This window comes from Nostoc sp. 'Peltigera membranacea cyanobiont' 213 (assembly GCF_002245975.1).
Classification (GTDB): Bacteria; Cyanobacteriota; Cyanobacteriia; order Cyanobacteriales; family Nostocaceae; genus Nostoc.
Genome location: NZ_NOLI01000004.1, coordinates 1 through 57,671, shown reverse-complemented (window position 1 = coordinate 57,671; position 57,671 = coordinate 1). Strand labels below are relative to the sequence as shown.

Genomic DNA, 57,671 nt, shown 5'->3' with positions numbered 1-57,671 from the left:
CGTGAAATTTCGCGTCTCTACTTTTTTAAGGATGTCAAGCTATCCCACTTTTCCACTGTTGGCTTATACAACCAATAATCCAGCTTGACATCATCAACAAGCCCTCTAAGTTCAGGATCAGGCCAAATATGAAGTCGATCCTCGCATCCAACCTCTCTTGCGGCTGTTTCAATGTAATTCCATTGCCTTTTAAAGCATTCTGCCCATGACTTTTTATGCCTTATGGAATCCGTAAAATCCAAGCCTGCCGCTATCATACGTTTTCCATTACTTCCGCGAGCGTTAATAGGCTCCCAAAATATAACCTCTGGATTGATACACATTATTTTTTCCAAATGTCTTTTGAAATCATCTAAAGTCATATTTGGAGGAGTAGGAGCAACTGCAACATACATTCTACACCCAGCTTTATGACCTACCAGCATTGCTTTATAACGTTCGGAGGGAGGAGGAGCTTGAGGTTCAATCTGGCGACTGAGTTCATCATTTAGGTATGGTAAACTCATACCAACGATCACGTTGGTATGATTAAGAATATCAATATCATTTACCCATAACAGACCACGAGTAAGAATTCGGATTTTTTTCTTATATCTCGATAAAGCCTCAACAACACCCCGCGTAACATTTGCAGTCTGTTTAGTTTGATAAGGATCAGTACCAGAACAGACTAATACTACGCCTTTTCCTGCTGGTGTTTCACGCCAAGACCTTTTACGACTAAGGATTTTTTCTAGTTGCTCAGGTATCTCTTCTCGAACAAATAAATACTGTCCCCAATCCATTTGAGGATCGGTTACTCCTTTTGAATGCAATTGTGCTTGCTTTGTCCTAATTGCAGGCGTAGAAGGTACATAACAGAATGTACATCCATGCAAACACCCTGATGCTACATTAACCACATAGTCACATAGCCCTTTTTTGTTAAGAGCGCTCTGTTGCAGAGGATTAACAATTTTTTCAACGCCTTTAACAATAGACATAGCGCACACTTTTATTTATAGAGTTTATTATTAGTATTACAATTATCAAATCCTTATTTTGGTTATTAAGATATAATAAAAAGCATTTTAAAAAATTAAAAGCTGTTTATATTTAGTTAGCTTTATTATATCACTTTTATATAAATCAACTTTACGCCCTTTTACTATTTCCCCATTTCTCCAAATCTCTATTTCTTTTTCATTTCTCAGGAGATTTATATAACTTGTATAATGCTCTTTACTGGCTGGGTTACGTTCCATCGTTTGATGACAAAGCTCATGAAAAATAATTCCGTCTTGATTATTACGTATAATATTGCCCAAATGACTATCTAATTTTTCTAAACAGAAATATTCGCTATTTTTGGTAATATCAAATTTTAATTCCTTTTGGTTTTCTTCATAAAAATCTGCTGTTCTGAACCCATGTCCATACAATTCAAAATAATATTGATAATCTAAGTTATTTTCTTGCCAAAAACTTTCTTTTATTACTTCTAAAGCCGTAAGCTTTTGAGAAAGATGCATTAAATAATATAAAACGCTAACATCACCTCTAGGAATCATTGAAAAAGTAAATACGTATTTAGCTTTACCCTTATCTCTAAATAATCTCATCGATTCATTTCTGAGATAACATTGACCTCCAATTCTATTAAAAGTATTAAAATTATCAAATTGATAGTATTCTTCTGCATCTAGGATTCTGTTAAATGTATCTTTATCTTTACCATCCCTATCACAAACAAATCTTTTAATATAATTAATCATATATGTATAAAGTATTTCAGATCGCTTTAAGTTATTAATTTTTCTAATACTTTGCATAGAAACATCAGTCCATCCAAAGGGATCGAGAAAAAAGAACGAGTGTCCTTTGCGAATATCGATTTTGAATATAACTTCATTTACCAAGTTCTCAAATTCGCCACATATAAATTCACATTCTTCTACTAACTTTCCAACTTCGCCTTTAAATTCATGTGGTTGCCCATTAACTAACTCGCCTAGACCCGCTTTTGGCATGGAATAATTTTTAAGACAAGCTAAATGTTCTCGCTTATTATCTATAAAAATAAATTTAACATTTAAATCATACTGGCGTTTTGATTTTTTATAGCCTGCGCGAATAGCTTCTATAATTCTAAGAGGTGAGCCTTGCCACTCTGTTTTATTATCCTGGTCATAATACATACCACCTCCACAAAATCCATCAACAAAAGTAAACGTTGTTTGTCCATGTCTACCTTTGCCATAAAGTGTGCAAATAAGATTTTCAAGATATGTTTCAAGAATTTGATGCTTGGCTTTGGTATGAGGATTTATATCAGGAATATGGCTTCCGTCAGCACTCCAAGTTGCTTGTGATTTGCTCACGTTGATTGTCTCTACAGTAATATTCAATACTAATCTAAAATAAGTAGATTGAAAAGCGATCGCACGCGCCAAGTTCTCTAAAAAGAGCGATCGCCTGTAAAATTTTCAGCGTGCGATCGCTCTCTTCTTCCTCTGCGTCTCTGTGGTTCGTTGAAAAGAGCGATCGCCTGCAAAATCTCTATTGTGCGATCGCACAATTCTACAAAATAACTAATTTGACTTACTTTGGAAAATAGCGATAAATATCTTTGCGATGTAACACGCGCTGAAATATTAGTGTTTCACCGTCAAATATAATCCCGATCCGATAATCACCTATACGAATCCGATAAATATCATCATATCCTTGAAGCTTTTTGATATTAGTAATTTCTTCAAAGTTAGCTATTAGTGGTATTTCTTCAAAAGCAAGTACTTTAATCGTCTCATAGTAAGGTGTACTTTTGAGTGCTTTTAAATCTTTAATAAAGCTGGATAGATACTGGGTATTCACTCTCTTTCTAATTCGGCTAATGCTTCATTAATATTTAATGGTATTTCTTGTTGTACTTCTTTGATTGCTAATATCAATCCTTCATCTTCAATTACTTCTAATAAACGTAGATAGTCTTGAAAATCGATAATTACTTTACGAATATTACCTTGAGTATCTGTGATTAATTCTTGAGCAAATGGATATTGATTGGTTTTCATTTGGGTATTAGTGTTTGTAATCATAGAGAATTTGATTACCTTTACATAGTACAAGTATAGAAGATTTGGAGTGGCGATCGCTTCGCTGCGACTTTGCGCGAAACAAAAGAGCGATATCTAAAACTCCCAAAGATCGCCTGTTCTCTCCTTCCTCTGTGTTCTCTGTGCCTCTGTGGTTCGTTAAAAAGAGCGATCGCCCTCTTCTTCCTCTGTGGTTTGTTAAAAAGAGCGATCGCCTACAAAATCTTCACCGTGCGATCGCCCATCAAGACATGATATAAATTTGAGATGATAGACCACGATCGCCTATTCAAAGAACTCTTAACAACCTTCTTCTGGGAGTTCATTGAGTTATTCTTTCCAGAAATAACAGCTTATCTGGAACGGGACACCATCTCCTTCATTGACAAAGAAGTATTTACCGATGTGACTGCTGGAGAAAAATATGAAACTGACTTAGTAGTAAAAGCGAGATTTAGAGGCCAAGAATCGTTTTTCCTAATACATCTAGAACATCAAGCTTATTATCAAGAAGCTTTTGATTTGCGGATGTATCGCTACTTCGCTAGATTGTATGAAAAATACGCCTTGCCAGTGTATCCCATCGCCTTGTTTTCTTACGATAGTCCCAAAAAAGCTGAAACAAATTTTCATCAGGTAGCATTTCCCAATAAAGTTGTTTTGCAGTTCAACTATGATGTCATCCAGTTAAATCGTCTGAATTGGCGAGAATATCTGCAACAGCAAAATCCCGTAGCTAGTGCGCTCATGGCTAAAATGAACATAGCGCCAAAAGACCGTCCCAGAGTAAAATCTGAGTGTCTGCGCCTGCTAGCTACCTTACAGCTAGATCCAGCGCGGACACAATTGATTTCTGGGTTTATTGACACCTACCTACGGCTAAATGCTCAAGAAGAAGAAATTTTCCAGACTGAAATTGCTCAATTTGAACCAACTCAACAGGAGGTAGTTATGCAAATCGTCACCAGTTGGATGGAGTCAGGGATACAACAAGGAGAGTTGAAAATAATCCAGCGTCTATTAACAAAGCGAATTGGTGTAATTACTGCTGAATTACAAGAGCGGCTGCGCGGGTTATCGTTAACTCAGTTAGAGGATTTAGCGGAAGCCTTACTAGATTTTTCCACTGAAGCTGATTTAGTGGCTTGGTTGCAACAAATGTAAGTAAATGTGTAATCTGGTGTGTTATCATCGCCGCAACTAAACGTGTGTCATCAAGTATAGAAGATTTGGAGTGGCGATCGCTTCGCTGCGACTTTGCGCGAAACAAAAGAGCGATCGCCTGAAAATATCTACAGTGCGTTCTCTCCTTCCTCTGTGTCCTCTGTGCCTAGAAAAGTTCGTTAAAAAAGGCGATCGCTTGCTTTTTATTGAAACGCGATCGCTCCTCCTAACCTCTGTACATAAGTGCCTGATTTTTTCTTAGCTAACTATCCGTTTCATTGGGATTTCTATCCAGAACTCACAGCCGTTACCAGGTTCAGAAACACACTTGATATTACCACCGTGTTTTTCGACAATAATTTGGTAGCTAATAGATAGACCCAATCCAGTACCTTGTCCGGGTTGTTTGGTGGTAAAGAAAGGTTCAAAAATACGCGATCGCACAATCTCTGGAATCCCACAACCATTGTCAGCAATCCAAATCAATATAGTATTCTCTTCTATGACTTCTGTACGTATCCAAATTTTAGGAGTGTCAATTTTTTTTCCACTAATTGCTGAATTTTCCAGTGCATCAATCGCGTTGTTAATAATATTCATAAACACCTGATTCATCTGGGCTGCATAGCAGACTACTGGAGGCAATTCACCATATTGTTTAACTACCTCAATAGCAAAAGAATTAGTCTGTGATTGCAGTCGATGTTGTAAAATTAGCAACGTACTATTGATGCCTTCATGAAGATCGACTGGTTTTATTCCTGTTTCATCAAGTCGAGAAAAAATTCGTAACGACAAGACTAATTGAGAGATCCTCTCTGCCCCCATCTTCATTGAAGCAAGAATTTTGGGCAAGTCATCATTAATGAAATCTAAATCTAATGCTGCTACTTGCTTTTTAATTTCCTCTGTTGTCTTAGGATACTGTTTCTGATAAAGGCGCAGTAATTTAAATAAATTTTCGGTATGTTCCTTAACATAAGTCATGTTGCCGTAAATAAAACTAATCGGGTTGTTAATTTCATGTGCTATACCAGCAACTAACTGCCCTAAACCTGCCATTTTTTCACTTTGAATCAACTGGCTCTGAGTGTCTTGCAATTCTTTGAGAGTCTGGGTAATTTCTTCTTTTTGAACTTGAGTTTGTTCGAGTAATTCTGCTTGCTGAAGTCCTACCCCTAACTGAGTACCAATCTGCATCAGCAAATCTATCTCATCTTCTTGCCAATCACGGGGTTTGATATTTTGATAAGCTGCTAGTAATCCCCAGAGATTATCACCTTGAAAAATCGGCACGATAATATATGCCCTAGCCTCCATTAGCTCAATTAGGGCAATATAAGGAATAGAATAATCGGTACTGTAAATATCCTTAATAACAAGAGTTTTATTATTAGCAAAATCTCCGTCTTGGGTTTCTTGCAAGTAATTACTTGCGTAAGAATAGCCCGTCGTAGACATCGCAGCTATAATTTCCTTTACCGGTGTCAAACTTTGGGCTAAAGACTCAGCAACAAATTCGCCACTCCAATCAGCGCGGAATCGATAGATTGTCACTCGCTCAACTTCCAATAATCGTCGGACTTCTTCTGTACTGGTAGCAAAGATAGTATCAATATCAAGAGACTGGCGAATTTTCTCCACCGTTGCGGCTAAAGCTTTCTCCCTTTGTGCTGCTTTCCGTTCTCTTTCGGCGGCTTTAGCCAGTTTCTGGGCTTGCACCTGCATCTGTTTTAATGACTCAGCTTGCTGTAATGCTACCCCCAATTGAACACCAACTTGCGCCAATAAGTTGATTTCCTCATCTTGCCAATAGCGGGGCTGGGAGTTTTGATAAGCTACTAACAATCCCCACAGCTTTTCACCCTGAGAAATTGGTACAAAAACTTCATTACGTGCATACTTACCCGCTTGTTTTCCTTGCACAACAACGCGTTCTGTCACTGGTTGCGGCTTAACTATTGGTGTCCAGCCATCAACGATGGAATCAGCCACAAATTCCCCACTCCAATCAGGATAGAAGCGATAAATTGCGACTCGTTCCACTTCTAATAACCGACGAACTTCTTGAGTAGTGGTTTTAAATATGGTTTCAATTTCAAGTGACTGACGAATTTTTTCTACTGTGTGCGCCAACGCCCTTTGCCTTTCAGCAGCTTTGCTGATGTCTGCTGCTTGAATCTGCATTTGTTGGATAAATTCCGCTTGCTGCAAAGCCACACCTAGTTGGGTGCCAACTTGGGTAAGCAAGTAAACCTCATCTTTTTGCCAATCACGGGTTCCAGCATTTTGGTATGCTGCTAGCAAGCCCCAAAGCTTCTGACCGTGGTAAATGGCAACGATCGCATAAGCTCTTGCTTGATATATCTCTAAAACTTTAATGTAGCAGTCACTAAAGCCTGAATTGTAAATATCATTACAAATCCGGTACACTTCACACTGACTGAAGATACCACCTTCTGTATCTTGTAAGTAGGTATCAGCGACTGGGGGGTTAGCTAAATCTTTGGCGCTACATTCGCTGACATTCTCTTTCAATTCCGGTCGTTGCGACTGTCGATCTATGAGGGAAACCCAACCTTCTGCCACTGATTCAAACACGAATTCACCACTCCAATCGGGATTGAAGCGATAAATAGCCACGCGATCGGCATTTAGTAGCTGCCTAAGTTCTCCGGTAGTTGTATGGAAAATGCTTTCCAAATCTAGGAACTGGCGAATTTTCTCAATGGTGATGGCTATGGTTTTCTGCCATTGGGCTGCTTTTTCTCTGGCTTTTGCTTGTGCTAGTTCTGCTGATTGTAGTTTGACTTGCTCCAGGAAATCTGCTTGCTGTAAAGCAACTCCTAGATGTTCGGCAATTAATTGCACAAACTCAATTTCTGATGCTTCCCATTGTCGAGGATTACCACACTGATGAATACACAACAATCCCCATAAATCTTTACCTTTGATCAAGGGGGCAATTATACTGGCACGTACTTGGAATTTTTCCAGAATCTGGATATAGCAATCACTAGCATTAACTTCATAAATATCGGTTATTGCTCTAATTCGACCTTGCTGATAAAGTCCTGCGAACTCCTCACTAAAGCAGTGGTCGCGCAGTTTGGCTGCTAATGCCGAATCCCATTCGGTTGCCACATCTTCATAGATAAATTCCCCTTCCCATGCCAAATCAGGATAGAAACGGAACACGCCAACCCGATCGCTTTTCAGAAGTTGGCGGACTTCAGTGACTGTAATTTTGAAGATCGCGTCTATATCTAGAGACTCGCGAATGCGGGCAATAACTCCAGACAAGGCTTTTTGTTGCTCATTCTGATGCAAAGAGGATGTCACATCTGAATGAGATTCTTGCCGTTCTGAATTTGGTTCTATGGGTTGATTAGTAGAGGAGTTTTCCATTCCCAGTGGGACTTTAAATATTGAAAGTCTTCTATCTCATGATTCCCGTTGCGATCGCAAAGGTAACAGTATTTTCTCGGAATGCCAAAAAAACATTGTAGGGACACGATAGTATCGTGTCCCTACAAAAACATTTTTCAACCGCGAGAAAATTATCGCCGCTTGGGAGTGGCGCTGCGGGTGGTGCGTTTTTCTTCATCTCGGCGACGGCGATCGCGCCAATCTGCCACAGTCAAATAACCAATACCACCAGTGACTACTACGAGCAGCACTATGGCTACTATTGTTAAAATACTCAAAAATGGACTTTCCACAATGCTTCTACAGTCCGTTACGTCCCCAAACTACCATTGCAATTGACCAAGTAAACACAACTAACAGCGATACCCAACCTAGTGTCAAAATCTCCATAGTCCCGCTTTTCAAATAATTACAAAAGGTTTCTAATATTTATCATACAGGGATTGGACAGGCTGAGATTTTTTTTATAAATTACATTGTAACTTTGGCGGGCGATGTCTACAACGGGCTACACCTACACAAAACAGACACCATTTTTTCTTGGTACGCTAGTACTTCATGCATTAATCAAGACTAATGTGAAAAAATAGCGATCGCGCTTTCTTAACTAGATACTTTGGGAATACTAGGGTTACGGGTATATATTCCAAATCCAACAACCCCTAGTATTATGCCGATATTTTTCAGCTATTTTTTCCAATCTAACGGTTTTATTCCCCACGGGCATTGTTATCTCTGGCAAACTGGATTAGTTTGGCTCCACATTATTTCTGATGCCACGATTGCCTTTGCCTATTATTCTATTCCCTTCTTACTAATTTACTTTATTTCCAAGCGCAAAGACGTTCCTTTTAATGGAGTCTTTTTATTATTTGGTGCTTTTATCATTGCCTGCGGTACTGGACACTTGATAGATATTTGGACGCTTTGGCATCCAGACTATTGGGTTGCAGGTGCTTTAAAAGCTCTAACTGCCATTATTTCTATATATACGGCATTTGCGTTATTTTACCTCATGCCTCAAGCTCTGACACTACCTAGCCCAGCCCAGTTAGAAGCTATTAATAAAGTACTTTCAACTGAAATTGTTGAGCGCAAGCGCATCGAGAAGGAACTACGCCTTGCGGAAGAAGTAGCTCAAAACTCCAACCAAGCCAAGAGTGAATTTCTCGCCAATATGAGTCATGAACTACGCACGCCCCTTAACGGCATCCTGGGCTATACACAAATTATCCAACGCACAGAATCTTTGAGTGAAAAAGGACGCAAAGGACTCGGCGTTATTTATCAATGTGGTTCTCATCTTTTAACCTTAATTAATGATGTTTTGGATCTTTCCAAGATAGAAGCCCGGAAGTTGGAATTATATCCTATTGATTTCTACTTCCCTGCCTTTATAGATAGCGTGACTGAAATTTGCCGCATTAGGGCAGAACAAAAAGTCATCGCATTTCACGTCGAACTCGATCCTAATTTACCAACGGGTATTCATGCTGATGAAAAACGCTTGCGGCAAGTACTGATTAACTTGCTTAGTAATGCCATGAAATTTACTCATAAAGGCAGTGTCACCTTCAAGGTTCAGGTAATTAGTCAAGAATCAAATGCCAATGGCAAAATTAACTACAAAATTCGCTTTCAGGTAGTAGATACTGGCACGGGTATAACCCCCGAACAAGCCGAGAAAATCTTTCAGCCCTTTGAGCAAGTGGGAAGTCAGAAACGACAATCTGAAGGTACAGGCTTAGGATTAGCAATCAGCCAAAAAATTGTTTTGTTGATGGGTGGTCAAATTCAGGTGCAAAGTGAATTTGGCAAAGGTAGCACTTTTTGGTTTGAGGCAAAATTATTAGAATCTAAAGATTGGGCAAAGGTTTCTAGAGTAGTTGAGGAAGGAACTATTATTGGTTATCAAGGACAAAGGCGCACTATTTTGATTGCGGATGATAAATGGGAAAACCGCTCGGTAATTGTAAATTTACTAGAACCAGTTGGGTTTACTGTTGTAGAAGCTAGTAATGGTCAGGAAGCATGGGCACAGTCTTTAGCCCACAAACCAGACACGATCGTTACTGATTTAGTGATGCCGATATTAGATGGATTTGAGTTTATAAATCGTTTGCGTCAGTCTGAGCAATTTAAAGAGATTCCTGTTATCGCTTCCTCAGCCAGTGTGTTTGCAGTCGACCAGCACAAAAGTATTGATGTCGGTGCAGATGCCTTTTTACCAAAGCCTGTAGAAGCTGAAACGCTGCTAGAAATGCTACGACAATTTATGCAGCTAGAATGGATTTTTGACGTTAAGTTAGAAGCAATTGCAAAAATCTCTACAGGTGGTTTTGAAGAACAGACTGAAATGATTTATCCTGCCCAAGAGGTTTTACAAGAGTTGCTCGAACTAGCCCAAGATGGTGATATTCAAAATATTTTAGAAATGGTTGAACAACTTTCTGTATCTGATGAGCGGCTAAACACTTTTGTCCAGAAGATAATCCAGCTTGCTAGTAATTTCCAACTCAAGCGGTTGGAAAGTTTTATTGAAGAATATATCAATTAATTTAAATCAAATTGCATTTTTAACCGAACATGAGAAAACCCCAAAATAATGGATTCATTTTGATTGTGGATGATAATCCGACAAATTTATCTGTCCTGTGTGCAGCTCTCAGTAGTGAGGGTTTTCGTTTCCGTGTTGCAGTCGATGGAGAAACTGCGATCGCTCAAGCTGAACGCAATCAACCAGAATTGATTTTGCTGGATGTCCAAATGCCCGGTATTGACGGATTTGAGACTTGTCGTCGCCTCAAAGCCAATCCTCTCACCGAAAACATTCCCATTATTTTCACCACTGCTTTGGCGGATACGGAAAGCAAAACTAAGGGATTTTCCCTCGGTGCAGTAGACTATATCCCTAAACCGTTTGCACAAGAGGAAGTTATTGCTAGGGTGCGCGTGCATTTACAACTCAAACAATTGACTGAATCGTTGGAACAACAAGTTAGCGATCGCACCAAGGCTTTGCAACAAGCTCAAGTCCAACTGGTACAGCAAGAAAAACTATCAACACTCGGAGAGTTAATCGCTGGTATTGGCCATGAAATCAACAACCCCATTAACTTTATTTCTAGCAATATTCCCCCCTTAGAAGAATACATTGCTGGAATCACCAAGTTGCTTTTCCTGTACGAACAAGAGTATCCCAATCCAACAGCCAAAATTACCAATGCTGTTGAGAACTTGGATCTGAATTTTGTTCTCGAAGATATGGGAAAAATTTTGAACTCACTCCAGATAGGAAGCGAACGAATTCGCAACCTTTCTAATTCACTCCGCAGCTTCTGTCGCTCGGATAGTGATACCAAAATCTCTGCTAATTTGCACCAAGGACTTGATAGTACACTAATGATTTTGCAACACCGGATCAAGGCTAATGGCGATCGTCCTGGCATTGAAATTATTAAAAGTTATGGAGTACTACCAGAGGTAAACTGCTATCTAGGTCAGATGAATCAAGTATTTATGAACATTTTAGCAAATGCAATTGATGCTCTTGATGAAGCTATAATTGAAGGCAAAATGAGCAATCTAATTCCTCAAATAAAAATTGCAACAGAAATAGATTATGAGAAATTGGTTGTAATTCGGATTGCTGACAATGGGATTGGTATTCCTGAACGGCTTAAAAAACGCTTGTTTGAGCCGTTGTTTACCACAAAAAGCGTAGGGAAAGGCACTGGACTCGGCTTGTCGATAGCTTATGAAATAGTTGTAGAGAAACACAAAGGTGTATTAGATGTAAATTCTCAACCAGGTATGGGAACTGAGTTTATCATCAAAATTCCCATCTAATAACAGCATTTAATTAATTACAAAGCTGCTGTAGCATTTATCATATTGGATATTGGGGAAGTATTTTCCCAATATCCAATCCCTCATTTCTATATAGAGTGAATTCAACTTTAGATCCTAAATTAATGGTAGAACGCATAGAATCCCTCAAGGCTGGAATAGTTGGAGGTTTATCTATGTGTTTTACTTTTATACTTACCAGTCTCTTGAATACTTTTGGATTAGCAAAGTATTTTGAGATCCTTGCAAGTCTCCAAAGTAATGTTAACTGGCATTGGTTGATCGGTGGTGCAGTTGCAACTTTTACTGGCTTATTATTTGGTGTTACCTATCGTTATATCATCCGCTCAGATAAAAATCCCCAACTCAAAGCTGGTGGTGTTTTAGCCTTTGGCTTGGTGCGGGGATTAACTCAGATAGAGCTTGGGTGGAATTCTAACAGTACAATTTGGCCTTTTTTGGTATTAGCAGCAGAAAGTTTATTGTGGTTTGCGTTTGCTGCGATCGCTCTTGATATCGCTATTAAACTCCATTGGCTTAAACCTTTTTCATCATAACTTTGCTGTCACAGCAAAGTTATGATGAAATTACAACCAGTGTCACTGGAAGCATAACTTTTCCATCAGGAGTGCTGTAACCTCTGTTTAAAAATCACCTCTGAGAGGTGATAACTCAGTGATGTAAAATCCTGAAGATAGGAAAAGGTGATTAACAGAGTCAGAATAGAATGGTACAGGATAGGAAGTCAACGGTTATAATCACAGGTGCCTCTTCAGGTGTCGGTTTGTACGCTGCCAAGGCTCTTGCTGAAAGGGGATGGTATGTAGTGATGGCCTGTAGAGATGTAGCGAAGGCTCAACTTGCAGCCCAATCTGTAGGAATCCCCCACCAGGGCAGCTACACTATCATGCATATCGATCTCGGCTCAATGGATAGCGTTCGACAATTTGTGAAGAACTTCCGAGCAAGCGGAAACTCTTTAGACGCTTTAGTGTGCAATGCTGCAATTTATATGCCTTTGCTAAAGGAGCCACTGCGAAGCCCAGAAGGATTTGAGTTAAGTGTTGCGACAAATCACCTGGGACATTTCCTTTTGTGCAACCTGATGTTAGAGGATCTAAAGAAGTCATCTTCAGATCCAAGGCTTGTAATTTTGGGAACTGTCACCCACAATCCAGACGAACTAGGTGGGAAAATTCCGCCGCGTCCAGACTTGGGCGATTTGCAAGGCTTTGCAGAAGGATTTAAAGAGCCAATCTCAATGATTGATGGCAAGAAATTTGAACCAGTCAAAGCTTACAAAGACAGCAAGGTTTGTAACGTGCTAACCATGCGGGAACTCCATCAGCGCTATCACGAGTCAACAGGTATCGTCTTCAACTCTCTCTATCCGGGATGTGTTGCAGAAACGCCGCTATTTAGAAACCACTATCCCCTGTTTCAGAAAATCTTCCCATTATTCCAGAAGTACATCACTAAGGGATATGTATCTCAGGAGTTGGCAGGAGAACGGGTTGCGGCAGTGGTTGCCGATCCTGAGTATAATCAATCTGGTGTGTATTGGAGTTGGGGAAATCGCCAGAAAGAAGATGGTAAATCCTTTGTTCAAAAGGTTTCTCCTCAAGCCCGCGATGATGATAAAGGCGATCGCATGTGGCAACTAAGCGCCAAGTTGGTTGGAATTGCATAATGGCATAGGATTTGGCTTTATCCTGGAGCATAGTTCATTAATTCATCGATCCACTTTTTTGAATTAATCGGCATTATGTCCTGGTGAAAAATAGTTGAGGTGATTATTAAGTCACCTCTGAATTTATTGATAGCTTTATTGAATTTCAACTTATTTATATAAGCCATAACTCTGAAATAATCTTCAGGAAAAGCAGAGAAGATTAAATATGAATTATGACTATTAGGAATCCGGTTTGATTTATGAAAAGATCCGTAGGGGAGCAAGTCGTGTGGGCGGGTTTCCCAAGGGCACATCTATGCATACCTCCTAAATTGGCTTTATATTTTTATATAAAGAAAATTCCAGGAATAAGTCAGAATCTATTATTGTGAGGATTTAGATCCGCCATTGAAGTCCACTAAATTTAATATTTAATGGAGGATGTTAAACCCTTGATTAATTGCTAATTGCTTAACCTTCTTGTGAATTCTGGCTCCTGACTCCTAAATTCTTTCTTGATAAAATTCAACATCTTTACTGAGGCTGTTGAATTGTAAAAAAGCGAAGCTAGGGCATTCAGCGATCGCATCTCTGCAAGCAAGAAGATTGGAGCATCAACCAACGCCTGATTTCACTTGTGATTCTTATCCAAAGGTTTAAGGAAAAACGATTATGGCAACAGAAGAAGCATCGATTAGCCTGGCAAAAGATATAAATACTGGTGGAGTTTCCTCTAACCCGCAAAATCTAACCAATGTCAACGGCACGCTGTACTTCGTTGCAATCGACAACAGTGAGGGCTATGAACTTTGGAAAAGTGATGGCACAGAGACTGGTACTGTCCTTGTAAAAGATATCTTCTCTGGTACAGGTAGCTCTAATCCGCAAAATCTGACCAATATCAATGGCACACTATACTTTAGAGCGATCGACAGCACTGGAGGCTCTGAACTGTGGAAGAGTGATGGCACCGAGGCTGGTACTGTCCTTGTAAAAGATATCTTCTCAGGCACGGGTAGCTCTAATCCGCAAAATTTGACCAATGTCAACGGCACACTGTACTTCAGTGCCAGCGACAGCACTGGAGGGACTGAACTGTGGAAGAGTGATGGCACCGAGACTGGTACTGTCCGTGTCAAAGACATCTCCTCTGGTACAGGTAGCTCTTACCCGCAAAATTTGACCAATGTCAACGGCACACTGTACTTCAGTGCCAGCGACATCACTGGAGGGACTGAACTGTGGAAGAGTGATGGCACCGAGGCTGGTACTGTCCGCGTCAAGGATATCTTCTCTGGTACAGGTAGCTCTTACCCGCAAAATCTGACCGATGTCAACGGCACACTGTACTTCAGTGCCAGCGACAGCACTGGAGGGACTGAACTGTGGAAGAGTGATGGCACCGAGACTGGTACTGTCCGCGTCAAAGACATCTTCTCTGGTACCGGTAGCTCTAATCCGCAAAATCTGACTAATGTCAACGGCATACTCTACTTCAGAGCTACCGATAGCAGTGGAGGCATTGAACTTTGGAAGAGTGATGGCACTGAGGCTGGCACTGTCAGAGTCAAAGACATCTTCTCTGGTACGGGTAGCTCTTACCCTAACTATCTAACGAATATCAACGGCATACTCTACTTCAGTGCTAGCGATAGCAGTGGTGGCTATGAACTGTGGAAGAGTGATGGCACTGATGCTGGTACTGTCAGAGTCAAAGACATCTTCTCTGGGACAGGTAGCTCTAATCCGCAAAACCTGACCAATGTTAACGGCACGCTGTACTTTGTTGCTTATGACAGCATTGGGGGCAATGAACTGTGGAAGAGTGATGGCACTGATGCTGGTACTGTCCGTGTCAAGGATATCTTCTCTGGTACGGGTAGCTCTAATCCTAACTCTCTTGCCAATATCAACGGCACGTTGTATTTCAGAGCTACTGACAGCAGTAGTGGCTCTGAACTGTGGAAGAGTGATGGCACTGAAACTGGTACCGTCCGCGTCAAGGATATAAATACTGCCACAGTTTCCTCTGAACCGTACTTTCTAACCAATGTCAACGACACGCTGTACTTTAGAGCCACCGACAGCAGTGGGGGCAATGAATTGTGGAAGAGTGACGGTACAGAAGCTGGAACTGTTCGTGTCAAGGATATCTTCTCTGGGACAGGTAACTCTAATCCGCAAAACCTGACCAATGTCAACGGCACACTGTACTTCAGTGCCTATGACAGCACTGGAGGGACTGAACTGTGGAAGAGTGATGGCACTGAAACTGGTACCGTCCGCGTCAAGGATATCTTTTCTGGTACTGGTAATTCTGACCCGAACTTTCTGACCAATGTCAACGGCACAATGTACTTCGTTGCCACCGACAGCAGTGGGGGTCGGGAACTATGGAAGAGTGACGGTACAGAAGCTGGTACTGTTCGCGTTAAGGATATCTTCTCTGGTACAGGTAGCTCTAATCCGCAAAATCTGACCAATATCAACGGCACGCTATATTTCAGTGCTACCGACAGCAGTGGGGGTCGGGAACTGTGGAAGAGTGATGGCACTGATGCTGGTACTGTCCGCGTCAAGGATATCGTCTCTGGTTCGGGTAGCTCTTATCCGCAAAATCTGACAAATGTCAACGGCACACTATATTTCAGTGCCACTGACAGCAGTAGTGGCTCTGAACTGTGGAAGAGTGATGGCACCGAAACTGGTACTGTCCGCGTTAAGGATATCTTCTCTGGTATAGGTAGCTCTAATCCGCAAAATCTGACCAATATCAACGGCACGCTGTACTTTGGTGCCACCGACAGCAGTGGGGGCAATGAATTGTGGAAGAGTGATGGCACAGAAACTGGAATCGTCCGTGTCAAGGATATCTTCTCTGGTATAGGTAGCTCTAATCCGCAAAATCTGACCAATATCAACGGCACGCTGTACTTCAGTGCCACCGACAGTAGTGGGGGCAATGAATTGTGGAAGAGTGATGGCACAGAAACTGGAACCGTCCGCGTCAAGGATATCTTCTCTGGTATAGGTAGCTCTAATCCGCAAAATCTGACCAATATCAACGGCACGCTGTACTTCAGTGCCACCGACAGCAGTGGGGGCAATGAATTGTGGAAGAGTGATGGCACAGAAACTGGAACTATCCGCGTCAAGGATATCTTCTCTGGTACGGCTAGCTCCAACCCTAACAACCTAACTTATGTCAATGGCAAACTCTATTTTTTTGCTGACAACGGAAATACTGGGCAAGAACTTTTTAAGCTTGACCTGAACAATACTCCCACTGACCTGAGCCTGAGTGCTACTAGTATTAACGAGAATGTTCCTGCCGACACAGTAATTGGCAACTTTAGCACCACTGACGCTGATACAGATAACACCCACACCTACACCCTAGTTTCAGGTGCAGACAGCACCGATAACAGCGCCTTCACAATTGTAGGTAACGAGTTACACATCAACGTCTCACCCGACTACGAAACCAAAAATAGCTACAACATCCGTTTACGCACCACAGATCGGGGTGGCTTGTTCTACGAGAAAGCGATCGCGATCGCAGTTAACAATATTAATGATGCCCCAACTGTGGCAAATGCCATTGCTGACCAAACAGCGACAACAGACACCACCTTCAACTTCAACTTACCAGCAAACACCTTTGTAGATGAAGATGCGGCAGATAACCTCACCTACAGCGCCACCCTAGAAAATGGCGAATCAATCCCCAGTTGGTTGACTTGGAACGGTACTACTTTGAGCGGTACTCCCACAAATGACAGCGTTGCTAGCCTCAACATCAAAGTTATCGCTAGTGATGGAACGACAGATGTCAGCGATGTTTTTGCCCTGACAGTGGTTAATAGCAATGATGCTTCCACCACTTTTAACGACAGCATCACTACAAACGAATTAAATGGTGATATAGAAAGTGACAATCTCATTGGTGGTTTGGGCAATGGCACCTTATTTGGTGGCGTAGGTGAGGATGTACTCCTCGGTGAAACTGAGCAACATAGTTTTAAACTGACTAATGCCCACACCAGAGGTCATGATATCATCGCTAATCTTACTATTGGAAATGGTACTATCTTCATTTCCAAGGCAGAATTCGGACTGGGACAATCTCAGGATACGATACTCGATTCGGGTTTGTTCCGACTTGGGACTAGTGCGAGAACAACAGGCGATCGCTTCATCTACGATCGAAGTACGGGAAACCTATTCTTTGATAAAGATGGAGTTGGTGGTACAGCACAAGTTAAGATAGCCCACTTCTCGAATTAGGCAATGCTTGCTAATGCAAACATTACTTTGATTGCCTAACTTTGCTGTGTAACTAGTTTCCTTGACTTGCACCTTTAACAGATGTACAATTAAAATCAAATTGAAGGGGAGTAGCTGCTGGCAAAAAACATAAAAAGCCAGTACATCTGAATCAACATACTGGCGATGAGCCTGGTTCAGATGGCAAGTAAATATTTGAAAGCGAGACCTTCACTAAGTTCACACCGAAAAGTGTAAACTTGGTGAGGTCTTTTGGTTCTCATCAAGCTTCACATCGGTAAACGATTCTTCAGGAGCTTGATAGAGTGTTAACAGCTTTTACCGCAGGTTTATTATTAATTACAATTTCCGAACTAGGCGATAAAACATTTTTTATTGCCGTGATTTTGGCGATGCACCATCCTCGGCGGCTGGTGTTTGTCGGGGTGACAGCTGCTTTAGCTGCGATGACAATCCTTTCGGTGCTATTTGGACAAGCAGTATCTCTGTTGCCAAAAGTTTATATTCATTACGCCGAAATAGCTTTGTTTATTGCCTTTGGTATCAAGCTGTTATATGACGCTAGTAAAATGTCTGCCACTTCCGATCCAGAAGTTGTAGAAGAAGCCGAAGCTGCGGTGAAAAAAGCAGATTTGGAGTTACCAAAACAAAAGACTCCCTTAGCAATTGTCATAGAAGCCTTTATATTGACATTTATGGCAGAGTGGGGCGATCGCACCCAAATTGCCACCATTGCCCTAGCCGCAGGTAATAATCCAATTGGAGTGACAATAGGTGCAATTTTAGGACATGCCATTTGTGCTGCGATCGCAGTTATCGGCGGCAAAATGATTGCCGGACGCATTTCTGAGCGTCAAATCACCTTTGTTGGCGGATGCTTATTTTTAGTCTTTGGTGTCGTTGCTGCCATTGAGGGAGCGTAAGGGGAAGAAGCAAGGGAGCAGAGGGACAAGGGGGACAAGGAGAATAACTATACTCAATTCCCAATTCCCAATTCCCTACTTCGGAGTACTTTTCAATGAAGGTGCGGGAGATGCAGCCCGATTAGGAATGAGGGAAGCAGTTGCTGCCTTTTTAATTTCGTCTTTGTACTGAGCAGGTGCTAAAGCTGCGGCACTATCAAATAAAGGTTTTGCTTCTGCGTTTTTGCCCTGTTGTTTCAGGAGCATCGCTTTTGCCACAACAGGGCGAAAATCTTTAGGATCTTTCTTAATTGCCTGGTCATAAGCAGAGCTAGCTTGAGCATAGCGTTTCTGGGAAGCATGAACAGAACCTAACAGCACTTGCACGGCTACTGTATCTACACTTCCCGGCTGAATTGTATTTGCTTGGGCTGCTTTAGAGAGGCTTTCTTGCAGCAAACCAATAGCTGCTTCCGGGCGTTGTTGACTGATTAACAGAGCCACCATTCCTTGCAAAGCCTTCAAATCGCCCGGTTTTGTAGACAAAATCGTGCGATAAGCTTGAGCGGCTCCTTCGCGATCGCCTATTTGCTGTTTTGCTTGAGCTAGTAGGACTGAATATTCTGACTGTTCGGGATTTAGCTTGGCTAGCTTTTCTAGGGGTTCAATAACAACTTGGATATCAGCTGGTTTAATTTCACTTTTTTCTTTTTGACTCAATAGTTGTAGCCGCGCTTGCAATAAGCCCTTAAGCGCAGTCTGATTTTCCGGTTCCCTTTGCAAAACCAGTTCATAACCCCGTACTTCGTCTTCCAGTTTTGATTTTTGGTCAGAGGAGGGCAAAGTGCCTCTGCTACTAGCGGTATTCTGATTTGAGGGTGGCGTATTATTAAATGCTCCAATTATGGGAATCACTGAAACACCCACAAAAGCAAGAACTGCCAGCGCCAAGACAACTTGAACCATCCAGCGATTGCGTGTTTGAAACACAGTTTTGTCTTTCTCCTGAACTCTAATGACATTATCATTTACACAAATCGTAAAGTTAAAAATTTCCAAAACTTTGCGGAATACCGCCAATTGCCTGTGAATTTTATAACAATTAACTATCTACACTGCTAAAGTAAGTGATGACTTTAGGAGGAGCCGTCAGAATTGTAGCTATGATATGCTTCCCAAACTAGTGTCAGGGCGCTAAATTACACGTTTAATGTACAAACACTAAATTTAGCGCCTTTAGGATTGTATAGAGTATCCTAGTGTGACTTTGTGAAAAGCAAATATACTTTCATCAGTCGCACAAATGCTCTTTTCAGCTACCTTTATAAAATCCCACAATGGGATGTGTCTCCGCCGCAAGGAGTTTTTATGAATTCCGACCTGATGCCGTTGCCTGAATCCTCCAATTCTTCTGCCTCTAACCAGGGCCCAACTAATATAGAGGCAGCCGCTAATGTTCGCATAGCAGCCAAGTCCTCTAAAGAAGTTGAAAATTCGCCTGTTAACCCCAGTGAGACTGACTCAAATGGCAACTTAGCCAATCGACAGCAACCGATTCCGCCTCCCAGCGAACCGATGCAGTATCGAGCGATCGGATTAGTCCGGGGTCGCTATCATGCTAGCAGCGAACAATTTACTCAAGGTACGCTGCTAACCACAGATGGTGTAGAACTCAATGCCGTCCTCCTAGGCCGGATTATGAGCTTAGTCAAGAATCACCTAGATTTAGAAAAAGAACACTTGTGGGTAGTATATCCACGTACCAGACAAGAAAATGACACCTTGCACATCCAAATCGTCGGAGTTTGGGAGCCAGAAAATCTGGCTAAAAACTCAACAGATGAGGACGAGTTAGATTTAGAGTTGCAAGAGTCACAGACACCCGATGATGGCTTATCCGAAAGTTCTGAATTAAGCACAATTCCCGCGATTCCCTCATCAGAAGTAACAGATGGTGGTTTTTCTGTTCGTGGTGAGGTAGTATACCAATCTTTTGACGCTAAGAGCTTAGTAGTCAAAATTAGGCAGGCTGCACGCAAACCAACTGACAAACCCAAGTATTTCAAATTGAAATTGAGGGGTGTCCTGACCACCAAAGCAGTAGGAAAGTTCTGGGACTTTCAAGCCAAGCGAGAAGCTGACGTTTTGATAGTAGAAAAAGCTGAAGCGATCGCTGACTTGCCCAAAAAACGCAAACCACCATTCAGAGGTGGCCCTCGTGCTGGCGGTGGCGGTGGTGCTGGTGCTGGTGGTAGAAAACCATTCCCCCCCAGACGCAGTGGCGAAACCCCGCGTCCTATCAAGAAAACAGGCGCAGGCAGCGACATCTCTGTGGTGTCAAAACCTATACCAAAAACGCCTGCTCCCAAGCCTATTATCAAGCGACCAAAACCGACTCAAGAGTAGGATTAGGGATTGGGGAAGGTGGGGTCCCCTCTGGGGATAAGGGGTAATGGGGACTGGGAATTAGAGATTGGGAATTAGATTAAATATTAGGGTTAAACTAATTTTTTTCAATCCCCAGTCCTCAGTCCCCATTCCCCATTCCCCATTCCCCAGCCTCAAAAATCCGTCCGACGGTCTTGGGGTAGAAAAGATCGCTCCATCGGAATTGGCGAAACTGGTTCTGTAAGGGTAAACGTCCCTGCTTCAATCCACTTTTTCAACTCTAGGGCGACTTGTCTAGAAAAAAACATACTCGCTAAAGGGGCAGAGCGTACTGCTTTGCCTTCAATAGCGATCCTTCCAGATTTGAGTTGGGCGTAACTCACCAAACCAAAGGTGGGACGAACCCGCCGGGGAATAGAAAAATCCACTATTGGGGCTACTAAGTCTTTATCCTGGACGGCACAGTGTTCAACTACTTGTTCATTTAATACAGGGAGTGGGACACCAACGCCTAACATCAATGAAGGGCCATAACTTTTGAAGTAACAACCCCGCACCCAATGAGCATCCATTTGCTTGGCATCACCAATTAAAGCTAAAGTAGCGGAAGGTCCAATTGGTGTACGGTTAGCTAAACGTTTTTGTAAGGGGAAGTGCTGAGTGCCTTCCCAGGCGACATAGCCAATACCGCCGCCTAAAAAAATTCGAGTCCCGATACCAACGAGTTGCAAATCGGGATCGTTGAGTAAGGGGGAAATAGCACCGGGATTAGAATAAACGGCATTTCCCAGACGCGGTTGTAAAGGGCCGAGATAGGTGAAGAGGGGGCGATCGCCACCATTTACACCGACAATAAAATTTTGATAAAGATTGCGCGGATTGAATAAATAAAACTGATTAATCGTTTCACTAGTAACTGTAGTTTCAAAACTTGCTCTGGGGTAACAATCAGTTACTTGTCCTTGCGCTTTTACGTGTATAGCTTTACCAGCGATCAAATCTTCGATTACATGACCTCCCCCACGTTCTCGGACTTCTTCGCCATCTGTTGTCTCTACAGCACAACTCGCACCCAAATATAAATCTACTGCCCCAAAACCAGAGTATGCTGGTACGCCATCTAACCAGCAACGACGAATTTTTATCGGTGGATCGGTGTGTCCGAGATTAATAATTGCACCACTTGATTCCATCGGCTCAAACGTACCAGTGGTAATTACATCAACTTCTTTAGCAGCTTTAGTAACACCTATTTCTACAACTCGTGCTTTTAACTCTTCAGTTGTCAGTACTACCGCACGTTGACGGATAATTTTCTCGTTAATTTCTGCAATTGTTCGCATTTTATCAGTGCTAGTGCTTCCTGCTATCTTCCTCTTTGAAGGATATCTCGATCAATCAGAGACTCTTGCATAATTTCTTCTCGAAATAGTTGTTACCAATCTCTACGCGACAGCTTAACACCCTGGATAGGGTTAAAATTCCCTAAAAAAATTTAAGTATTGCCAAGTCCGAATCATATATTTTTTGAGTCAAGCACGCTAATTAGTCCTCATCTAAGTTGAGAATCGTAGGTTTCGCCCTCACCCTAAATTTGGGAGAAGGGGTTGGAGGATTCGACCCCTGATGAATTGAAGCCCCTGAACTCCTGTCAGAAAGCGGGAAGCTGATATTAAGAAATAGGTAAAAAATATTTTCGCACCTACGTAAAATTACTATTAAAAAACTCTTGCATTATCAATCAAATGTATGTATGGTTAGGATTGATTAGACTTGCTGGATTTAATGATTTCACATCAACAGAAAGAAACATTGCTAGCTGTTGTAAAGCATTATAAGCCAGCTAGTCAATCGCAAAGTGGGATTTAGTAGCAGATACTAGAAAGTTTTGGGAAGGAGAAAATACTTAAGATCATTAATAGGAGGAATGTCTAAGCAAAAGTTATAATTATAGCTATTTCTCAGGCGAACCTGACTTCTAACCCCTGAACACAATTCTACTTGTTGCTATTAATTTGATTCCTACATTTCACCCGATAACGAATTGAGTAAGAGGCAATGACTACTTCTGAATTAACTAATCTCAATCAAAAAAACCAAGGCAAGATTTCTAATAGGATTGAAAACTTATCATCTCCATCAGATGACAAAAAGTTGTTTAAATTGAAGGTTATTGAGTATTTATTACTTGCAGCTTTTGTCTCTTCTGGACTATTTATTATTTTTCTTTCAGAAGATAAAACAGTTGTAATTTCTGGAGCAGTATCTCTAACTTTCTTGTTTTTTTTGTTACTCATTAACAGACAAGTATTCGATAACTATAAAAAGGCAGCTTACCAGTCAGAACTCACCAAAAAAGCTGAACTCTATAGTTATCTGTTGACCAATCCTAATTCTTGGGATAAAGAGACGCTGACTCTAACCAGAGGGAAGGCTTTACAATACAGCCAAGACTTGATTGACGATTATAAAAAAATTAGGGGTCTATCAAGAAACCTTTACTATAGTTTGCAAATTGCGACAGTAATTTTATCAGGAGTCACACCAATTTTAGTTCTAGTAGACAAATTAGAAGCAGGACAAGCTTGGCTCAAGTGGCTCCCTGTACTTTGTCCAGCTATTGCTTCTATCGTTGCTAGTATAGTTACCTCTTTTCCTTTTCAGAAGAATTCCCTTGCTGCTAACACAGCCGTTGAATTGTTAGAAGCTGAACAAGAGAAATTTATACTGGGTGTGACTCCACCTTATCGTTGCTATGATGTGTCTGATGAAACGCAACAGCAGCAAAAGGCAAGTCAAGCATTAGAATACTTTATTGTTCAAGTGAACAACATTCATCTTAACCAATTGCAACAAACTAGTGAGACGCAATCAGAGAAGCCAGAATCGGCTTCATCTAATGAGTCAAATAAAGTAGGAGCAGAGGTAACTAAGTAGAAAGACACCTGATTAGATAATTGCGATCGCTAACCAGTAGAATACCAGTAGAATATTGTTCGTGGTTAACGTTTTAAACAGGATTTCTCTAGATTTCACTCGATCTGCGTGCGATCGCCTTGACTTCGCGTCTCTACAGACCTCAAATTCCCACTAATAATTCTTAACTGAACCTTACGGGTGACAGTTAAAAAATAAATGAGGGTATAGGCAATTTTTGAAGTTGCTTATATCCTCATTTTTATAAACTAAGTTTTTGCAGTCGCGTATAAGTCTAAGTTAACGCTTGAGCAACTACTGCCGAAAGTGAATCCTTTGCTGCTTGCTTCAACAATTCGGCTTTATCGGTCTGTTCCCAAGGCAAGTCTAAATCAGTCCGCCCAAAATGACCGTAAGCCGCGACGTCCTGATAAAAACGTCCGCCTCGTTCACTTGGTAAGTTGCGTAAGTTGAAGGTATGGATAATCCCTGCTGGACGCAGTTCAAAATGTTGGTTGATTAATTCCAATAAGGTTTCTTCATCCACTTTGCCGGTGCCAAAGGTATCCACCAGAATGCTTGTTGGTCGCGCTACACCAATAGCATAGGATAGCTGGATTTCAACTTTTTCTGCCAACCCAGCAGCGACAATATTTTTCGCTACATAGCGAGCCGCATAAGCAGCAGAACGGTCTACCTTTGTGGGGTCTTTACCAGAAAAAGCGCCGCCACCATGTCGTGAATAACCACCGTAGGTGTCAACGATTATTTTCCGTCCTGTTAGACCAGAGTCTCCTTGAGGACCACCAACGACAAATTTGCCAGTGGGGTTGACTAAAAAACGTGTCTGCTCGTTAGGCTTAACGTCAATATCGCCAAAAACAGGTTCGACTACTGCTGCCCAGAGGTCTTGTTTAATCTTGGCTTGTACAGCCGCTTCATCCGTAATTTCCCCAATAGTGGCTGTATGCTGGGTGGAAATTAGAATAGTATCAATACCTACTGGTTGCCCATCTTCGTAGACTACAGTTACTTGAGTTTTACCATCAGGACGCAGGTATGACAATTCACCTGTTTTGCGGACTGCTGCCAATCGGCGAGCAATGCGGTGGGCGAGACTGATGGGTAAGGGCATCAGTTCTGGTGTTTCGTTGCTGGCAAAGCCAAACATTATACCTTGGTCGCCCGCACCAATTTTGTCGAATTGTTCATCACTATCTTGCTCGCGGGTTTCTTGGGCGGTGTTAACGCCTTGAGCAATATCGGGTGATTGTTCGTCTAAAGCCAGCAGAACGCTGGTGCTGTTAGCAGAAAAGCCATTATCAGCATTGGTATAACCAATTTCGGCAATTTTTTTCCGGGCGAGATTGACGAAATTCACATTGGCTTTGGTGGTTATTTCACCAGTGATTAGCACTAAGCCAGTATTAACTACTACTTCAGCAGCGACACGGCTAGTAGGGTCTTGTGTCAGTAAGGCATCCAGAATGGTATCAGAAATCTGATCGCAGATTTTATCTGGATGACCTTCAGTGACTGACTCGGAGGTAAATAAATATCGACGAGACACAGCAAATTCCTCCTGACTTGAGTTTTTTCGCTGACTAAATGTGAGTATTTAGTTCAACTACCTAAATTTAACGTGAGTTCTATGAACCTCTCCCGGACTTGAACTTTAGTTAAAGTCAGTCCCTCTCAGATTCGGAGAGAGACAGTTTTAGGTTCTGAGAGGTTTTTTGATTGAGCTTGTTAGGCGAACACCACATAAGCTGTAGAACTCACGTTAATTTATGAAATCATAACAATATTTATACTTCAGTAGTTAGTATCTTGTTGATATTGATAAAAACCACCAATCATAAGGTAAGTATGTGTAAATAAGATAAATTTATGCTAATTATTTTTTGGGGTGAATGTGTTTAATAACACAAAAAAAAGGGGGACACCCAGAAGCGCCCCCACAAACTTTGACACAAGCACTGCTACTTTTAAACCTGAATCGCTAACTTTGCTTCCGTAGCTGTCAACCGCTCATAAGCAGCACGCATTTTCAAACCTGTCAGTACTTGGAAGAAACCAGTACCGTTATTGGAACCTGGATACTCGCGGTGCTGGAGTAACAAGTGAGTCAATTCACCCTGATATTTGGTGGATGTATTGCTGAGATGGGTTTCGATGTAAATTACTTCTTCCAAGTTATCAAATTGACCATCTACCTCTAGCACTGAGACATAGCGACCGTAATAAACATCCGAACCATAGTATAGTTGCATACCAGGGTAAGAACAGGTCAGCTTACGTCCACAAGGAGTCCAATTAATTGTTGACCCTTCATCAAATAGGTAGGTTGGTTCAAAGCCTTCCTTCCCTTCTCGTTGAAGCATCCGTACCCGTAAGACTCTGCGCTCGGTGTCGTTTTTGATCAAGTTTGTGGGTAATACTTGGAGAACTACATCGGCAAATTCTCTTTGTGGTTCGATAAACTTTTCAAAGTCAGGTTTGCGGGAATTGATTTGCGCTAAGACATCTTCGTAGCGATGACCGCGTTCAGCCATATCTCGCTGGATTTTCCAGGCAATTTTAACTTCATCACTAATGTCAAAATAAACACTGAAGTCAATTAGCGATCGCACCCGCTCATCATATAAAGGATGCAGTCCTTCAACAACTATAATGCGATTCGGCTCGATCCGCTCTGGCGGATCGAGCAAGCCAGTTTCATGGTTGTAAATCGGCTTATCAATCCCTTGACCACTTTTGAGCGCTTTAATTTGCTCATACATCAGGTCAAAATTGTTCGCCCTAGGATCTAATGCAGTTATCCCAGTTTCTTTACGCTGTTTGCGATCTAAGGAGTGATAATCATCCAAGCAGATGACTGTCATTAAGTCTTCACCAAACAAATCTATCAAACGACGCAAAAACGTAGATTTCCCGCACCCAGAGTCTCCGGCTACTCCAATCAGTACCACGCGTTCCGGCTTACTTGTCATAAATCCCCTCTAAAATACTAAAATTGTGTCAATATTTTTTCACACAGCAGATTCCGAAGCCAGGAGTTTACCCCTTTGGTTTATCCTGCGTTCTTGCTACCTAGCACATCTATAAGACACCAAGCGGGTAAACAACAAAGTAATTAAGTTGCTACTCGTCGGACTAGCCTGAATGTTGGTGCCGGTAAGTATTTAATCCTAGTGGTATATTTGATTTTAACAGAAGGAGGTATCCCATACAAGATTGCTGTCAAGAAGAATTAGCGTGGTTCATGAATCATTTTTTGGTGATTTAGTTGTTAATTTAAAAATGGGGATCAACACTGCTCATGAGTATTGCACCTCTGTCATTCTGCTACTTATGACTCTACAAATCTAAGTTTATAAGGTATAATTTAAGATCGCAGCAATTTTATTGATGTTCTTAAATTGTAATTCCAGTTTGACAATGCTTAAGATATTCAAAGCAAAAATCTATCCAACGAATGAGCCAACAACTTGCATTAGTCAAATTATTGGCTGTAAAGTTATGGATAGGCTCAAATAGAAGCGTTGGTTTATAGCAAATTCCTGATATAGAGGTTGACAGATTTTTCTCATCAAGTAAAACTGATTACATCTGCTTAGATCGCGATTATGTTTGTAGCTGAAATTGTCCTACTCATGTAATTATCCATAGACAGACCATAAATATAGCTAACAACATTTCGAGAAAGCAGTAGATTTTGTGAAGTAAAACCAATTTTCAGAAAATCTTCCGAGATTGACATTCTCCGATTTAAGCCCTTGAAGTAGGCAAGCACAACGGCAAATTTTGGCGGTAAACTGAGCGTTAGCTTCCACCAATCAAACTAGTCCTCCTTATGAATATCTGCTATCGTGAGTTAGTTGTTGGGTAGTCAGGTAAAAAACTATCTCGCTGATGCAGATGGTAGTTAACAAAAAAAAGATTAAATTGACTCATTATTAACATTCTCCACAAGACTTATCCTTTACCTTAGAAGGTGAACAGGTGTGTTTTTTGCTATGCCTGCATGTCTTTGGTGAGTGTACTTAGCAAGGCATTAATTTAATGATGCCGTTTTTCCTTCAGAGCCAGTTTTGTGAAACGAAAATCCGGTAAACTAAAGCTGGTAAGGTAGGGGAATTGTTTTTTTTTGAAAAACGGTTAAGTAAATTATCGGAGTGGTAGAACGAATGTACAATCAAGGTGCTGTTGAGGGTGCTGCCAACATAGAATTAGGTAGCCGCGTCTTCGTTTATGAAGTGGTGGGTTTGCGTCAGGGAGAAGAAACCGATCAAACCACCTACCCAATTCGTAAAAGTGGCAGTGTGTTCATCAGAGTGCCTTACAACCGCATGAATCAAGAAATGCGACGTATCACTCGTCTAGGCGGCACAATTGTTAGTATCCAGCCTGTAACTGCTCTACAGCCAGTTAATGCTAAAGCCTCACTTGGGAATGCTACAAGCGAAGTCAGCGAGTTAGTTACATCTGAGAAAACTGCTAACACTGAAGGGAATGGTAAAGCCACACCTGTAAATACTCATAGTGAAACCAAAGGTTTTGCTAAACCACCAGCTGAAGAACAGCTCAAGAACAAGGACAAGAAAGGCAACACCATGACTCAAGCGAAAGCCAAAAAAGACCACGGTGACGTTCCTGTTAACACTTACCGTCCCAATGCTCCGTTTATTGGCAAGGTAGTATCTAATGAACCACTAGTCCAAGAAGGTGGTATTGGTATTGTTCAACACCTGAAATTTGACCTATCTGGTAGTGATTTGAAGTATCTAGAAGGTCAAAGTATTGGGATTATTCCACCAGGAGTAGATAAGAACGGTAAACCGGAAAAACTCAGGCTATATTCTATCGCCTCAACTCGTCATGGCGATGATCTAGATGATAAGACAGTATCACTGTGTGTTCGTCAGTTGGAGTATAAGCACCCAGAAACTAGCGAAACAGTTTACGGTGTTTGCTCTACACACCTGTGTTTCCTCAAGCCAGGGGAAGATGTGAAAATTACAGGGCCAGTGGGTAAGGAAATGTTGTTACCCCAAGATCCTGAAGCTAATGTGATCATGATGGCAACCGGAACAGGTATTGCGCCGATGCGGGCTTATCTGTGGCGACAGTTTAAAGATGCGGAAAGAGCCGCTAACCCAGAATACGAATTTAAAGGATTCTCTTGGCTAATATTTGGTGTGCCGACAACTCCAAACCTGTTATATAAGGAAGAACTGGAAGAAATTCAACAAAAATATCCTGATAACTTCCGCCTCACTGCTGCCATCAGCCGCGAACAGAAAAATCCCCAAGGCGGTAGAATGTATATTCAAGACCGCGTAGCAGAACATGCTGATGAATTGTGGCAGTTGATTAAAAATGAAAAAACCCACACCTACATCTGCGGTTTGCGTGGTATGGAAGAAGGTATTGATGCAGCTTTAACTGCTGCTGCTGCTAAGGAAGGCGTAACCTGGAGTGTTTACCAGAAGGAAATCAAGAAAGCTGGTCGCTGGCACGTAGAAACTTACTAAAGTTAGTCATTAGTCATTGGTCATTAGTCATTAGTCATTTGTAAATACCAATGACAAAGGACAAATGACAAAAGACGAAGGACAAATGACAAAAGAAGCAGGATAATCAGTAGGTAGGGCAAACGCTCTACCTACAATTGTTATTTGTGAAATTGGGTGCAGAAATTGTGGGTGTGAAACTAGGAATACTGGGACTAGGCACCGTGGGAACGGGAACAGTGCAGTTGTTGCAAGATAAGGTTGGTCGTCACCCTTTGTTGCAAGAGATAGAAATCTATCGGGTGGGAGTCCGATCGCTAGATAAACCCCGGGCAGTAGAATTATCTACGGAAGTTTTAACTACAGATTTAGAAGCTATTGTCAACGATCCGGCGGTAGATATAGTTGTCGAAGTGATGGGCGGACTGGAGCCGGCGCGATCGCTCATCCTCAAAGCTTTAAGTAATGGCAAGCATGTAGTCACCGCCAATAAAGCCGCGATCGCCCGCTTTGGGGCAGAAATTTTCACAACAGCCAATCAAGCAGGCGTATATGTGATGCTAGAAGCTGCTGTGGGTGGTGGGATTCCGGTGATTCAACCCCTGAAACAGTCTTTAAGTGTTAACCGGATTCACACTGTCACAGGCATCGTGAACGGTACAACTAATTACATCCTGACGCGGATGCAAACAGAAGGCAGCAACTTCAACGATGTCTTGGCTGATGCCCAGCGCTTGGGTTATGCGGAGGCTGACCCGACAGCTGATGTTGATGGCTTAGATGCAGCAGATAAAATTGCCATCCTGGCATCATTAAGCTTTGGTGGACGCATCAACTTACAAGACGTTTATACTGAGGGGATTCGGCAAGTTAGCAAAACAGATATTGCCTACGCCGAAAAATTGGGATTTGTGATTAAATTGTTAGCGATCGCTAAACGTGATACTCCCTCATCTCCCCTCTCCGTCAGAGTTCATCCTACTTTCGTGCCCCAAGCCCACCCTTTGGCTAGCATCAACGGCGTTTACAATGCCATCCTTGTGGAAGGAGAACCCATCGGCCAGGTAATGTTTTTTGGCCCCGGTGCTGGTGCTGGTGCAACCGCCAGTGCTGTGACATCAGATATCTTGAATTTAGTTGCTGTCCTCAAAACCAATACAGCAGTTGCAAATCCATTATTAACTTGTGGACATCAAGAATATTGCCAAATTGCGCCGATGGCAGAACTGATAACTCGGTTTTATGCCCGTTTCCTCACAAACGATCAACCTGGAGTTATTGGTAAATTGGGAACTTGCTTTGGTAACTATGGCGTTAGCTTAGAGTCAATTGTTCAAACTGGCTTTCAAGGCGAACTAGCAGAGATTGTGGTTGTTACCCATGATGTGCGGGAGGGGAACTTTCGGCAAGCTTTGGCAGAAATTCGGAATTTGTCAGCGATTGAAAGCATTCCCAGCTTACTACGCGTACTTTGAGATTATCGTTTAGCGATCGCTATTAAGTGTTCCCGCAGACTAGAATACTTAGTTTTTTCAAATTTCTGTTTGTGCTTACCTTTGGTAGACTAAATAACAAACCTCACGAAAAACGCGAGGGTAGCCCTATGACTGCAACAAATCCAGCTACTAGTACTACACTTCCAGACCACACTCAACTTCCAGAGTCTGATGGCACCTTCGTGAAAAACTTCCAGGAACATCCCCAAAGCATTCTAATAACGGAGTCCATTAAACCAGTATTGCAAAAACGTCATCCTGACGGGCAATATTGCATAGGTCAAGATAGTGGCATCTACTGGCGCATTACTGACCCGCCAGAACGAGGTGCAGAAGCTCCCGATTGGTTCTATGTCCCGAATGTACCGCCTACACTGAATGGGCAAATGCGCCGTTCTTATGTGCTTTGGCAAGAACACATTGCTCCTTTAATTGTATTGGAATTTGTCTCCGGGGATGGTAGTGAAGAGCGAGACAAAACTCCTTGGAAGGGCAAATTTTGGATTTATGAGCAAGTGATTCATCCGGCTTTTTATGGCATTTATGAAGTGAATAAAGCCAGTGTGGAAATGTACCACATTATTGAAAGCCAATATCAACTTTTACCAGCAAATGAACGGGGACATTATCCCATTGCGCCTTTGGGAGTTGAGTTAGGTATTTGGCAAGGAGTTTATCAGAATGCAGAATTACCTTGGTTGCGCTGGTGGGATTTGCAAGGTAATTTGTTGTTGAGTGGTGACGAAAGAGCCGAACAGGAAAGCCAAAGGGCGGAATTAGAAAGCCAAAGGGCGGAATTAGAAAGCCAAAGGGCGGAATTAGAACGCCAAAGAGCCGATCGCTTGACTGCTCAATTGCGATCGCTCGGCATTGAACCAGAAGTTTAATAGCAAGCTAAACTTAAAAACAACCCTTACTCCTGCAAAGGTAGTTTTATGACCTCTGCAACCGATCCATCCACCACCCTCACTCCTTTCCCAGACCATACTCAGCTACCAGAGTCTAATGGTACTTTCGTGAAAAATTGGCAAGAGCATCCCCAAAGCATTTTACTGACTGACTCAATTACACCCTGAAGGTGAATATTGTATAGGTCAGGACTTAGGTATTTACTGGCGGTTGACAGACCCCCTAGAAAAAGGCGCAGAAGCACCAGATTGGTTTTATGTACCAAATGTACCGCCCTTGCTCGATGGACAAACGCGGAGGTCTTATGTACTGTGGCGAGAATTTATTGCCCCTTTGATTGCTTTAGAATTTGTCTCTGGGGATGGTAATGAGGAGCGAGACAAAACCCCTTTTCAAGGCAAATTTTGGATTTACGAGCAAGTAATTCATCCGGCTTATTATGGCATTTATGAAATGAACAAAGCCAGTGTAGAAGTTTATGAATTAATTGGAGGAAAATATCAGTTATTAACAGCAAATGAGCGGGGACATTATACTATTGCTCCTTTGGGAATTGAGTTAGGTATTTGGCATGAAGTTTATCAAAATGTCCAATTACCCTGGTTGCGTTGGTGGGATTTGCAAGGTAATTTGTTGTTAACTGGTGACGAAAGAGCCGAACAGGAAAGCCAAAGAGCCGATCGCTTGACTGCTCAATTGCGATCGCTCGGCGTTGAACCGGAAGTTTAAGTATTTGGTTTAAGGGTGCGATCGCTCTGATGTTACTGGAGGCGATCGCGCCCATTGGAGATTTAACGGGGACTACACTAGTTAATTTGGTGGTAGCCAAGTAAACACGCGATCATATTTTCTAAAGCAGCTGGTCTACTCTGGCTGCTTTGGTATTTATAGCTATTAGGAGGGCGATCATTTATGTTGATTACAACTTATAAGGTAGTACGATCAAGGTAAGTCATCCAGATAAACTATCAATTACTAGTAACTATTTTTTCAGGCTAAGGAGTATGTGCCATGACAAATTTGAACCACCTTAACTCTGAATTATTTAAAGAAGAAGCAAAAATAGAAAATGATGATATTACAACACAAGAAGATGGAGAAGAGGATGAGATTACAATAGAAGAAGAAGAAGAAGACATAAGTGAACCCTTTGATCCTACTAAAATTAGGGTTGAAACTAGACAGATTAGTATTGACTACTTAATGGTTAGAATTAAGAATAATGAAATTGAATTATCTCCTGAATTCCAACGAAAATTCGTTTGGAATAAAATTGCTCAAAGTAGGCTTATTGAGTCGATTTTACTTCGTATTCCTATACCAGCATTCTATATTGATGCAACTAATGAAGAAAAATGGTTAGTGATAGATGGTTTACAAAGGCTAACCACTTTAAAAGAGTTTGTGATAGATAAAAAACTTAAGCTAACTGGACTAGAATCATTTACTCTATTTAACGGCAAGATATATGACGAAATTCCACGTAATTATCAACGTCGTATAGAAGAAACTCTTGTCACAGTTATTTTTCTCGAACCGGGTACAGATAGTGAATTTAAACAGGCTATTTTTGAGCGGATTAATACCAGTGCTTTATCTCTATCAACCCAGGAAATTCGTCATGCTTTAAATCAAGGTAAAGCAACAAAGTTATTAGAGGATTTAGCTGTAGCACCTGAATTTAAAAAAGCTATTGACACTGACAAAGGAATAAAATCAGATAGAATGGCTGATCGAGAGTGCATACTTAGAGTTTTAGTGTTTATGATAAAAAATCAAGAATTATTTCAAAGAAATACAAGCTTTAAAAAAATATTAGATCAAGCTATGGCATATATAAATCTCATGTCAGATGAAGAAATAAAAATAATAACTAATGATTTTATAAATTTAATGAATTTAGCATTTGAGGTATTTGGTAAAGATGCTTTTCGGAAAATGAAAAAAGGAGCAAAACGTTATCCCATCAACAAGGCATTGTTTGAAGCTTGGTCAGTTAATTTATATAAACTTAATGCTCAAGAAATTGAGATTCTTAAAGAAAGAAAAGAAATTATAAAACAAAAAATAATAGATTTGACTAATGAGGGAAAATTTAATACTACTATCTACAGGAGTACGGGAACCCTTAAGACTGTATTACACAGATTGAATGAGATAGAACAAGTTATAAAATCAGTATTATCATGATACATTCACTACATATAAAGAATTTTAAACCCTTTGAAAATCAGTTACTAGAGTTTAGATCACTAACTCTATTATCTGGACTTAATGGTATGGGTAAATCTTCAGTATTACAGTCATTACTTCTATTACGCCAGTCTTATCAACAGAGACTTTTGCAAACAAAAAATCTAGCTCTAAATGGTGATTTAGTGCGTATTGGTACGGCTAAAGATGCTTTATTTGAGGAAGCCAAGGAAGAAATTATTAGTTTTGAACTTGTAGTAGATTCTCAAAAAAGAAAAACATGGACATGGCGCTTTAGATATGATAGACAAGCAGATGTTCTCCGCAGCGATACTGCACCAATAACGAGAGAAATACATGAATTTAGCCTGTTTGGAGATTACTTTCACTATCTGCAAGCAGAACGGCTTGGCCCTCGGAATGTCTTTGAAATGTCAGAGGATTTAGTACATCAACATTTTCAAATTGGTACTAGAGGTGAATATACAGCACATTTCCTTACCGTTTTTGGTAAATCGAACATAAATACAGTTGGACTTAAGCAAATAGGTTCACAAACATTTGCTAAAGCTTTTGAACGCCCCAAACAAGGTGAAGTAAGCAAATTAAGCCATCCAAAAGCAGAGTCGCTATCTTTGAAGGATCAAGTGGAGGCATGGATGGGAGAAATCAGCCCTGGTACAAGAATTCATGTCAACCCAATTCCAGGCATTGATTTAATGAGTTTGCAATACTCATTTGAAATGGGAAAATATGTAAGTAGCAGATACCGTAATACTAATGTTGGATTTGGAATTACTTACACCTTGCCAATTATTGTAGCTGTACTTGCATCCCCTCCAGGTACACTGATTTTAATTGAAAATCCAGAGGCACATCTTCATCCTAAAGGACAAGCCAAAATGGGTGAGTTGTTAGCACTGGCTGCTAGTTGTGGTGTGCAAGTGGTGATAGAAACTCATAGCGATCATATTTTAAACGGAATTCGGCTTGCAGTTCATGGCGGCAAACTTAATCCCGAAGATGTGCAATTACACTACTTTCAGCGACAAGAAAAACAAGGACAGGCTTTGACAGAGGTAATATCACCAAAAATTGATCCTAATGGCAGAATTGATTATTGGCCTGATGGATTTTTTGATGAATGGGAAAAAGATTTAATAACTTTACTTAAGCCAAGGGATGCCTAGCAGATGGACTTGGAAATGGTATTGAATGAGTTATCTTTGCGAGTTGCTGCTAATGATATTCAGATGGCCAAAAAAAGAATGTCAGAATTAATTCTGACCGCACGCGAAGCAGCAGAGTTAGGTGTTAAGCCAATAATTCGCACTCATCATGAATTCTACAGTACTGTATTAGCAGATAATTATTTGTTATCTAACTGGTTAGTAGATCAAACTGTAAATAGAGACGATATACGATTTATTTTGACAGCAGCAAAGACACCTTTTCTAGCAGATATTCAAGATTCAGATATTGAAAATAAAAATATACTCTCAGATTTTCTCTATGAAGGAGAAAAAAGCGAAGGTTTGGGAATTGCCTATCTACTTGAATCGTTAGCATTAAGCATAAACTCAGAGCAAAAATGGGAATTTAATAGTATTTCACTAGAATATACTTGGCTTGAAGATGATAATTTGAATTTAGATACAGTCACAGTTACTCATGCTAGTACCATAAAGAACGTAAAGGAAAATCTTTCTTGGATACAGGAACGTCTGAAAACGGGGGTTCGTGATGGTTGTAATTTGTAGCAACGCAAAAAAGATTTATTTCCCTCTCTCAGCTTTTGTGAAAGTGTCGGTCAACAAATACAAAGCCTTGGCAAGGGTAGCCCGATGTTACGACAAATTGTCAGAAAGTTGTTTGAGCTAGAGAACTATTGTAAAACTTGGAAAGATGGAGATTTCGATTTAGACCTTGTTGCCAGTAAAGTTACTCCAGAAAGTGACTCTAGGCTTCAAAGTTTAAAGGATAAACTAACCTTTAAGTGTCCTGATGATGTGTATCGTATATTCAGTTTACACTTAAGAATGACTGGTGCTGGAGCTTGGCGGCTTCATTTTTCTACAGAATTAGGGACTGGCCAAATCATTATTGGGTACATCGGGCCAAAAATCCAATAATTTTAAAGCCTAATTATAAAAAGCGATCGTCTACCCTTGCTAAACTAAAAAACAACCCTTACTCCTGCAAAGGTAGTCTTATGACCTCTGCAACCGATCCATCCACCGCCCTCACACCGTTCCCAGACCATACGCAGCTACCAGAGTCTGATGGTACTTTCGTGAAAAACTTTCAGGAACATCCCCAAAGCATTCTACTAACGGACTCGATTAAACCGATATTGCAAAAACGTCATCCTGATGGGCAATACTGTATTGGTCAAGATAGTGGTATCTACTGGCGCATCACTGACCCCCCAGAAAAAGGTGCAGAAGCACCAGACTGGTTTTATGTAGGGAATGTACCACCTACTCTGGATGGACAAACACGCAGGTCTTATGTATTATGGCGAGAATTTATTGCCCCATTGATTGCATTAGAATTTGTTTCTGGGGATGGTAGTCAGGAACGAGATAAAACTCCTTGGAAGGGGAAATTTTGGATTTATGAGCAGGTAATTCGTCCTCCCTTCTACGGCATTTATGAAGTTAATAAACCCAGTGTAGAAGTTTATGAATTAATTGGTGGACAATATCAGTTATTAACAGCAAATGAACGCGGGCATTATCCTATACAACCTTTAGGAGTTGAGTTAGGTCTTTGGCAGGGACAATATCACAATATGGAATTACCTTGGCTACGCTGGTGGGATTTGCAAGGTAATTTGTTGTTGACTGGTGACGAAAGAGCCGATCGCTTGACTGCTCAATTGCGATCGCTCGGCATTGAACCAGAAGCCTAATCTTTACCTATTTATTCACATTCAGCAACTGCGAAGTTTCTAACCGACTCATCCACTTCTCTAAATAAACTCGATTATTTTTCTCTTCATTTGGGTCTTTAGTGTCCAAAGGATGAGGCATCAATCCCAAAATCGTTGCTGTGGTAACACAAAACATCGATTTTTGGAAACTCATGCAAATTTGTACCCGCAAATCATCTTCACCCCGAAGACTGCGACGATAAATTTCGTGCAAATACTCTGGGAGATAATGACGCATATCTTGCATCAACAAGGTGGGAGGAATACCCGCGCCGCCGATGGGTAAAGGATCGGCATACAATGCGCCATACTGAAATCGGGTTTGATCTGGGGGAATTTGATATCCTTGGGCGTTGTATGAAACTGTACCGTGGAAAGGAGTTCCCCGAAAGAAGACTGCTTCTACATAAGGTATTGCTGTATCTGCTAAGAAGGTCAAACCAACGCTTTTAGGAATGATTTCATAGACCTCACCTCGAATTTTGACGGCGTAGGTAATTGGGTTTGACGCATTTGCCACTAACGCTGTTTTAATGTGGTCTACAACCTGGGGAATCGATTTAATTTCGCCTTGGTCGTAACGGTCTGATAAGCTAAGGAACATATCAGCCATTACTCGCCAGAATTGACCTAAACCTGTGTAGTAAGCAGAGACACGCAAGTATTCTGTTAAGAAATCTGGAAATAGCTGGTTAATACCGGGAACTAAGGGATTATTTTTAAATTTTGCGGCAATAACGGCTTGCGCTCTTTCTTTAAATTCTGTTGTATCTAAATAGGTATCTAGTCCACCGCCACCGTGCCACATCATGCCTTTCATGCAATACTCGGCATACTCAAAATTAATGCGGTCATGCCACCAGTGACGGAGTAATTTTTGAAAAGAAACTTCTCCATTAAAATATTTAAAAAATGGGAAAAATTTTAGAAACTGATGCTCGGCAATATAGTTAAGATTTTTTGAGTAGGCATCTAAAACTACACCATAGCTTTTAAGAATACCAACAACTTCTAGTACATTTTCTGGACTATCAGGGAGTAATGCTCCTCCTTTTTGCAGACGTTCAATATACTCAGCTAAAGGATTATGAACCGCTTTCTTTTTAATAGTTACCATTACCATCTCTCCAAAAAGTATAGGGATTGGGATATTGGGTACTGGGTACTGGGTACTGGGTATTAGTATTGGGAATCGTGTATTACGTATTAGGAAAAATCTTCCCTCATCCCCAGTCCCTAATCCCCAGTCCCTAATCCCTAATCCCCATTCCCCATTGCTTTATCCAAGGACACTGCTAATACTACGTTTTGGCTATTCACCATTGCTGTAATTGTTGGTTCAGTCCAGCGTGCTAACCAAGCGGGTTGAATGCCGAAAATCACAATCAGCACAGCTAAAATTGCAGCTGGGATGCGATCGCTCCAATACACACGTGGTAAGTTAGTAACTTGTGCAGACAAGCGACCAAAAAAGGCACGGTCGAGGAGGATCAAAAAGTAAACCGCAGTTAAACCAGTACCAAGCATTGATAGTAGCGTTTGGACTGGAAAAATTGGGAAACTGCCCCGAAAAATGATGAATTCGGAAATAAACCCGACCATTCCTGGTATCCCAGCGCTGGCCATCACTCCCAAAACCATTAGGCTACCAATTACGGGCATACCTCGTTCTGGGTTCAGCAATCCTTGGAGAACATCTAAATCTCGGCTTCCGGCTTTGTCATACACAACCCCTACCAGCAAAAACAGCATGGCGGAAATCAATCCGTGGCTAATCATCTGCATAACAGCACCTAATACGCTTAATGGTGTCGCCGCAGCCGTCGCTAACAGCACATAGCCCATGTGTCCAATAGAACTGTATGCTACCATTTTTTTCATATCGGTTTGAGCGATCGCGCAGGATGCACCATACAGTACACTCACTACTGCCCAAGTCGCTAACCAAGGAGCCACATAAGCCCAAGCTTCTGGTAACAAGTTCATGCCAAACCGCAGTAATCCGTAGGTTCCCAACTTCAACAGCACCCCAGCCAATAGTACGGAAATGGGTGTGGAAGCTTCAACGTGAGCATCTGGCAACCAAGTATGGAAGGGAACTAAGGGAATTTTAATCCCGAAACCGATCAAAATCCCCGCTAGCAGTAAAAGCTGTGTCGCTAAAGGTAAAGTCGTAGTGTTTAAGGTTGCTAGTGCAAAGTTAGAGGAACCACTCAGCCAAACCATGCCGAGGAAACTTGCTAAAATCAAGATTCCCGAAACGGCGGTATAAATGAGAAATTTTGTCGCCGCATAACCCCGCTTTTCCCCACCCCAAATAGCTATCAATAGATACAGAGGAATTAGTTCCAATTCGTAAAACAGGACAAATAACAGTAAATCCTGTGCCAGAAAAGCTCCAGTTACCCCAGCGCTTAATAATAGGATCAAAGAGTAATAAAATTTAGGACGCTGTAGAGATTCATCGCTGCTGTAGATGGCAATAGAAGTTAAAAGTCCATTCAAAACCAGCAGTGGCAAAGATAAACCATCGATTCCCAGGTTATAGTTTAAACCTAAGACATCTATCCAAGGGACAGACTCGGCAAATTGTTGAGTGATTTCGCCTGGATGGAACTGAATTAATAATACGATTGTCCACAAGAAAGCGATAGTGGCAAACACTAAAGCTACCCCACGGGCAAATTTCCCATTGATGCCAGAGGGCGAGAAACCAATTAAAGCCGCACCGATTAACGGCACTAGAATTAAAACACTAAGCATAAGCAAGTGGAGAATGGGGAATTGGGAATGGGTAATGGGGAATTGGGAAGAGTTTTCCTAATGACAAATCACAACCCCCACTAATTAAATTTATTTGTGCCAACCTCTTTAAAAAGGCAATTTATCTAGTAAACCCGATGACCAGCCGATGAAGAAAACCAGGACGCTGACAACTGCGAGGATGGTCAACATATAGCCCTGAGATTGCCCAGAAATGCTGTACTTTAAAGTTTGTCCGCCCAGAATTGTCGCAAACCCAACCAAGTTTACTAAACCATCAACTAAATAGCGATCGCTCCAAGCAGAAACTCTAGATAGTAGTGCGACTGCGCTCACTACCGTTAGGAGATAAACTCGGTCAATATAAAAATCATAACCTAATAAGTCTTGCACAAATCTCCACGCCAAAAATCTGGATCTTGACCAAGCTTTGTGCAGATAAACTGTAGACCCTGCAACTATTCCCAGGACTGTAGAAGTAAACAATGCTAATGCCACCAACCAATTAATACTTTCCCAATTTGGTAGTAAGTACCATTGCTGTAACATCAAAGGCAAAAGCAGAGTCAAGACTGTGAGAGTAACCATCGGGAAGGCCATTTGCCAACCAACTTCTGGCGTGCGACGGGTTTTTTGTTGTGGTTTCCCCCAGAAGACTAATCTGAAAACTCTAGTTAAGTTTAATGCTGTCAAGCAATTGACTAATAATAAAACCCCAATCACCCAAGGGCTAATATTAACGAAACCGTCAGCCCATGCTAACATTGCCCAGAAGCCTCCCAGTGGTAGCACTGTCACCATCCCCGCCGAACCGACAATAAAGGCGGTGGTGGTAGCTGGCATCCGCGACCACAGTCCGCCCATTTCTGTTAGGTCTTGGCTTTGGGTAGTTAAGATGACTGAACCGGAACTCATAAATAATAATGCTTTAGCGATCGCATGAGTTAACAGCAACATCAAGGCTACACCCCCTTGCTGTAACCCCACCGCCAGAAACACTAATCCCATGTATGCACTGGTGGAATGAGATAGCGATCGTTTAATGTCAATTTGAGCTATAGATACTAATGTTGCCCCAATAGCTGTCACCGTACCCATGATTACCAAGGCATTTAAGGCAACTGGCGACAGTGCTAACAATGGTTGAAATTTATACAGTAAATATGCGCCACCAGCGACTACCAGCGAGTTTCGCATTACCGAAGCTGGGTTTGGCCCTTCCATCGCCTCATCTAACCAGAGGTGCAGGGGAAATTGGGCACATTTACCCGCAGGCCCAGCAATTAAAGCCAAACCCAGCAATGTTGATGTCACTGGGCTTAAATTAGCTGTTTGCGCCCACTCATATAAATCCGAAAAGTTCAAACTCCCCGCTAAGGTGGAAAGCGTCACCACAGCCATCAGCAGCAACAAGTCTCCTACCCGTTTAGTCCAAAACGCATCTCGCGCCGCCGTAACTACTAGAGGTTGAGCATACCAGAATCCCACTAGCAAGTAAGTTGAAAGCGTCAGAACTTCTAAAAGGGTATAGCTAAGAAACAAAGAATCACTGATTGCTAAACCACTCAACGCTGCTTCAAAAAATCCCAGCAGCGCAAAAAAACGTGCCAGCGACCAGTCTTTCTCCATATAACCCAGAGCGTAAACTTGTGCCAGTAAGCTTAAACCTGTAATTAAAACTGTTGCCCCAATGCTGACTGCTGAGAGTTCCAAGGTAAAAGATAAGTCTAAATCAGCAGCTTTAAACCAGGGCACCAGTAACTTTTCTGGTTCTCTATCCCAGATATTTTTAAACACAAACAGACTATGGACAAAAGCCACAACAGTTGTCAAAAAGTTGATGTATGCCGCAGGTCTTGGCCCTGTTCGCCGAATTATTCCTATTCCCCAGGGCAACGTCAAAACTGCGCCTAATAAGCTATATAAAGGCAAAAACCAACTTGTTGAAAATAGAAATTGATCCATTTAAATTTACCTTGATGACTCAGCCTTTATTTTAAAAAATCTTTCCAAACATTATTTATTTAAAAGATTAATTTAGGAAAACATCAACATTTTTTTATTATTCTTTGAAGTAAATTATCGAAAGTATTTTTACTTCGCCTTCCCCTACTAAACTTCGGTAAAATATAACTTTACATACGTAAAAGTATTTACTCGCCTTAACCTTACCTCTGTTTTTACATTTGTATTTCTACTTGAAGCAGAGTACTTTATACGATACATTTGAAAAAATTATATACTTTTTACCTAAGTCGTTGTACACATGGCAAAATATCAGAAAAGATAGATACAGTAAAAGATACAGCCGCCGCTCCTACCTCGCTAGATAGAATTAGCCTTGGTTATGAATGTCGTTTTCTAAATGTGATAAAGAAATTATAAAGCATAAGTGGCTGCTCAAGTAATTCAGTAAACTTTAATTGCTCAAAAGCCTGGATGAATTTTTGTTAAGTTTTTTAAAACTTTCTTATCATAAACTATTATAGTAATTTGTATTGCCAGGAACGCCAAGCTTTCCTATGCTTAATTTGGAAGTGTTTTCTTAGCTATAAGATCAGGCTCTCCCCGTCAAAAAATTCAAACGACAGTACAGATTGCATTAATTTTGTAGGAGTTCTGCGATGCCAATTGCAGTTGGAATGATTGAAACGAAGGGCTTTCCGGCAGTGGTAGAAGCTGCTGATGCGATGGTGAAAGCTGCCCGTGTCACCTTAGTAGGTTATGAAAAAATTGGTAGCGCTCGCGTCACCGTGATAGTTCGGGGAGATGTATCGGAAGTGCAAGCTTCTGTTGCTGCTGGGGTTGAAGCGGCGAAAAGAGTCTTTGGTGGTGAAGTATTATCTACTCACATCATTGCTCGTCCTCACGAGAACCTGGAATACGTCTTGCCGATTCGTTACACAGAAGCTGTAGAACAGTTCCGTACCTAAAAACTGTTTAAAAAAAGTAATTAACGCTCTTTACCTTTTTGAGCCTCACTTTTGTCCAAAGCTAAAAACTTTAAATAGGGATTAAAACTAATGTCAATTGCAGTGGGAATGGTTGAAACGCTGGGCTTTCCAGCAGTAGTGGAAGCTGCTGATGCGATGGTGAAAGCGGCTCGTGTGACTCTAGTCGGTTATGAAAAAATCGGTAGCGGTCGAGTTACCGTAATTGTTCGGGGTGACGTATCAGAAGTGCAAGCTTCCGTAGCCGCAGGTGTTGAATCAGTGAAGCGAGTCAACGGCGGACAAGTGCTTTCGACTCACATCATTGCTCGTCCTCACGAAAACTTGGAATACGTCCTACCAATTCGTTATACAGAAGACGTAGAGCAATTCCGGGAAAATGTGAACGCAATTCGTCCTTTCGGTAGAAGACCGTAATTTGTAATGCAAATTGCCAAAGTTCGCGGCACAGTAGTTAGCACCCAAAAAGATCCAACTCTCAGAGGTGTGAAACTACTGTTGTTACAATTAGTAGATGAAAACGGCAATATCCTACCAGAGTATGAAGTAGCAGCAGATATTGTGGGAGCAGGAGTAGATGAGTGGGTACTCATCACTCGTGGTAGTGCCGCTCGTCAAGTTGTTGGCAACGAACAGCGTCCATTAGATGCAGCAGTGGTGGCGATCATAGATACTATTTACGTTGAAGATCGCCTCATTTACAGCAAAAAAGATCAATATCGTTAGTCATTAGTCATTGGTCATTAGTCATTAGTGAATAACAAAGGACAAATGACAACAAACAAATGACTAATGACAATATAGGAGGAATCTCGCAATGGCAGTCCGCAGCACGGCAGCACCCCCAACTCCGTGGTCAAGGAATTTAGCTGAACCCAAAATCCATCAAACTGCTTTTGTACACTCATTCTCCAATGTGATTGGGGATGTACGAATAGGTGCAAATGTAATCGTTGCTCCGGGGACTACGATTAGAGCGGATGAAGGCACACCTTTTTATCTTGGTGAAAACACCAATATTCAAGATGGTGTAGTTATTCATGGGTTAGAGCAAGGTCGAGTAATTGGCGATGACCAAGAGAAATACTCGGTATGGGTAGGTAAAAATACTTGCATTACCCACATGGCTTTAATTCATGGGCCAGCTTATGTAGGGGACAATTCCTTCATTGGCTTTCGCTCTACAGTGTTTAATGCCAGGGTAGGCGCAGGTTGCATCGTGATGATGCACGCTTTGATTCAAGACGTAGAAATTCCCCCAGGGAAGTATGTGCCTTCGGGAGCGATAATTACTAGCCAGCAGCAAGCTGACCGCTTGCCAGATGTGCAAGATCAGGATAAGGAATTTGCTCATCATGTGGTTGGGATTAATCAGGCGCTACGGGCTGGTTATCTTTGTGCTGCGGATAGCAAATGTATAGCACCCATTCGGGATGAGAACGCTAAATCTTATACAGGTAGTGGTATTACTGTTTTAGAGTTGGAAAGGAGTAGTGAAGTGGCGAGCAATAGCTTGGGTGCAGAAACAATAGAGCAGTTACGCTATCTATTGGAACAAGGATATAAGATTGGTACAGAACACGTAGACCAAAGACGGTTCCGCACGGGTTCTTGGACTAGCTGCCAACCAATTGAACCGAGATCCCTTGGTGAAGCGATCGCAGCATTAGAAAGCTGTGTAACAGACCATAGCGGCGAGTATGTCCGACTGTTTGGGATTGACAAAGGTAGACGACGGGTGTTAGAAACCATCATCCAACGCCCCGATGGTGATGCTAAACCAGCTACCAGTTTTAAAGCTCCTAATAGTAGTCATAGCAATGGCAGCTACAGCAATGGTAATGGTAACGGTAGCAGTTCTGGCAGTGGCAAAGTCAATGGCGAAACTCTAGACCAAATCCGTCAACTTTTGGCAAGTGGTTACAAAATTGGCGTAGAACACGTAGATGAGCGCCGCTTCCGTACTGGTTCCTGGACTAGTTGCAAGCCAATTGATGCAACTTCCACCAATCAAGTAATCTCTGCCTTGGAAGAATGTATAGAAAGCCATCCAGGTGAGTATGTACGTTTAATCGGTATTGACACCAAAGCCAAACGCCGGGTATTAGAAACCATTATTCAACGTCCAAATGGTCAAGTAGCTACCTCTGGTAGTCAAAAATCATCATTTACTAGCAGCAGTGGAGGCTCTGGGAGGGCTGCGGCAACAGCTACCAGTAACCGGTTGAGTACTGAAGTAGTAGATCAACTACGGCAATTATTGGCTGGTGGTTATAAAATTAGCATTGAACACGTAGATGAGCGCCGCTTCCGGACTGGTTCGTGGACTAGTACCGGTCAAATTCAAGCCTCCTCAGAAAGAGAAGCGATCGCAGCCGTAGAAAAACACCTCGGCGAATACCAAGGGGAATATGTACGCTTAATTGGTATTGACCCCAAAGCCAAACGGCGGGTATTAGAGACAATTATTCAACGTCCAAATAGTCAAGTAGCCTCCTCTGGTAGTGAAAAATCATTTACTAGCAGTACACACTCGGCAACAGCAACAGCTACAGCTACAGCTACCAGTAACCGGTTGAGTACTGAAGTAGTAGATCAACTCCGGCAATTATTGGCTAGTGGCTCAAAAATTAGCATTGAACACGTAGACCAACGGCGGTTTCGGACTGGTTCGTGGACTAGTACTGGTCAAATTCAAGCCTCCTCAGAAAGAGAAGCGATCGCAGCCGTAGAAGGACACCTCGGCGAATACCAGGGAGAATATGTGCGCTTAATTGGTATTGACCCCAAAGCCAAGCGTCGGGTATTGGAAACGATTATTCAACGACCTTAAGGAATTAGGAGTTAGGAATTAGGAGTTAAGAATAAGCTTTGAATCAAAACTCTAATCTTAAAAATTCCCACACTTCTAACTCATAACTTCTAACTCCCAATTTCTCACCAACTCCTAACTCTTTATTTTCTTCCGGCTTCTGAGGTTAAATTTTTCATGTCTTTGCTGTCACTGCGCCTCAGCAATAACTTTGATTCTTACATTAGTGGTGAGGTGACTATTCATCCAAGCGCAGTACTTGCACCTGGGGTCATCCTCCAAGCGGCTGAAAACAGCAAGATCGTCATTGGGGCAGGGGTCTGTATTGGACTGGGAGCAATACTCCAAGTCCATGAAGGAACCTTAGAGGTAGAAGCGGGGGCAAACCTAGGAGCCGGTTTTTTGATGGTTGGCAAGGGCAAAATTGGAGCAAATGCTTGTATTGGTTCCGCAACAACAATTTTTAACTATTCTGTTGAACCAGGACAAGTAGTTGCACCTGGTTCGATTTTAGGAGACACCAGTCGGCAAATTGCTCAAACAAATCAGCCTGAACCATCTGCTAATAACGTCACCGCTACAAGTACGCCACCCCAGAAGGAAGAGGAAAATAGCTCAGGGGGAGTTAAGGAAAAGGTAACTTCCTCAACTAACTTCTCAGCTGCGGCTTTTGTGGATTTCAAACAAAATAAGTCGATTTCTTATTTTAAATCTTCCGCCACTCCAGAAAGCCAGCCTCCTCCCGTGGAAGAACCAGCCAAGGATGCTGAACCCCCCTTACCAGAACCCATCCAAGAGTCTATAAAACATGACTCAGACCCCAATCAGCTAACTACAGAATCCGCTAACGGTTTCGGCACTCAAATTTATGGACAAGGGAGCATAAGCAGACTGTTGACTACATTGTTTCCCCATAGACAATCCTTGAGGGACCCAAACTCTGACGATTAGTCTGAGTAAGTGTTAATTGTAAGTTGTCGGCTTTATGATTATCTGGGAAAGTTCACATGGAAACATCTAATCAACGGTCTATGAATTCCATCCAGGGAGCGAGTAGTTATGAAACCTTTCAGGACACTGCTTTGGGTTTAGTTTCTACCCGCAGCTTTCCCGCGATCGTTGGGACGGCGGATATGATGCTGAAATCAGCAGGAGTTCACCTAGTTGGGTATGAAAAAATTGGTAGTGGTCATTGTACTGCGATCGTCCGGGGTGGAATTGCTGACGTGCGTCTGGCGGTAGAATCTGGTGTCCAAACGGCTGAACAGTTTGGTCAGTTGATTTCTAGCTTGGTAATTCCCCGACCTTATCCTAATTTAGATATAGTGCTTCCCATCACAACCCGTTTCACTAAATTGATGGAGGAGGGCAATTACAGCCGTCTGAGTAATCAAGCAATTGGTTTAGTAGAAACGCGAGGATTTCCAGCGATGGTAGGTGCGTGTGATGCCATGCTTAAAGCTGCCGATGTTCATTTAGCAGCTTATGAAAAAATTGGTGCGGGTTTGTGTACAGCCATTATTCGCGGTTCGGTAGCAAATGTGGCGGTAGCAGTGGAAGCGGGAATGTTTGAGGCAGAACGCATTGGAGAATTAAATGCAGTGATGGTAATTCCCCGACCGCTAGATGAAATGGAGCAAACCTTACCATTAGCAAGCTGCTGGATAGAAAAACACCAACCGTTAAACTTACCAGTGAATATTAAAGAGAAAGAACAGGTTGCCGAAATTGAGGTACTAAGATTACCAGATTTAACCAAGCTCCCGACAAAAATTGCCGAAGAATTATGGAATGATGAATGATGATAGATGAATTTGAGAAAATCATCATTCATCAGGAAGTGGAAGGAATCTTACGCTTTTCTTGTTGTTCTGATAATAGCTTCTTAAATCCATAAACAAAATACCTTTATTCTAATAGAAATAATAGAGTTTTATATATAATAGAATTCGTAGCTTTCTATGAGTATTGCTATATAGGACTAGTATTTGATTTGGAGAAAAGATCCGTAGGGGAGCCAGTCGTGTAAGCGGGTTTCCCGACTTGAGCGGTAGCGACTGTGCGTAGCGTCACTGGCGTTGTGTTAGCAGGGAGAGTACGGCACCAAACTCTTGATGATGGTGCGTTACGAACTGCGTTCTAACACACCCTACAATATCTAATTTTTTTCAAAAATCAAATATGATTCCTATAGCATTTGTAACTGTTCAGTAATACTAGTTTTATATCGATGAATAGCTATTTACAGGAGAAGCACCTTTGAAGCAAGCGACGCTGCACCAGTTAAAGGTATTCGAGGCGGCGGCCCGGCACAGTAGCTTTACTCGCGCTGCTGAGGAATTGTTTCTCACCCAACCTACCGTTTCTATGCAAATCAAGCAACTCACAAAATCGGTAGGGTTGCCATTATTTGAGCAAGTGGGGAAGCGGTTATATCTCACAGAGGCGGGACGAGAATTATTTGCCACTTGTCGGCAGATTTTTGGAAATATAGCCCAGTATGAAATGAAGGTGGCAGATTTAAAAGGGCTAAAACAGGGACAATTACGCTTGGCAGTAATTACAACAGCAAAATATTTTATCCCACGTTTATTAGGGCCGTTTTGCGAACTTTATCCAGGGATTGATATTTCTCTACAAGTAACGAATCACGAACAAATTTTGGAACGGATGAGTCAGAATCTGGACGACTTGTATATTATGAGTCAAGTTCCAGACAATATGGATGTGAATTGTGAGGCATTTTTAGAAAATCCTTTGATAGTCTTTGCACCAGTTAATCATCCGTTATCCAAGGAAAAAAATATTCCGATCCAACGCCTGTCTAACGAACCTTTTATTATGCGAGAACCTGGTTCAGGAACTCGTCGTGCCGTCCAAAGCCTATTTGAAGAACAAGGGGTGACAGTAAAAGTAAAACTGGAATTGGGAAGTAACGAAGCAATTAAACAAGCGATCGCAGGTGGTTTAGGAATTTCGGTTTTATCTCGTCATACTTTACTATTAGACGCTTCAGATTTTAGCATTTTAGATGTCCAACACTTTCCCATTCAGCGACATTGGTACATGGTTTACCCAGGTGGAAAGCAGCTATCTATCGTCGCTCGTACCTATTATGATTATCTCCTCACTGCTGCAAGGAATTTTGTAGATCAAAACACCGATCCTCCTAATAGTACGTTTGAACCAATTAGAGAGTAATTACGAATTACGAATTACGAATTACCCAAAGGGGTTGACTGTTAGACCGGGAACCATTGACAATTAACCAGCAGAATCAATTAAATATGGGGGAAGACTGGCAGTGGTTAACCCGGAAACACCATCTTGGCGCAAAACAGTACCAAGCGAGATTGTAGCTGTTACAGTGTATGCTGACAGAGCATTGGTTACACGACGGGGTGTAGTTGATTTAACAGGAATTGAACAGGAATTAGTAATTACTTCAGTGCCAGAGACTCTAGAAACCGAGTCTGTCAGGGTTAGTGGTACAGGGACAGTGGCAGTGCGTTTGATAGGAGTAAGTAGCGATCGCATTTACACCACTGAACCAGTAGTAGAGCGAGTCGCACATTTGACAAGGCAAATTGAGCAGCTAGAAGCGGAAAAACGCCACCTACAAGCACAAGTCGATGCTTTAGCATTGCAGTCTAGTTTTATCGCCGGGTTACGTGAAAAAACAGAAGAACCCTTTGCACAAAGTTTGTCTCGGAAAAATCTTAGTCTGAGCGAAACTTTGGATTTTTTGAACTTTCTTGGAAGCCAGTATAGTGAATATGCGATCGCATCTGGAGAGTGCAAAACCCAACAGCAGGAATTAGATAAAGAACTGCAAGCACTCCGCGCCTCATTGCAAAAAATCCAAACACCCCATCCCAAAGAAAGTTTGAGCATAGTTGTAGGAGTTGAAGTAGCGGGTGAAGGCGAATTTGAATTAGAGGTGTCTTACATAGTAAATCGCGCCAGTTGGACTCCGCTTTATGACTTGCGCTTTAGCACGACTAGCGATATTGTGCATCTGGGCTACCTTGCAGAAATCACTCAAAGCAGTGGCGAAGATTGGATTGGTGCAAATCTCACCCTTTCTACCGCTAAACCGGGATTAGGTACACTTCCACCTAAACTTGAACCTTGGTATATTGATGCGCCACGTCCACAAATGTTACGACAGCGACAATTGTCTACACAACAGCGACCACTGCTACCTACCATACCAGAACCACCTGCTTCTGTTGCCAGAACAGATTGGCAAGGAGAAGACGAAGGTGCAGAGGATGTTCTTATCCAAGCAGAAACTGTTACAGCAGAAGTATCCAAAGAAGGGAGTGTAGTTACCTTTAAATTGAATGGTGGCGGTAACATTCCTAGTGATGGCGCACCTCATAAAACGACAATTTTTAATGATGACTATCCTTGTAACTTTGATTATGTAGCAATGCCGCGTTTGGTAAGTTTTGCTTATCTGCAAGCAAATGTGAAAAATAATCCCAATGGTGCAACTTTGTTACCAGGGAAAGCGAATATTTTCCGCAACAATGTTTTTATTGGGACAACTCAGTTAGAAAATATTGCACCAGGACAAGAATTCAAACTCAATTTAGGGATGGATGAAGGTTTGAAAATTGAGCGCGATTTAGTTGAACGTCTGGTAGACAAAAGATTGATTAGCAACCAACGCCGGATTACTTATAGTTATCGGTTGATAATTACTAATTTACTCGATAAAGAAGTAAATCTGAAGGTAACTGAACAATTGCCAGTTAGCCGCAACGAGCAAATTAAAGTGCGCCTCAGCCGTAGTAACCCACAAATTCAACTTGGTGAAATGGGGATTTTAGAATGGCAGTTAACTCTTCCACCCCAAGAGCGACGAGAGATATATTACCAGTTTAATGTTGAACATCCACCTGAGTTAATGGTTGTTGGATTAGATATTTAGAAATTTTTATTTTATCGAAACAGAATTCAGGAGTCAGAATAAATTCTATATCCCGCACTTATATACATCACTTTCTGAGTTTTACCTTGTAAAGCAATTCGTCTTTAATCCGGTTGAGGATTGAAGTTTCATCCAGGTTTGCCAAAATTCGATTAATGACTGCTTTCGGCCCATCAGGCCCCCAAGTCGCGCCGTTGGCTAAATAAACTTTGGTAACTTGTCCAATCCCGTAAGAAGAAACACCTGCGACTCCCGCTTGGGTCAGCGCCACCGATATATAAGGGCCAAGGGCAAGACCTGCTGTAGCTGTTGCAGAGATCCCAAGTAAAGTTTTCAATCCACTCAAGCCCAAATTTGCCAGTAGTTCACTAGCACCGATTCCGCCCATACTCAGGGCGATTTTTTGTAGCAGTTGGACAGCGCCGGCTTCGGTCATAGAGAAGCCATAGAGCTTAGATAAACCCAAAATTAGAGCAATATCAATAACTACACTACTAAGAATATCTACCACAGTTACAGGATTAAGTGCGATCGCTAATGCCTTAGTCATCACAGCCTTCCAAATCAACTGATTAGCATTCTGTTCCCGAATCATCAGTTTTCGCTCGATTAACTGCTCATTTACAACATCGGCATAAAGCATGGTATTAAGAGCAACCAAGGCTTTACCCTCACGATGCAGAATCTCCAAGATTTTCAGCTTCAGTTCTTCAACTTGGGCATTCCCTGTACGTAGCTGTATGCCCCTAGTCCCATCAGGGCGACGAATTGCTGTCTTCACCAATGGCGATGCCGCAGCCATGACAATTTCTAAAGGTGTGAGTAATTCCCGCACCCTTTCATCCCGGATTTTGTGATAAATAGCCATCCGGTCTGCTTCTGGATACTGGTCTACTTTGTTAAACACCAAAATTATCGGTTTACCAGCTTCCCGCAATTGAGAAAGGGCGGCGTATTCTAGCTTTGTCATATCGCCAGAAATCACAAACAAAATCAAATCCGCAAGTTTTGCAATCTGTTCAGCTAATGCAGCACGGGTTGCACCATCTACTTCATCTAACCCAGGAGTATCAATTAATTCTACCTGCGATTGACCTACACCAGGGAGAGTAACCCGCAAAGCCCGTTCACTTTCTCCAATCGCTTCCTCACTAATACTCCAATTAACTGTTTGTGCAGTCCGGGTGACACCGTGCAGCGGCCCAGTTTCAAACACTGTTTGTCCAACCAAAGAATTGAGTAGCGAAGACTTACCACGTCCCACCATGCCAAAAGTCGCAATCTGCACCACCATCCGGTCTAACTTCCCTAGCATGGTTTCCAAATCAGCAATTTCCGTTTCCAATCCAGTTTTTTCTTGGGGGGTGAGGTCGAGATTGGCTACCAAGTTTCGCAGCGCCGTTTGTGCTTGTTTATAGTTGAGTTCTGTCTGAATGTCTTCAAAACTGAAAATGGCACTATCCAGTTCTTCCTCCCAACTAGGAGAATTTGCTTCAGTGTTAGCGGAATCGCTTTGATGAGGTTCAGGCACGGGTAATGGCGAAGTCATATCAATTTGAGATTTGGGATTTATTTGATTAGCCCCGTCTCTTATCCTAGTTATTTTCAACAGGGGTTTGTAGAGCAGAGAAGAATAACTCTTGACCAATGACCAATAGACTAATGACTAATGGCTAACAAAAAGTCATAAACTGAAAAATGCATCTAAATAGCACGTTAGAATCTTGACTAAATTACCTGTGCGGAAAATCGTTATTGCCGGCAACTGGAAAATGTTCAAAACCCAGGCAGAAACCCAGGAGTTTTTACAAGGATTTCTGCCCCACTTAGAGGAAACCCCCCAAGGGCGAGAAGTTATATTGTGCCCTCCTTTCACTGATTTAAGTGTTTTGTCCAAAACTTTGCACGGTAGCCTCATCCAACTGGGGGCACAAAACATCCATTGGGAAGAATTTGGAGCCTATACGGGTGAAATTTCTGGCCCAATGCTGACAGAAAGTGGTGTGCGCTTTGTGATTGTCGGTCACAGCGAACGACGGCAATACTTTGGTGAGACGGATGCAACTGTTAATCTGCGCCTCCGAACTGCTCAAAGGTTTGGTTTGACCCCAATTCTCTGTGTTGGCGAAACTAAACAACAACGAGATGCGGGAGAAACCGAATCATTGATTGCTCTCCAACTTGACAAAGGTTTGGTAGATATCGATCAGAATAACTTGGTAATTGCCTACGAGCCAATTTGGGCAATCGGCACTGGTGAAACTTGTGAAGCGGTGGAAGCTAATCGGATAATTGGCTTAATTCGGAGCCAGTTGAGTAATCAAAATGTATCAATTCAATATGGTGGCTCAGTTAAGCCAAATAATATTGATGAAATCATGGCTCAACCAGAAATTGATGGTGTTTTAGTGGGAGGAGCGAGTTTAGAAGCTGAGAGTTTTGCTCGGATTGTGAATTTTCACTTAGTGTAATGTGCCTTCTTTTCGTTCCCATGCTCTGCATGGGAATGCCTAATGTAGATTTATGCCAAGCAACTTGATAATGCGAGAACGCTGTTTCGTGTGGGGACAGCGAACTTATTTGATGGGCATTTTGAATGTAACGCCTGATAGCTTTAGTGATGGGGGTGAGTTTAACACTACTTCTGCCGCTTTAGTACAGGCGCAAGCATTGGTAGCGGCTGGTGCTGACATTATCGATGTGGGCGGTCAATCAACTCGACCAGGGGCAAAGCAAATAACTCTGGCGGAGGAACTCCATCGGGTGTTATCGGTGTTACAGGTGCTAAGACCAGAAATTTCAGTCCCGATTTCTGTAGATACAACCCGTGCTGCTGTAGCCAGAGCATCTGTAAAAGCTGGAGCGGATATTATTAATGATATTTCTGGCGGCACTTTTGACTCAGAAATGTTGCCGACAGTGGCAGAGTTGGGTGTGCCGATTATTTTGATGCACATCCGGGGGACACCACAGACGATGCAACAACAAACTGATTATCAAGATTTGCTCGGTGAAATTTGTAGTTTTTTGGCTCGGCAAATTGAGGTAGCAACTGCTGCGGGCATTGACCGAGATAAAATTATTATCGATCCTGGTGTTGGTTTTGCTAAGAACTATGAGCAAAATTTAGAAATTTTTCGCGGCTTGCGATCGCTAACAACACTCAACTGTCCTATCTTGGTAGGAGCATCCCGTAAAAGTTTCATTGGTCGCATTTTAAATCAACCAGATCCCAAAGCACGAGTTTGGGGAACGGCAGCAGCTTGTTGTGCTGCTATTTTTAATGGTGCTGATATCCTCCGGGTTCACGATGTTCAAGAAATGCGCGATGTGTCATTAGTAGCCGATGCATTATTTAATACAAGCAACATAGTCTAATTCTTAAGTATTGCCGTTTTCGGATTTTTTGCCGTGACCCTCTGTAACAATCGACTCGGCTATCAACTCCTGAAACATTTCACTTGAGTTAGCTGGGTCTACAAAGACAATTTTGGCATTAGCACTCTCACCAAGTTTTTGGCTAGCATCTACGTAATCTTGAGCGACAAGATACCGCAAAATATCCCTACTATCAGGATTGGAACGGAGAGCTTGAGAAATGATTTGCACTGAAGCCATAGTTCCTTCTGCTTTTTTAATAGCAGCTTCCTTTTCCCCTTCTGCTTCGGTAATCAGTGCCCGTTTTTTAATTACGGCGGCTTGCTCCTCTTCCCTAGACTTTCGTACACTCTCAGGTAGTGTAATACTCTGAATATCTAATCGGAGAATATCAACTCCCCAATCTGACGTTATATTATTCAACTGGTCTAAGATAGCTGTGTCCATCTCCGATCTGGAGACATTGGTCTGCTCTAGGGTGTTTTGGGCAATGATTTCTCGGAGCGTGGTTGTAGTTACCTGTGTCAATGCCCCTTGCAGATCCTCAATCGCATAAAAGCTTTTCTCAATATCTCGAATCCGCCAGTAGACAATAGCATCCACCTCTACGTAAATATTATCTTGGGTGATCACATTCTGAGGTTTGATGTCTAAAAATTGCTCTCGTGTAGTATCTTCCATCACAATCTGATCTACCAAGGGAACAATAAAGTTCAACCCTGGTTTCAGTTTGCGATGATACCGCCCCAAGCGTTCGACTAAGGCTTCATTTCCTTGATTAATCAGTTTCGCAGAACCTAATGCATAACCTATAAGGGCTAAAACTATAGCAATAATTGGCTCCATGTATGCTCCTATTCAGCTTTTGGGAGAATTTAGTATCAAAGATATGCTACTAGCTTGTCATATCTTTAGAGTTTAATGTTTTGAGTCTGTAATTTTATGAACGCTAGCAGCGATGTCGAGTCGCTGCGCGTATTGTACATATTTTGTAAGTAAAACTATTTTGCGGAATGCGTAGAAGCTCTTGCTTCTTGTCGTCAGACATCGCTATTAAAGCACCTCGATCGCACCCTGGCAAGGACTACTTCATGTAATCAACATTACTTGTACTGACATCTTCAGACAGGCTGGACTGACATTCAGTATATTCCCATAACTTCAGTTAACTTAAGGTAAAATTTACTAGTAATTTAAAAACTCCTATAATTATCCAATCTTGTGGGGTGGGCATCTTAGGCGGGCAAGATGCCCACCCCACAATAAGTAGTTGAGTATTTTTTTATTTGGAAGTCCGTTAAGGGCTTTATTTAGGTTGGATGGAGCAAGCTAAAATCGCTATCCATCAACCAAAATAAGTGCCTTTAACAAACTTACCCCTAAGACTCAGAATTATTAATGGTGCGGCTATTACAAACATTCATCGCCTTTTCTACTCCCTGCTTGAGGCTTAGTTCAATACACTCAACCACGAACTGAAGTACAAGAGACATCTGCTGATTTTCGGCGGCAGAAAATCGCCCCAGAACGTGGGAGACAGTATCAGAATTATCGTTATTAGCTGCACCTTTGGGTTTACCAATACCGATTCGCAAACGGGGAAAGTTTTGGGTACTCAGATGTGCGATCGCACTTTTCATGCCGTTATGTCCCCCAGCCGAACCAGATAAGCGCAGCCGAGTTTTTCCCAAGGGCAAATCCATATCGTCATAAATTATCAGCACTGACTCAGGCGGCAATTTATACCAACTTGTCACCGCTTGAATTGACTGTCCTGAGCGATTCATATAAGTTAACGGCTTTAGTAAGCGAATCTTACCTCCACCTGGGGCTATTCCCTCGCCATACTCACCCTGAAACTTGCGGTTTTCAGCTAAAGAAATGCGCCAAGAACGGGAGAGAGTTTCTACAGCAGCAAAGCCGATATTATGGCGGGTTTGGTCGTACTTGCTTTCTGGATTCCCCAACCCGACAATTAGCTGGGGAATCACCAAAGCTGGTTGCTTAACAGCTTCTGTCATTTTACCTACAGTCAATTGATATCAAGCAGTCTCCTAACTAGGTTGAGAAGAACTAGTGGTATCCTGCTCAGATTTAGCAGGGTAGATTTGCTTAGGTTCCAATTCAGCAGTAGTCTTGACAGCTTCTTCTAACTGTTCTGCTTCTTTTTGAAACTCACTTTGAAACTCTTTAGAAGCTTCTTGAAAACTACGAATTGTTTTGCCCACACTCCGGCCAATTTCTGGTAGCTTCTTTGGCCCAAAGATTAACAGCGCTACTATCATAATTACACCCATTTCCGGCAGACCAATACCAAATATATTCATTTTTGTCTCCTGTCAACTATAGAACCACTACAGAAACTCATATATTATGTAGTCTACTCAATAGTTAGTATGCACTGACCATTCACAAAAAAACCCGGAGGAACCGGGTGTAACTTAACTTGTTATCCAAACTCGATAGCGGTGTATCCGTTAGCGTCCTAAACTCCGCCAATCGACATTTACATCCTGAACTAACAGCGATCTATTGTAAAGTTGCAGAATAATCAGCAAAAACACAAAAAATAGCGCCATAAAAACAGCCATCACAGGGGTAGTACCCCAACCTGGAGCCACTTTTCCATACTCAGAGTTAAGTGGTTTCAGGATATCTCCCAACCTAGTCCTTTGTGCCATACTTCACCTAATATTACTTGCCAAAGCTTTTTTTAATCTTCTGTAATATTCTATAAGAATAGCACTCATCATCTATCCCTCAATTATGGAACCCGCAATAGTTCTTAGCATTTCTATGGCCGCCGTGGTGGTTGCCATCACCGGAATTTCAATTTATACCTCCTTTGGCCCTCCTAGCAAGGAATTGAACGATCCATTTGACGATCACGAAGATTAAAAATTGGTCATTGGTCGTTGGTTTGTGGTCTTTAGAAAACCACTACTAGCCACTGACACAGCAATAATGCCTTACTTCAGTCAGGGATTAATCGCTGGTCTTACCTTGAAACTGGCGATTTTCCAAGGCTGTATTGTTAAGATTTGTTGCTGAGATGAGAATTCAGTAGTAGAGGAACGCTCTAACAAATCTACTGTATCTCCTAGATTCAACCCTAAATCACTTTGCATAGATAACTCGGCTGTTTCTCCGTGGCATTCATAACACCGCAGAATTAACTGTTGTGGGTCATCCTCAGATGGCTTCAAGGCCATCAAGATTAAATTTTCGGCTGATAAATCTAGGAAACTCACCCCCAACCCATCTTTACCGACAGAGAGGGGAGGATTTTTAGGTAGGTTTTCATTAACAAGATTCAATATCACTTGCAACGGTATATTCAATTCATAGCCACGCCGTACTGTATGGGCTGATTCCCAGCTACCAGTATGAGGATACAAAGTATATGTAAACTCGTGAAAACCTTTATCAGCCTCTGAATCTGGCCAATTAGGACTGCGTAGCAGCGTTAGGCGGAGTTGATTTGGTTTGCTGTCGTAACCGTATTTACAATCATTCAGCAAACTAACTCCGTGAATACCGTTGTGTGTTTCTCCCGTCAAATCAGCCCAACGCAAAGCCGGGACTTCCCATTTTGCTTGTTCTGCGGGGGTTTGGGGTTTAGTTGGGCGGCGAATCGCACTACAGGGAATTTCATAAGTAGCAAAATCTGCTTCGATATTGAAAGGAAAAGCAGCTTTCACCAATACATGATTTTCTTGCCAATCTACAGTAGTAGCTATATTTAGCAGAGATGAACCAACTTGCAGAATATAGTCTTGGCAAAATTCCGATTCACCCAACTGACGCACCACGCGCACACGACTTTGTACTGGGCCTTGTTCTAACCACTGAATAGATTGAAGATTTGTTGAGGGTAAGGGATGTTGGGCGTAATTGGGGTCTATATTCCATGCATCCCAATATTGACCACTGTCTTTAAAAGCTTGTAGTTGATTCCCCGCCCCACTTAAAACTTCTCGTTGATAAGTTTTATCAAAAACACTTGATAAATCTCCAGTATCAGGATCTATAACAACTCGCAAGAATTCATTTTCTAAAATCCAGTCTGGGAGGGATGGAGGGGATGAGGGGGATGAG

The 57,671-nt window shown here is 41.9% G+C and carries 50 protein-coding genes and 2 pseudogenes; 32 read left to right on the top strand and 20 right to left on the bottom strand.

The genetic code is table 11. The features are described 5' to 3' along the window. Positions 1–17: 17 nt before the first annotated feature. The 4 genes from CDG77_RS01985 to CDG77_RS01970 all read right to left on the bottom strand — a co-directional run bounded on the left by CDG77_RS01985 (position 18) and on the right by CDG77_RS01970 (position 3,053). Positions 18–983: an SPL family radical SAM protein gene (locus CDG77_RS01985; RefSeq protein WP_094327624.1), complete on the bottom strand. Its 966-nt coding sequence runs from the start codon at positions 981–983 to the stop codon at positions 18–20. 87 nt (positions 984–1,070) lie between these two features. Further along, positions 1,071–2,360, bottom strand: a complete 1,290-nt coding sequence (tcmP, locus tag CDG77_RS01980; protein WP_190233887.1) for a three-Cys-motif partner protein TcmP — start codon at positions 2,358–2,360, stop codon at positions 1,071–1,073. Positions 2,361–2,580: 220 nt separating this feature from the next. Next, positions 2,581–2,853 (bottom strand): type II toxin-antitoxin system RelE family toxin, encoded by a 273-nt coding sequence (locus CDG77_RS01975; RefSeq protein WP_094327622.1) that lies wholly within the window; start codon positions 2,851–2,853, stop codon positions 2,581–2,583. After that, positions 2,850–3,053, bottom strand: coding sequence for a hypothetical protein (locus CDG77_RS01970; protein WP_094327678.1), 204 nt, complete (start codon positions 3,051–3,053; stop codon positions 2,850–2,852). The genes CDG77_RS01975 and CDG77_RS01970 overlap by 4 nt, the downstream gene beginning before the upstream one ends. Before the next feature lie 65 nt (positions 3,054–3,118). Here CDG77_RS01970 and CDG77_RS35135 point away from each other — a divergent pair, with 65 nt between their 5' ends. The 3 genes from CDG77_RS35135 to CDG77_RS35130 all read left to right on the top strand — a co-directional run bounded on the left by CDG77_RS35135 (position 3,119) and on the right by CDG77_RS35130 (position 4,500). Then, the gene (locus CDG77_RS35135) at positions 3,119–3,334 is read left to right on the top strand and encodes a hypothetical protein (protein WP_143856948.1); all 216 of its coding nucleotides are present in this window, start codon (positions 3,119–3,121) and stop codon (positions 3,332–3,334) included. 7 nt (positions 3,335–3,341) lie between these two features. Beyond that, a complete protein-coding gene (locus tag CDG77_RS01965; protein ID WP_094327621.1) occupies positions 3,342–4,238 on the top strand; it encodes a DUF4351 domain-containing protein in 897 nt (298 codons plus the stop codon). 70 nt (positions 4,239–4,308) lie between these two features. After that, positions 4,309–4,500 carry a hypothetical protein gene (locus CDG77_RS35130; RefSeq protein ID WP_143856947.1) on the top strand — a complete coding sequence of 64 codons (192 nt, stop codon included), beginning with the start codon at positions 4,309–4,311 and terminating at the stop codon, positions 4,498–4,500. Here the strand turns inward: CDG77_RS35130 and CDG77_RS01960 are convergent. The 3 genes from CDG77_RS01960 to petN all read right to left on the bottom strand — a co-directional run bounded on the left by CDG77_RS01960 (position 4,497) and on the right by petN (position 8,057). Beyond that, positions 4,497–7,646, bottom strand: a complete 3,150-nt coding sequence (locus CDG77_RS01960) for a GAF domain-containing protein (RefSeq protein ID WP_094327620.1) — start codon at positions 7,644–7,646, stop codon at positions 4,497–4,499. The two genes, CDG77_RS35130 and CDG77_RS01960, sit on opposite strands and share 4 nt — an antisense overlap. Before the next feature lie 152 nt (positions 7,647–7,798). After that, on the bottom strand, positions 7,799–7,960 hold the full coding sequence (locus tag CDG77_RS36190; RefSeq protein WP_094327619.1) for a hypothetical protein: 162 nt from the start codon (positions 7,958–7,960) through the stop codon (positions 7,799–7,801). A 7-nt stretch (positions 7,961–7,967) separates the two neighbouring features. Then, complete coding sequence (petN, locus tag CDG77_RS01950) at positions 7,968–8,057, bottom strand: cytochrome b6-f complex subunit PetN (protein ID WP_012408302.1); 90 nt, start codon at positions 8,055–8,057, stop codon at positions 7,968–7,970. A 280-nt stretch (positions 8,058–8,337) separates the two neighbouring features. Here petN and CDG77_RS01945 point away from each other — a divergent pair, with 280 nt between their 5' ends. The 6 genes from CDG77_RS01945 to CDG77_RS01915 all read left to right on the top strand — a co-directional run bounded on the left by CDG77_RS01945 (position 8,338) and on the right by CDG77_RS01915 (position 18,398). Further along, a complete protein-coding gene (locus CDG77_RS01945; RefSeq protein ID WP_094327618.1) occupies positions 8,338–10,224 on the top strand; it encodes an ATP-binding protein in 1,887 nt (628 codons plus the stop codon). 29 nt (positions 10,225–10,253) lie between these two features. Further along, a complete protein-coding gene (locus CDG77_RS01940) occupies positions 10,254–11,516 on the top strand; it encodes a hybrid sensor histidine kinase/response regulator (RefSeq protein ID WP_094327617.1) in 1,263 nt (420 codons plus the stop codon). A gap of 125 nt (positions 11,517–11,641) precedes the next feature. Further along, positions 11,642–12,073, top strand: a complete 432-nt coding sequence (locus CDG77_RS01935; RefSeq protein ID WP_094327677.1) for a hypothetical protein — start codon at positions 11,642–11,644, stop codon at positions 12,071–12,073. 170 nt (positions 12,074–12,243) lie between these two features. Further along, positions 12,244–13,206, top strand: a complete 963-nt coding sequence (locus CDG77_RS01930) for a protochlorophyllide reductase (RefSeq protein WP_094327616.1) — start codon at positions 12,244–12,246, stop codon at positions 13,204–13,206. 654 nt (positions 13,207–13,860) lie between these two features. Beyond that, positions 13,861–17,475, top strand: a complete 3,615-nt coding sequence (locus tag CDG77_RS37335; RefSeq protein WP_094327614.1) for an ELWxxDGT repeat protein — start codon at positions 13,861–13,863, stop codon at positions 17,473–17,475. A gap of 305 nt (positions 17,476–17,780) precedes the next feature. Continuing rightward, on the top strand, positions 17,781–18,398 hold the full coding sequence (locus tag CDG77_RS01915; protein ID WP_094327613.1) for a TMEM165/GDT1 family protein: 618 nt from the start codon (positions 17,781–17,783) through the stop codon (positions 18,396–18,398). A gap of 75 nt (positions 18,399–18,473) precedes the next feature. Here CDG77_RS01915 and CDG77_RS01910 read toward each other — a convergent pair whose 3' ends face one another. After that, on the bottom strand, positions 18,474–19,367 hold the full coding sequence (locus tag CDG77_RS01910) for a tetratricopeptide repeat protein (RefSeq protein WP_094327676.1): 894 nt from the start codon (positions 19,365–19,367) through the stop codon (positions 18,474–18,476). A gap of 378 nt (positions 19,368–19,745) precedes the next feature. On the opposite strand from CDG77_RS01910, the gene CDG77_RS01905 reads away from it, so the two are divergent. Further along, positions 19,746–20,783, top strand: coding sequence for a hypothetical protein (locus tag CDG77_RS01905; protein ID WP_094327612.1), 1,038 nt, complete (start codon positions 19,746–19,748; stop codon positions 20,781–20,783). Positions 20,784–20,938: 155 nt separating this feature from the next. On the opposite strand, the gene CDG77_RS01900 is transcribed toward CDG77_RS01905, so the two are convergent. After that, positions 20,939–22,108: a homocysteine biosynthesis protein gene (locus CDG77_RS01900; protein ID WP_094327611.1), complete on the bottom strand. Its 1,170-nt coding sequence runs from the start codon at positions 22,106–22,108 to the stop codon at positions 20,939–20,941. A 715-nt stretch (positions 22,109–22,823) separates the two neighbouring features. Between CDG77_RS01900 and CDG77_RS01895 the strand changes: the two genes are divergently transcribed. Then, a complete protein-coding gene (locus CDG77_RS01895) occupies positions 22,824–23,702 on the top strand; it encodes a DUF4231 domain-containing protein (RefSeq protein ID WP_094327610.1) in 879 nt (292 codons plus the stop codon). A gap of 274 nt (positions 23,703–23,976) precedes the next feature. Here the strand turns inward: CDG77_RS01895 and metK are convergent, their stop codons facing one another. Both metK and CDG77_RS01885 read right to left on the bottom strand, forming a co-directional pair. Continuing rightward, a complete protein-coding gene (gene metK / locus CDG77_RS01890; RefSeq protein WP_094327609.1) occupies positions 23,977–25,251 on the bottom strand; it encodes a methionine adenosyltransferase in 1,275 nt (424 codons plus the stop codon). Between the two features lie 418 nt (positions 25,252–25,669). After that, positions 25,670–26,674: a phosphoribulokinase gene (locus tag CDG77_RS01885; RefSeq protein WP_094327608.1), complete on the bottom strand. Its 1,005-nt coding sequence runs from the start codon at positions 26,672–26,674 to the stop codon at positions 25,670–25,672. Positions 26,675–27,871: 1,197 nt separating this feature from the next. On the opposite strand from CDG77_RS01885, the gene petH reads away from it, so the two are divergent. From petH to CDG77_RS01845, 9 genes and pseudogenes are all read left to right on the top strand, one after another. Beyond that, positions 27,872–29,218, top strand: a complete 1,347-nt coding sequence (gene petH / locus CDG77_RS01880) for a ferredoxin--NADP reductase (RefSeq protein WP_094327607.1) — start codon at positions 27,872–27,874, stop codon at positions 29,216–29,218. A 167-nt stretch (positions 29,219–29,385) separates the two neighbouring features. Continuing rightward, the gene (locus CDG77_RS01875; protein WP_094327675.1) at positions 29,386–30,672 is read left to right on the top strand and encodes a homoserine dehydrogenase; all 1,287 of its coding nucleotides are present in this window, start codon (positions 29,386–29,388) and stop codon (positions 30,670–30,672) included. A 128-nt stretch (positions 30,673–30,800) separates the two neighbouring features. Further along, positions 30,801–31,580, top strand: coding sequence for a Uma2 family endonuclease (locus CDG77_RS01870; protein ID WP_094327674.1), 780 nt, complete (start codon positions 30,801–30,803; stop codon positions 31,578–31,580). A 48-nt stretch (positions 31,581–31,628) separates the two neighbouring features. Further along, positions 31,629–32,331, top strand: a pseudogene (locus CDG77_RS01865) (Uma2 family endonuclease). Positions 32,332–32,613: 282 nt separating this feature from the next. Further along, positions 32,614–33,792: a DUF262 domain-containing protein gene (locus tag CDG77_RS01860; protein WP_094327606.1), complete on the top strand. Its 1,179-nt coding sequence runs from the start codon at positions 32,614–32,616 to the stop codon at positions 33,790–33,792. Further along, positions 33,789–34,985, top strand: a complete 1,197-nt coding sequence (locus tag CDG77_RS01855) for an AAA family ATPase (RefSeq protein WP_094327605.1) — start codon at positions 33,789–33,791, stop codon at positions 34,983–34,985. Before CDG77_RS01860 ends, CDG77_RS01855 begins: the two co-directional genes overlap by 4 nt. A gap of 3 nt (positions 34,986–34,988) precedes the next feature. Further along, on the top strand, positions 34,989–35,555 hold the full coding sequence (locus CDG77_RS37330; protein ID WP_223269688.1) for a hypothetical protein: 567 nt from the start codon (positions 34,989–34,991) through the stop codon (positions 35,553–35,555). A gap of 84 nt (positions 35,556–35,639) precedes the next feature. After that, positions 35,640–35,927: a hypothetical protein gene (locus CDG77_RS37325; RefSeq protein ID WP_223269687.1), complete on the top strand. Its 288-nt coding sequence runs from the start codon at positions 35,640–35,642 to the stop codon at positions 35,925–35,927. A gap of 80 nt (positions 35,928–36,007) precedes the next feature. Continuing rightward, the gene (locus CDG77_RS01845; protein WP_094327604.1) at positions 36,008–36,709 is read left to right on the top strand and encodes a Uma2 family endonuclease; all 702 of its coding nucleotides are present in this window, start codon (positions 36,008–36,010) and stop codon (positions 36,707–36,709) included. 7 nt (positions 36,710–36,716) lie between these two features. On the opposite strand, the gene CDG77_RS01840 is transcribed toward CDG77_RS01845, so the two are convergent. From CDG77_RS01840 to CDG77_RS01830, 3 genes are all read right to left on the bottom strand, one after another. Beyond that, complete coding sequence (locus CDG77_RS01840; protein ID WP_094327603.1) at positions 36,717–37,847, bottom strand: CO2 hydration protein; 1,131 nt, start codon at positions 37,845–37,847, stop codon at positions 36,717–36,719. A 140-nt stretch (positions 37,848–37,987) separates the two neighbouring features. Then, on the bottom strand, positions 37,988–39,493 hold the full coding sequence (locus tag CDG77_RS01835) for an NADH-quinone oxidoreductase subunit M (protein ID WP_094327602.1): 1,506 nt from the start codon (positions 39,491–39,493) through the stop codon (positions 37,988–37,990). 108 nt (positions 39,494–39,601) lie between these two features. Next, positions 39,602–41,458 (bottom strand): NAD(P)H-quinone oxidoreductase subunit F, encoded by a 1,857-nt coding sequence (locus CDG77_RS01830; RefSeq protein WP_094327601.1) that lies wholly within the window; start codon positions 41,456–41,458, stop codon positions 39,602–39,604. Positions 41,459–42,117: 659 nt separating this feature from the next. On the opposite strand from CDG77_RS01830, the gene CDG77_RS01825 reads away from it, so the two are divergent. From CDG77_RS01825 to CDG77_RS01790, 9 genes and pseudogenes are all read left to right on the top strand, one after another. Beyond that, complete coding sequence (locus tag CDG77_RS01825; RefSeq protein WP_012410633.1) at positions 42,118–42,426, top strand: carbon dioxide-concentrating mechanism protein CcmK; 309 nt, start codon at positions 42,118–42,120, stop codon at positions 42,424–42,426. 90 nt (positions 42,427–42,516) lie between these two features. Continuing rightward, a complete protein-coding gene (locus CDG77_RS01820; RefSeq protein ID WP_010995041.1) occupies positions 42,517–42,861 on the top strand; it encodes a carbon dioxide-concentrating mechanism protein CcmK in 345 nt (114 codons plus the stop codon). Positions 42,862–42,867: 6 nt separating this feature from the next. Then, positions 42,868–43,170, top strand: a complete 303-nt coding sequence (locus CDG77_RS01815) for a EutN/CcmL family microcompartment protein (RefSeq protein WP_094327600.1) — start codon at positions 42,868–42,870, stop codon at positions 43,168–43,170. Between the two features lie 91 nt (positions 43,171–43,261). Further along, positions 43,262–44,923 (top strand): annotated as a pseudogene (locus CDG77_RS01810) (ribulose bisphosphate carboxylase small subunit); the annotation flags it as partial. A gap of 96 nt (positions 44,924–45,019) precedes the next feature. Continuing rightward, positions 45,020–45,277 carry a ribulose bisphosphate carboxylase small subunit gene (locus tag CDG77_RS39020; protein WP_442946409.1) on the top strand — a complete coding sequence of 86 codons (258 nt, stop codon included), beginning with the start codon at positions 45,020–45,022 and terminating at the stop codon, positions 45,275–45,277. Between the two features lie 156 nt (positions 45,278–45,433). Then, a complete protein-coding gene (locus CDG77_RS01805; protein WP_094327598.1) occupies positions 45,434–46,207 on the top strand; it encodes a transferase in 774 nt (257 codons plus the stop codon). 56 nt (positions 46,208–46,263) lie between these two features. After that, a complete protein-coding gene (locus CDG77_RS01800) occupies positions 46,264–47,058 on the top strand; it encodes a BMC domain-containing protein (protein WP_094327597.1) in 795 nt (264 codons plus the stop codon). 457 nt (positions 47,059–47,515) lie between these two features. Beyond that, a complete protein-coding gene (locus CDG77_RS01795) occupies positions 47,516–48,457 on the top strand; it encodes a LysR family transcriptional regulator (protein ID WP_094327596.1) in 942 nt (313 codons plus the stop codon). A gap of 103 nt (positions 48,458–48,560) precedes the next feature. Continuing rightward, positions 48,561–50,195 (top strand): mucoidy inhibitor MuiA family protein, encoded by a 1,635-nt coding sequence (locus CDG77_RS01790; protein ID WP_094327595.1) that lies wholly within the window; start codon positions 48,561–48,563, stop codon positions 50,193–50,195. A gap of 67 nt (positions 50,196–50,262) precedes the next feature. Here CDG77_RS01790 and CDG77_RS01785 read toward each other — a convergent pair whose 3' ends face one another. Beyond that, positions 50,263–51,744 carry a GTP-binding protein gene (locus CDG77_RS01785; RefSeq protein ID WP_094327594.1) on the bottom strand — a complete coding sequence of 494 codons (1,482 nt, stop codon included), beginning with the start codon at positions 51,742–51,744 and terminating at the stop codon, positions 50,263–50,265. A 190-nt stretch (positions 51,745–51,934) separates the two neighbouring features. Between CDG77_RS01785 and tpiA the strand changes: the two genes are divergently transcribed. Further along, positions 51,935–52,666 carry a triose-phosphate isomerase gene (tpiA, locus tag CDG77_RS01780; RefSeq protein ID WP_094327673.1) on the top strand — a complete coding sequence of 244 codons (732 nt, stop codon included), beginning with the start codon at positions 51,935–51,937 and terminating at the stop codon, positions 52,664–52,666. 52 nt (positions 52,667–52,718) lie between these two features. After that, complete coding sequence (gene folP / locus CDG77_RS01775) at positions 52,719–53,573, top strand: dihydropteroate synthase (RefSeq protein WP_094327593.1); 855 nt, start codon at positions 52,719–52,721, stop codon at positions 53,571–53,573. Positions 53,574–53,576: 3 nt separating this feature from the next. Here folP and CDG77_RS01770 read toward each other — a convergent pair whose 3' ends face one another. The 4 genes from CDG77_RS01770 to psbH form a co-directional block, all read right to left on the bottom strand. After that, on the bottom strand, positions 53,577–54,419 hold the full coding sequence (locus CDG77_RS01770; protein WP_094327592.1) for an SPFH domain-containing protein: 843 nt from the start codon (positions 54,417–54,419) through the stop codon (positions 53,577–53,579). A 533-nt stretch (positions 54,420–54,952) separates the two neighbouring features. Next, positions 54,953–55,594 (bottom strand): aminoacyl-tRNA hydrolase, encoded by a 642-nt coding sequence (pth, locus tag CDG77_RS01765; RefSeq protein ID WP_094327591.1) that lies wholly within the window; start codon positions 55,592–55,594, stop codon positions 54,953–54,955. A 33-nt stretch (positions 55,595–55,627) separates the two neighbouring features. Beyond that, complete coding sequence (locus tag CDG77_RS01760) at positions 55,628–55,900, bottom strand: TatA/E family twin arginine-targeting protein translocase (protein ID WP_094327590.1); 273 nt, start codon at positions 55,898–55,900, stop codon at positions 55,628–55,630. Between the two features lie 150 nt (positions 55,901–56,050). Beyond that, complete coding sequence (gene psbH / locus CDG77_RS01755; protein WP_094327589.1) at positions 56,051–56,254, bottom strand: photosystem II reaction center phosphoprotein PsbH; 204 nt, start codon at positions 56,252–56,254, stop codon at positions 56,051–56,053. A gap of 85 nt (positions 56,255–56,339) precedes the next feature. On the opposite strand from psbH, the gene psbN reads away from it, so the two are divergent. After that, positions 56,340–56,471: a photosystem II reaction center protein PsbN gene (psbN, locus tag CDG77_RS01750; protein ID WP_012410654.1), complete on the top strand. Its 132-nt coding sequence runs from the start codon at positions 56,340–56,342 to the stop codon at positions 56,469–56,471. Positions 56,472–56,551: 80 nt separating this feature from the next. Here psbN and CDG77_RS01745 read toward each other — a convergent pair. Then, on the bottom strand, positions 56,552–57,671 hold a 1,120-nt coding region (locus CDG77_RS01745; protein ID WP_190233886.1), incomplete at its 5' end, for a glycoside hydrolase family 38 C-terminal domain-containing protein.

What these genes read in the sequence shown, in the direction of transcription:
- CDG77_RS01855 (WP_094327605.1), top strand. Translation starts at nt 33,789, where the DNA reads ATGATACATTCACTACATATAAAGAATTTTAAACCCTTTGAAAATCAG.
- CDG77_RS01960 (WP_094327620.1), bottom strand. Translation starts at nt 7,646, where the DNA reads ATGGAAAACTCCTCTACTAATCAACCCATAGAACCAAATTCAGAACGG.
- CDG77_RS01785 (WP_094327594.1), bottom strand. Translation starts at nt 51,744, where the DNA reads ATGACTTCGCCATTACCCGTGCCTGAACCTCATCAAAGCGATTCCGCT.
- CDG77_RS01930 (WP_094327616.1), top strand. Translation starts at nt 12,244, where the DNA reads ATGGTACAGGATAGGAAGTCAACGGTTATAATCACAGGTGCCTCTTCA.
- CDG77_RS01970 (WP_094327678.1), bottom strand. Translation starts at nt 3,053, where the DNA reads ATGAAAACCAATCAATATCCATTTGCTCAAGAATTAATCACAGATACT.
- CDG77_RS01760 (WP_094327590.1), bottom strand. Translation starts at nt 55,900, where the DNA reads ATGAATATATTTGGTATTGGTCTGCCGGAAATGGGTGTAATTATGATA.
- CDG77_RS01840 (WP_094327603.1), bottom strand. Translation starts at nt 37,847, where the DNA reads ATGGTAACTATTAAAAAGAAAGCGGTTCATAATCCTTTAGCTGAGTAT.
- petH (WP_094327607.1), top strand. Translation starts at nt 27,872, where the DNA reads ATGTACAATCAAGGTGCTGTTGAGGGTGCTGCCAACATAGAATTAGGT.
- CDG77_RS01885 (WP_094327608.1), bottom strand. Translation starts at nt 26,674, where the DNA reads ATGACAAGTAAGCCGGAACGCGTGGTACTGATTGGAGTAGCCGGAGAC.
- CDG77_RS01800 (WP_094327597.1), top strand. Translation starts at nt 46,264, where the DNA reads ATGGAAACATCTAATCAACGGTCTATGAATTCCATCCAGGGAGCGAGT.
- CDG77_RS01845 (WP_094327604.1), top strand. Translation starts at nt 36,008, where the DNA reads ATGACCTCTGCAACCGATCCATCCACCGCCCTCACACCGTTCCCAGAC.
- CDG77_RS01770 (WP_094327592.1), bottom strand. Translation starts at nt 54,419, where the DNA reads ATGGAGCCAATTATTGCTATAGTTTTAGCCCTTATAGGTTATGCATTA.
- psbH (WP_094327589.1), bottom strand. Translation starts at nt 56,254, where the DNA reads ATGGCACAAAGGACTAGGTTGGGAGATATCCTGAAACCACTTAACTCT.
- pth (WP_094327591.1), bottom strand. Translation starts at nt 55,594, where the DNA reads ATGACAGAAGCTGTTAAGCAACCAGCTTTGGTGATTCCCCAGCTAATT.
- CDG77_RS01835 (WP_094327602.1), bottom strand. Translation starts at nt 39,493, where the DNA reads ATGCTTAGTGTTTTAATTCTAGTGCCGTTAATCGGTGCGGCTTTAATT.
- CDG77_RS01985 (WP_094327624.1), bottom strand. Translation starts at nt 983, where the DNA reads ATGTCTATTGTTAAAGGCGTTGAAAAAATTGTTAATCCTCTGCAACAG.
- petN (WP_012408302.1), bottom strand. Translation starts at nt 8,057, where the DNA reads ATGGAGATTTTGACACTAGGTTGGGTATCGCTGTTAGTTGTGTTTACT.
- CDG77_RS37335 (WP_094327614.1), top strand. Translation starts at nt 13,861, where the DNA reads ATGGCAACAGAAGAAGCATCGATTAGCCTGGCAAAAGATATAAATACT.
- CDG77_RS01820 (WP_010995041.1), top strand. Translation starts at nt 42,517, where the DNA reads ATGTCAATTGCAGTGGGAATGGTTGAAACGCTGGGCTTTCCAGCAGTA.
- CDG77_RS01935 (WP_094327677.1), top strand. Translation starts at nt 11,642, where the DNA reads ATGGTAGAACGCATAGAATCCCTCAAGGCTGGAATAGTTGGAGGTTTA.
- CDG77_RS01825 (WP_012410633.1), top strand. Translation starts at nt 42,118, where the DNA reads ATGCCAATTGCAGTTGGAATGATTGAAACGAAGGGCTTTCCGGCAGTG.
- psbN (WP_012410654.1), top strand. Translation starts at nt 56,340, where the DNA reads ATGGAACCCGCAATAGTTCTTAGCATTTCTATGGCCGCCGTGGTGGTT.
- CDG77_RS01830 (WP_094327601.1), bottom strand. Translation starts at nt 41,458, where the DNA reads ATGGATCAATTTCTATTTTCAACAAGTTGGTTTTTGCCTTTATATAGC.
- CDG77_RS01945 (WP_094327618.1), top strand. Translation starts at nt 8,338, where the DNA reads ATGCCGATATTTTTCAGCTATTTTTTCCAATCTAACGGTTTTATTCCC.
- CDG77_RS01940 (WP_094327617.1), top strand. Translation starts at nt 10,254, where the DNA reads ATGAGAAAACCCCAAAATAATGGATTCATTTTGATTGTGGATGATAAT.
- CDG77_RS01905 (WP_094327612.1), top strand. Translation starts at nt 19,746, where the DNA reads ATGAATTCCGACCTGATGCCGTTGCCTGAATCCTCCAATTCTTCTGCC.
- CDG77_RS01965 (WP_094327621.1), top strand. Translation starts at nt 3,342, where the DNA reads ATGATAGACCACGATCGCCTATTCAAAGAACTCTTAACAACCTTCTTC.
- CDG77_RS01900 (WP_094327611.1), bottom strand. Translation starts at nt 22,108, where the DNA reads ATGCGAACAATTGCAGAAATTAACGAGAAAATTATCCGTCAACGTGCG.
- CDG77_RS01805 (WP_094327598.1), top strand. Translation starts at nt 45,434, where the DNA reads ATGTCTTTGCTGTCACTGCGCCTCAGCAATAACTTTGATTCTTACATT.
- CDG77_RS37330 (WP_223269688.1), top strand. Translation starts at nt 34,989, where the DNA reads ATGGACTTGGAAATGGTATTGAATGAGTTATCTTTGCGAGTTGCTGCT.
- CDG77_RS37325 (WP_223269687.1), top strand. Translation starts at nt 35,640, where the DNA reads ATGTTACGACAAATTGTCAGAAAGTTGTTTGAGCTAGAGAACTATTGT.
- CDG77_RS01870 (WP_094327674.1), top strand. Translation starts at nt 30,801, where the DNA reads ATGACTGCAACAAATCCAGCTACTAGTACTACACTTCCAGACCACACT.
- CDG77_RS01895 (WP_094327610.1), top strand. Translation starts at nt 22,824, where the DNA reads ATGACTACTTCTGAATTAACTAATCTCAATCAAAAAAACCAAGGCAAG.
- folP (WP_094327593.1), top strand. Translation starts at nt 52,719, where the DNA reads ATGCCAAGCAACTTGATAATGCGAGAACGCTGTTTCGTGTGGGGACAG.
- CDG77_RS01860 (WP_094327606.1), top strand. Translation starts at nt 32,614, where the DNA reads ATGACAAATTTGAACCACCTTAACTCTGAATTATTTAAAGAAGAAGCA.
- CDG77_RS01815 (WP_094327600.1), top strand. Translation starts at nt 42,868, where the DNA reads ATGCAAATTGCCAAAGTTCGCGGCACAGTAGTTAGCACCCAAAAAGAT.